Genomic DNA, 51,249 nt, shown 5'->3' with positions numbered 1-51,249 from the left:
CTTATTTACACAACTTTTTCCGCACCGTCTCCTTTCCTATTCAACGATTAGTGTTGCTGTCATGTCGCTGTGGCCTGTGCCACATATAATGCTGCAGAAGATTTTATATTCCCCAGGTTCAAGCGTCGTATGATAAGAACCGTCACCTTCAATGCTTACGTCAGTTCCTTCAATAATGATTCCATGAAACCCCTCTTTATTTTTCAAATGGATGGTCACGTCACCAGCCGGAACTTTGTATGTTTCTTGGTCAAACGTCCAATAACTTGCTTCTAACGTAACTGTTTCACCAGGGGGGCTTGCGTGGCTCTTGTTGACACTTGGATCATCAATGGATTCAAATTTTTCTTTGTCTGTGCATGCCACTAATAAAAAAATAAAAGCTAAACAAAGTGACATTTGCAGATTTTTAATCACAAGGTACGCCTCCCTTGAAATTCTTGACAAATGCTATTTTAAATCAAAAGGAGGGGTAGGTTATCGCCGAAAAATCACGGAACTGTGACTTTCACTGAAATGTCACAGTTTCACGAATCGGTTCGTGACTCGGAACTTAAATCTTAGGCATGCACCTTCTAATTTTTTAATCGGCTTTATGATTTTTGGGGCCCATCATTTGACGCGCCTTAACAACTGCCGCTAAGTCATCTTGAACAGCTTTTTTCGATAGTTTTACACCAGACATATAAGCTGCGCGGGCAATAATATGCCCGCCGATCGGAGCAGTAATAAAAAGAAATGCGATTCCCAATAACAGTCTTGAATTAAAATGGCCTTCGATGAGCCAAAAATAAAGGAACGTTGCCAATAAAAGATTTAAGACGCCCAGCGTTGCGCTTTTTGAAGCGGCATGAATCCTTGAATACACATTCGGAAAGCGTATCACACCGATCGCAGCAACAACGGTAAAAACAATTCCAATCGCAAGGAAAATAGTAATCATCACATTAATGATTGTTGTCGTCACGTTCAAAAATCTCCCCTCTCTCTATAAATTTAGAAAAAGCAACCGTTCCAATGAAAGATAAGATTCCTAAAAGAAGGATAATTTCAAGGAAAAACTGCGTTTTCATTACAACGGATAACAGGGCAATGATTGAAATTAAAGCGACACCCAACGCATCCAGCGCTACAACCCGGTCAGGTATCGTCGGCCCTTTAATGACTCTGTAAACAAACCCAACCATTGCTGCTGCTACTGCAATGAGAGCCCCCCAAAAAACATAGATCATGGTCTACTCACCTCAATAATCGCTTTCTCAAACGTCGTTTTAATCGAATGAATTGCTTCGTCTATATCACTGACATCAAGCGCGTGGATATATAACGTTTTTTGGTCGTGGGAAACGTCGATAACAAGCGTGCCAGGCGTCAGTGTAATCAAGCTGGAAAGCAGGGTAATCTCCCAGTCCTCTTTTAAATCCGTTTCTAAAGCAAAAATCGCTGGTTTAATTGTTAAGCGCGGACGGAGAACAAGCATAAGTACTTGAATGTTAGACAGCAATAATTCGCGCTGGAAAATGAAAAATAAAACAATGACTGCCCAAACACGTTCAAGATAAAAGCGTTCTTTAAAAAATCTTCGCATCATGAAAAGAAGGCCAAGGCCTAAAAGGTAGCCTATAATCAATGCGGTAAGTGAATAATTAACGGTCAAAAACATCCAGAGAAGCGCCAGAAAAAAGTTTAACAAGATTTGCTTAGGCAATGTCATCTACTCCTTTAACACCGCATCAATGTAGATGGATGGATTTTGAAGCACGTTCGCTGCATCGGAAACAAAAGGATAAAGCCATTCCGTTCCAATTCCGTACAAAATGGATAACCCTACAAGAACAATAGAAGGGATAAACATTTGCCGGTATGTTGAGCGCGGAATCTCATTGACTTTTACCGGCTCACCCCAGAATGCATAAATAAAAATCCGCATCACTGATAAAAGAACGAGAAGGCTCGTTACGAGGATAATGATGCTGCCCCATACATGATCATTTTCAAATCCTCCTTTAACGATGAGCAATTTGCCAGCAAATCCGCTTAATGGGGGAATGCCCGCTAGTCCAAATGCGGCGATTAAATAGAACCAGCCAAGGGCAGGCTTTGTTTTCATAAGGCCGCCCATTTTTCTTAAGTCTGTTGTTCCGAACAAAATGGCAATTAACCCAATCATAAAAAACAACGCCGCTTTAATGATCATGTCATGAAAGATGTAATACAGAGCCCCTTGCAGGCCGGATTCGTTTAACTGTGAAGCCCCAAATAAAATGACGCCAACCGCAATGATAACGTTGTAAATAATAATTTTTTTTACGTCAAAATAAGCAAGTGCCCCAATGCATCCGGCTAAAATCGTTGCAATCGACAGAAATGCAAGCAATTCATGGGTAAAGCCGATATCCATCGTAAAGAAAAGGGTGTATGTACGCATAATCGCGTAAACCCCTACTTTTGTTAACAGCGCGCCAAACAAAGCAAGAATTGCCGTCGGGGGAGCGGAATAAGAACTCGGCAGCCAAAAATAAAGCGGAAAGATGGCCCCTTTTAAACCGAATACGACTAAAAATAAGACAGCGACTGTCGTCAAAATCCCAACGTATTCAATTTGTGGAATTCTTACAGCCAAATCAGCCATGTTCAGTGTTCCTGTAATGGAATAAAGATAGGCGACAGCAATAACAAAAAATGCTGATGAAATGACGTTAACTAAAATGTATTTTATTGATTCCCTTAGTTGGACTTTCTCTCCTCCGATGACGATAAGGAGGTAGGAAGCCATAAGAAGCACTTCAAAGAAGACGAACAAGTTAAATAAATCCCCTGTTGTAAAAGAACCATTGACACCTGTCAGCAGAAAAAGGACACCTGAGTAATAATAAAATTTTTCCCTCGGTACTCCAATGGTTGGAAAACTGTAAAGCACAACAAATAATGTAACAACAGTTGTCGTTAACACGAGAAGTACGGACAGCAAATCAGATACCATCGTTATCCCGAATGGCGCTTGCCAATCTCCTAGAGTCATACTAAGCACCCCTTCATGATAGACGCGCACAAGCAGCCAAATGGTGCCGAGAATCGTCACAGTTAAGGCAACAATGGTTAAGGCCCTTTGGAGCTTCACCTTTTTAGGGATAAACATTAAAATAGCAGCGAACAGAAATGGAGCGATAACTGGGAAAAGAATCAGGTTATTCATTGTTGTCGTCTCCCTTCAGCATGTCCATATTATCTGTTCCAAGCTCCTGATACGCACGGTACGCAAGAACAAGAATAAACGCTGTCACTCCGAAACTAATCACAATCGCTGTTAAAATAAGCGCTTGAGGCAAAGGATCGGCGTAATCACCATTAGCGGCTCCATTTGTCAAAACAGGAGGAATTTTTCCTCCGAGCCCACCCATCGTAAGAATAAGCAAATGAGCGCCATGGCTAATCAATCCTGTGCCTATAATCACTCTCAACAAACTTTTCGTTAAAAAAAGGTAGGTGGCAGCCATAAATAGGAAGCCGATTACAAAAGCCATTATGATTTCCATTATTCATCCTCTCCAATCGTCTGAATAATGGTCATCGTAACGCCGACAACGACTAAATAGACACCAAGATCGAACAACGTCGCCGTATGCAGTGATGTTTTACCTAAAAGAGGCAAGTGAAAATAGTCAAAAAAGTGAGTGAAAAACGACTTATTGAAAAAGACAGCTGCCGATGCTGTTAAGATAGAGATAATGATGCCGGCTGCAGTGATTGTAATATAGTTGACCGGCAATATTTTTTTAACTGTTTTAATATCAAAGGCGAGCAACAGAAGCACAATTGCGCTTGAAGCTAAAAGCCCTCCAACGAATCCACCGCCCGGTGTATAGTGGCCTGCAAAAAAGATATGAATCGAAAAGAGAAAAATCATAAATGAGACGACTTTCGTCCCTGTCTTTAAGATGACATCATTTGTTTTCAAGCTTATTCTCCTTTCTGGACAAACGAAGTTTAATCATTCCATAAATCCCGATTCCGGCGATTGCCAAAACGGTAATCTCGAACAATGTATCAAAACCACGGTAGTCGACAAGGATCACGTTAACAATATTCCCGCCTCCGGCTTCAGTTTCGACCGTTTCCTTATAAAACTCCGAAATCGAAGGAAACGCTTTTTGCGCAAAGGAAGCTAAAGCGACCAATGTGACGGTCACACCGACACCAAATGCGATCAGAGCATTCCGCAATCTGAACCTCATCCGAACTTCATTTCGGCTTATCTCCGGCAAGTGGTAAAACGCAAGCAAAAAGAGCGCCACAGAAACCGTTTCAATAACGAGCTGGGTTAAAGCCAAATCCGGCGCTTTGAAAATAACGAATAATAGCGCCACGCTAAAGCCGACAGCCCCAAGGCTAATAATGGCAGTCAGCCTAGACCTCGCAAATAAAATCGCTGTTGTAGCGGCGATTAAAATAACAATAACGATAATCGTGTAAATGCTAATGGAAGACACACTTTCAAAATCAATGACAAAAGCATTTTTTAGAAGCAATGTCCCTGTAACAGCGGCAATGAGAAAAGTAAAAATGTAAATAAGATACGTACGGATATAGCCTGTCATATACCAATTGGAAAAACGGTTTGCCCCAGTTTCGCTCATATAACGCATCCCATCGTATAAAGAGTTAAGGGAATTTGGAACAAGATCGTATGCTTTCCGCCACTTCTCAAGAGTCCAGAATAACAAGCCGCCAAGCAGGAAAATGCCAACCGTCATAAAAAATTCCGTATTGAACCCATGCCATGCGGAAATCGTAATGTCGATGTCAGATGGGGTTTGATACAAAAACGGCTGAATGGCCGCGACAGCAGGTTTAATAAAAGCATTGCCGACAACATTTGGGATAAAGAAGATCATGATAACAAACAACCCTAAAATGCCAGCCGGCAAAAGCATGCCAAAAGGCGCTTCATGAGCTTGTTTAGGCAATTCTTCCGGCTTATGTTTACCTGCAAAAGTATGGAAAAGAAAGTAAAAACTGTAAACAAAAGTGAATACGCTTGCAACCCAAGCAAAAACAATGAATAAACTTCCCAATCCATCGAACGAAAAAAGATTGAAATCACTTAAAGCCAGTATGGCCGTTAGAAACATTTCCTTACTCAAAAACCCATTAAATGGCGGCAGCCCGGCCATTGAAAAAGAGCCAATCAGCGCAATCGTAAAGCTTACCGGCATAATGCTCATTAATCCGCCAAGCTTACGGATGTCCCGTGTGCCTGTTTCATGGTCAACAATTCCTGCAATCATAAATAAGCTGCCTTTAAACGTTGCATGGTTAATGAGATGGAAAATGGCCGCAAAAGCTGCAAATTTGAAAACGGAATTTGCCGCATTGTCAACGTGGTAGGCAATCGAACCTGCTCCTAAAAGCGACATAATGAGACCCAATTGAGAGACGGTTGAAAAAGCCAAGATCGCTTTCAAATCTTTTTGTTTCGCCGCAAATAGCGACCCCCAGAATAAAGTAAATAAGCCGATGCCCGTAACAAGCCAAATCCACGTACTAGAAACGGCGAAAATTGGAGTTAGCCTTGCGACCAAATATAGCCCAGCTTTTACCATCGTGGCTGAGTGCAAATAAGCACTAACAGGCGTCGGGGCTTCCATTGCATCCGGCAGCCAAATATAAAACGGAAATTGAGCAGACTTTGTAAAAGCACCGAACAACACGAGAACGAGAGCCAAAATAAATAGAGGATTTGATGCAAGTTCAGGGGTTTGTCCGATTAATTCCCTGATGGAAAACGTATGGCCCATAATTCCTAAAAGAATAAATCCACCGAGCATTAAAAGACCGCCAAAGACGGTAATCAGCATTGATTTCAACGCACCGAAACGCGAACGATCCCGTGTAAACCAATAGCCAATCAATAAGAATGATGAAATCGAAGTAAGTTCCCAAAACAAGTAAAGAGCAATTAAATTTTCAGATTGGACAACACCAAGCATTGCAGTCATGAACATAAGCAGAAATACGTAAAAATTATGTAATGACTCACGGTTTTTATCTAAATAATAAATAGAATAAAGCACGACTAATGAGCCGATCCCGGTAATTAAAAGAGAGAAGAGAAGGCTGAGCCCATCAATATACGAAATAAAATTAATCCCAAGAGAAGGAATCCATTGAAGCTCGGAAACGATGAACTCCCCTTTCATCGTTACTGGAACAAAAGAAGCATACACAATAAACAATGCCAATGGAATGGCCAACACAAACCATCCAGTATGCATATTTTTGATTTTTTTAAAGAGAAAAGGTACAAGAATTGCTGCCAACATTGGCACAAAGATTAAAAATACAGGTGACAAAATAATCCCCCTTCGATCTGGTTATTTTTTGGAAAAAGGTGGAAAACCCTAAAAAAGACAAAAGGAGCCTGTCAGTGACAGACTCCTCCTAAGTAAAACAGTATGTAATTTTAAACTCATTAAGATAGGGAAAAGATAACATTGTTTTTTCGTTTAGTCAACCTATAATTTCTTTATTATACTTAAGGAAAACAAAACTTTTGCAACAAATCAACGGAGGGAATGAGACTCTTGGTACATAAAATTAAAATAAAAAGAATCTATGGCGATGCTGCTGAGGATGATGGATACCGTGTGTTGGTTGATCGAATATGGCCGCGCGGTCTCTCTAAAGAAAAGGCAAATCTCGATGCTTGGATGAAAGAAATTGCTCCAAGCCATGAATTAAGGAAATGGTTTTCTCACGAGCCAAAAAAGTTCCCCGAATTCAGCCAACGTTACAAAGCAGAACTTGCAAAAAATGAAGAACAGCGAAGAAGTTTAATTGAACTTAAAGAAAGATTAGAAGAACAAAACGTTACTTTGTTATATGCTGCAAAGGATGAAGCGCATAATCAAGCCGTAGTTTTGAAAGAAATCATCGATGAGATGTAAAATAAAGCGTGGCTTTATGAGTGTTGTATCCTTTCCGATTTCTTCCCGAAACACCCTAAAAACGTATAAATCTCCTCTGTTTTTCATTCTTCCGGTAAAAACAAGTAACAGAGTTTCCATTTTTTAACCCTTTTTATGATTGAAATTTTGCTGTTTAAACAGAAGGTATAAGGGTATATAATACTCAAATTCAGGCTCGAAAAAAGTATAAGAAATTTATAAATATACTATTGATTTTATTTTTATACAGTCTATAATAAAAGATATTAAGAAAAATGAAGGGCGTGGATGAATAAATGAAAGCAGCAATTATCGGAGTCACCGGTTATGGGGGAGCGGAATTAGTACGAATCTTACACCAGCATCCGGAAGTTTCCATTCATTCCTTTCATTCTTCGAGCCAACAAGGGAATCGGGTCATTGAAAGTTATCCTCATCTGCAAAGCATTACAGCTCAAGTTCTTGAAGATATTCATATAGAGAAGATCGGAAACGAAGCTGATTTCGTTTTTCTAGCGACACCTTCAGGCGTAGCTGCAAATCTCGTGCCGCAATTGATGAATCAGAATGTAAAAGTGATCGACTTGTCCGGTGATTTCCGGATTAAAAATCGTGAAGTGTATAAAAAATGGTATAAAAAAGAAGCGGCTGAAGAGCACTGGCTGAACGAAGCGGTATATGGCCTGACAGAATGGCTTGACACAGATTTGAAGGAAGCAAAGCTCATTTCCAATCCAGGGTGTTATCCGACGGCAACCCTTCTAGGGCTGGCTCCGTTGGTTAAAAACAAATTAATTGACGAAAAGTCGATTATTATTGATGCCAAATCAGGTGTTAGTGGTGCGGGCAGGAATGTATCGCCGGTTACCCATTTTTCCGAAACAAATGAAAACCTTAAAATTTATAAAGTAAATGAACACCAGCATATTCCAGAAATCGAACAAGTGCTTTCCGGTTGGAACCCCGGTGTTCGGGCAGTTACTTTCAGCACTCACCTGATTCCAATGACACGCGGCATCATGGCAACGATCTATGCTTCGGCTTCCATAGATACGAATATTGATCAGCTTTTTGATTTATATCGTGAAACTTATGAAGGCTGTTATTTTATAAGGATAAGAGAAAAAGGGACATTTCCAAGTACAAAGGAAGTTTATGGTTCGAATTTTTGCGATATCTCGCTTGCCTACGATGAACGCACAAACAGAATTATGGTCGTTTCTGTGATTGATAATCTTATGAAAGGCGCAGCAGGCCAGGCTGTTCAAAACATGAACATGATGCTCGGATTAGACGAAAAAACGGGGTTGGACTTCGTTCCAGTTTATCCGTAGTTAATCGATCCGAAGGGAGAATTTATAGTGCTAACGATTCATAAAGAAATTACGAAGATAGAAAAAGGGACCATTGTAACACCGGCCGGTTTTAAAGCGGCAGGGATTCATACAGGGGTCAAAAGAAAACGAAATGATTTAGGCGTTATTTATTGTGAATCGCCTGCAAGCGCCGCAGCGGTTTATACATTAAATGTTATTCAGGCTGCTCCTTTGAAAGTAACGAAAGAAAGCATTGCAGAGGAGGGCAAAATTCAAGCGGTTATCGTCAATAGTGGAAATGCGAATGCCTGTACAGGCAAACAGGGTGAGAACGACGCCTATTTGATGAGAAGAGCAACTGCTGAGCAATTTTCCCTTCCTGAGCATTATGTTGCTGTTGCGTCCACGGGTATTATCGGCCTGGATATGCCAATGGAAAAAATTATTCCTGGGATAAAAAAATTAAATCCCGAAGCAACTGAAAAAAGCGCGAATCAATTTAACGAATCAATTCTTACGACTGATCTTGTCATAAAATCAACATGCTACCAGACAACGATTAACGGAAAAACAGTGACAATGGCCGGTTCAGCCAAAGGTTCAGGCATGATCGAACCAAACATGGCAACGATGCTTGCATTTATTACGACAGACGCAGCAATTGAACCTGATATGCTTCAAGTTGCACTTAAGGAAGTGACAGACAAAACGTTTAATTGCATTACAATCGACGGGGATACATCTACGAATGATATGGTACTCGTCATGTCCAGTGGGAAAGCAGCGAATGAAGCGTTAACACCTGAACATGAAGAATGGGATGTATTCGTTGAGTTGCTGAAACAAACATGCGAAGATCTTGCGAAAATGATTGCGCGTGACGGCGAAGGCGCAACTAAGTTAATTGAAGTCGAAGTAAATGGCGCTTATGACGACAGCCAAGCTGTAAAAGTGGCGAAGACGGTTGTTGGTTCATCACTTGTGAAAACAGCCGTGTATGGCGCAGATGCAAACTGGGGCCGGATTATCGCTGCCATCGGGTATAGCGGAGCAGTCGTTGATGCAGAGACAATCGACACTTCAATCGGGCATATCCAGTTGTTAAAAGACAGCCAACCGCTTTCTTATTCCGAAGAAGAAGCAACAGAATATTTGAAAAATGAAACGATAAAAATTTCAATTGACTTAAACGTTGGCAATGGTTCAGGGAAAGCCTGGGGCTGTGATTTAACGTATGATTACGTGAGAATTAATGCAAGCTATCGCTCATAGCATGTGTGATTGAACAAAGACGCTGACGCGTCCTTGTTCGGAGTTCAGGTGTCAGAGGCCGGATTAGTTTAAATTTGCGAAAGAGCAAATTTATACTTTCTTATCTTTTCAGAAAAAACGCTAATGTGTTCTTTCTGAAAATTAGAAGCGAGAGGTTAGATTTGATTAAATTTTATACGCTTATCTATTCACAATGGAGGAGAATCTCCTTTTTGAATCAGTATTTTCTATTAATCTATTAGTTCTTTCTTATATGGAGGTTTTTACGGTGAGTGACATTATCGTACTGAAATGCGGGGGCAGTACAATTGACGAATTGTCAGATCAATTTTTTGCCAACATTCGTTCATTAAAGCAATCCGGGTTAAAACCGATCATCGTTCACGGTGGCGGACCGGCAATTAAACAAATGCTTGGAAAACTTCAAATCGAATCAGAATTTGTGAATGGTCTTCGCAAAACGACTGAGCCGGTAATGGACGTTGTTGAAATGGTGCTTACAGGGACGGTGAATAATGCGCTAATACGGAAACTTAATGAAGCAGGCATTCAGTCAGTTGGGCTTTCTGGCTCTGATTATCAGCTTTTAACCGCAAAGCCTAAAGATTTTGAACAGTATGGCTATGTCGGAGAAATTACAGATGTGAATGCTGAATTTTTAACACAGCTGCTTGAAAATGGCATTGTTCCAGTGATTGCGCCCATTGCAATTGGTGTAGATAACACCACCCGTTACAACATTAATGCGGATACAGCGGCAGGAGCAATTGCTAAGGCCATGTCAGCAAAACAACTGATTTTTGTAACAGACGTTCCCGGCATTATGAAAAAAAATAAATTGATCGAATCGGTAACGGAACAGGAGATTACAAAATTAATTTCCACTGGAACGATTTACGGTGGCATGCTGCCAAAAGTTCAGGCTGCGATTGAAAGTTTAAGTGAGGATTTGCAAGAGGCTATGATTGTAGACGGAAAGCATTCAGAGATTACGCCTGATGCGAAATTAGTCGGAACAGTGATTAAGAAGTCAGTGGAGGTTGTACAATGACAGCAGTATTTCCAACGTATAAGCGTTTTGAACTCTCAGTGTCACAAGCCTCCGGAACGATGGTAGAAGACGTAAACGGAAAAACATATCTTGATTTTGGATCGGGCATAGGGGTTTGCAGTCTTGGGCACAGGCACCCAAAGGTACAGGAAGCGATTGAGGAGCAACTCCAAAAATACTGGCATGTATCGAATCTCTATCATATTCCGATACAAGAGGACGTCGCTCAATTGCTTGTAGACAACTGTTCGGGAGACTATGTCTTTTTTTGCAATAGCGGGGCAGAAGCAAACGAAGCTGCCATTAAGCTGGCACGCAAAGTGACAGGAAAAACAAAAATTATCACATTTCGCCAATCATTCCATGGGCGGACATTTGCGACGATGTCAGCAACAGGACAAGAGAAAATCCAAATAGGATTCGGCCCGATGCTGGAGACGTTCGAATATGTACCTTTTAATGATATTGAAGCAGTTAAACACGCAATCGATGATCAAACTGGAGCCGTTATGCTTGAAATGGTTCAAGGGGAAGGAGGCATCATCCCCGCAGATGCAACCTTCGTAAATGAACTTAAAAAAATATGCAACGAAAAAAATATTCTTCTTATTGTGGATGAAATCCAAACAGGCATCGGCCGAACTGGAAAGGCATTTGCCCACCAGCATTACGGGATTAATCCGGATATTATTACAGCTGCAAAGGGATTGGGCAGCGGCCTTCCTGTAGGAGCAATGATTGCGAAGAAAGAGTTTGCTGAAGCGTTTGGACCGGGCAGCCACGGTTCTACGTTTGGCGGCAATCCAGTTGCAATGGCTGCAGCAAAAGCAGTATTAAATATTGTATTTAAAAATGAATTCTTGTCGGAAGTTGAACAAAAGGGCGAATATCTATTTAAACAATTGGAAGAGAAAATTAGCAAACTGCCATTTGTAGAGAAGATAAGAGGCAAAGGGCTTATGATTGGTATCGTATGCAAAGGCGACGTTTCCCCAATGATTCCCCTTCTCATTCAAAAAGGCTTGCTCGTCTTAAATGCAGGCCCTCATGTCATTCGTTTGCTTCCGCCTTTAACAGTAACAAAAAGTGAAATTGACAAAGCAGTTAATCTCATACAAGAAGTGCTTGCAGATTTTAAATAAAGTAAATTTAGGCAAAAGTCTATCGAACTGACTAGACGGTAGCCCCGTGATAAAACCACTATTTATAGATTGGAGTGGAAAAATAGGATGCCTAGAAAGAAAGAGATAAAAAAAGTTTTAGTAATCGGTTCGGGTCCAATTATCATTGGGCAAGCCGCTGAATTTGACTATGCAGGTACACAAGCCTGCCTCGCTTTGAAAGAGGAAGGCTGTGAAGTCGTTTTGATCAACAACAATCCTGCAACCATTATGACAGATGAAGATTTTGCCGATACGGTGTACTTTGAACCATTGACCGTTGAATGTGTCGAAGCGATTATCAAAAAAGAAAAGCCCGATGGTTTGCTCCACACAGTAGGAGGGCAAACAGGACTTAATCTTGCACTTGAGCTGCATCGTAAAGGCATATTGCAAAAATACAATGTCACAGTATTAGGAACGCAAATTGATTCAATTATAAAAGGAGAGGATCGTGAAGAATTCAGAGCATTAATGCATAAACTTCTCGAACCGGTCCCAGAAAGTGAAATTGTTACGAGTCTAGTAGAAGCTTTCCAATTTGCTGAAAAAGTAGGCTATCCAATTATTGTAAGGCCGGCTTATACGCTTGGCGGTTCAGGCGGCGGAATTGCGGAGTGTAAGGAAGAGCTCGAAACGTATGTAAAACGCGGCTTAAAAGCAAGTCCCATTCATCAATGCTTAATTGAAAAAAGTATTGCGGGTTTTAAAGAAATTGAATATGAAGTCGTACGTGATGCAAACGACACATGCATTGCCGTCTGTGACATGGAGAATATTGACCCGGTTGGCATCCATACGGGAGATTCGCTCGTTGTCGCCCCATCCCAGACATTATCCGATGAAGACAGTTCGATGCTTCGTTCAGCAGCCATTAAGATTGTCCGTTCTCTCGGCATTGTAGGCGGATGTAATGTCCAGTTTGCTCTCCACCCGTCCGGTAAACACTATTTCGTTATCGAAGTAAACCCGCGGGTAAGCCGCTCCAGTGCATTAGCATCGAAAGCGACCGGTTACCCAATCGCACGTGTCGCAGCAAAGGTAAGCCTCGGTTATCACTTGCATGAATTGGGTACATACGCACACGTTGAGCCAGAGCTTGACTATACCGTCGTAAAAATTCCACGGTGGCCATTCGATAAATTTACAAATGCCGATCGCAAACTAGGTACACAAATGAAGGCGACAGGTGAAGTGATGGCGATTGAGCGTAATTTGGAAAGTGCGTTACAAAAAGCTGTCCGCTCCTTAGAAGTCGATTCCGACGGCTTGTCGCTTATCGAACTGAAATCTTTTACTACAGAAAAGCTATGGGAACTTGTGAAGGCTTCAGATGACCGCCGCTTCTTTGCTCTTTTTGAACTTTTAAGACGTGGCGAATCCGTTCATTCACTCCATGAACAAACGAAGATCACTACGTTCTTTTTAGAAAGCATGCAAAATTTAGTAAGCCTTGAGCAACTGGCAAGAAAAACAAATTTTGAAAATGTAACGAAGGACGAATTGGCAAACTTTAAGGAAAACGGATTTTCCGATGAATGGCTTGGAAAAATTTGGGGCATTCCACCTCTTGCAGTAAGGGAAAAAAGAAAACACCTCGGCATTACACCGGTATATAAAATGATTGACACATGTCCAAGCGAGCAATCAAAACGAGCCTATTATTATTCAACTTGGAACAGCACGCATGATTTAGCAACGGATGATCGAAAAAAGGTTCTCATTATCGGCTCAGGCCCGATCCGAATTGGGCAAGGGATTGAATTCGATTACTGTTCAGTTCATGGCGTACTCGCCCTTCAAAAATGCGGCTATGAAACAATATTAATTAATAATAACCCTGAAACAGTAAGTACTGATTATGAAATTGCTGATCGCCTCTATTTTGAACCATTGTCAGTCGAAGATGTCCTCAATGTAATTGAGTTTGAAAACATCGACGGAGTCATCGTCCAGTTCGGGGGCCAAACAGCGATTTCACTTGTAAAAGGGTTAGAAGAAGCTGGAGTTACTTTATTAGGTTCTACTTTGGATGTGATTGATAAATTAGAAGACCGTGATCGCTTTTATCAATTCATGCAGACATTGAATCTTCCACATATCCCTGGTTTAACAGCTGTGAATAAGGTGGAATTGATAGAGAAGGCGAAAGAAATTGGCTATCCGGTTTTGCTTCGTCCATCCTATGTGATTGGCGGGAAAGGCATGCTCGTTCTTACGTCTGAAGATGAGCTTGAAGCGTATAGCGATAATTTTGAGGAATCATACCTTTTTCCCATTTTAATTGATGCCTATTATCCTGGGAAAGAAGTTGAGGTTGATGTCGTAACAGATGGCAAGAATGTAATCATTCCTGCAATCTTTGAACATATCGAGAAGGCTGGCGTTCATTCCGGCGATAGCATGGCTGTTACACCTCCGGTTTCTTTGTCGGCAACTATGAAACAACAGATTGCAAAATACGCTGAACGTATAGCAAAAGGGATTGATTTTAAAGGTGTTTTTAATATCCAATTTGTCATACACGATGAAACGCTGTATGTCCTCGAAGTGAACCCAAGAGCTTCACGTACAGTGCCAATCATTAGCAAAGTGACAGGCGTTAATATGATTGAGCTTGCGGCTCAAGTATTAATCGGAAAATCTTTGGGTGAGTTGTCTTCTACGCTCGGCCTTTTGCCTGAAAACGATTTTTATACGATAAAAGCTCCCGTCTTTTCAACGATGAAGCTTCCGGGCGTTGACCCAAAATTGGTGCCTGAAATGAAATCAACTGGCGAACTCATTGCAATTTCCAAAACGCTTGAAGATGGGTATCGAAAAGCGTTCTTATGGAACGAATCGTTATCATCTTCTTTTTCCGAAGGTGAAAAAGAAATCTATATTGAAGGCGATTTTCCGAATTTGGAATTTTTCCAATCGCAATTGGAACCACTCGGATTGAAAGTAAGAACAGAAACAGAATTTGACAAAGGCACATTTATAGAATGGTTAAAAACGGATAAACCATTTGCGATGATCAGCAGCTCTTCAGATAGCCAAAAACGAGAACTCGCGTTACAGTATGGCCTATTCGTCATGTCCACGGTGGAAACCGCTCATGTTTTTGCTATGATGGCACAAGATAAACAACAAGTACATGCGATCCAACAATGGAAGAAAACGGTTCAGAAGGAAGTGGTTGTATGACGAATTCAGTTGTAAATAAAGATTTGAAAATAACGCTAAAAGGAAAAGATTTTCTTACACTTGCCGATTTTTCAAAAGAAGAATTAATGTACTTCATTGAACTGGCAATCGAGTTAAAAGAAAAGCAAAAACGAGGAATCCCTCACAAGCTGCTGGAAGGAAAAACACTGGCTATGATTTTTGAAAAATCTTCGACGAGGACACGAGTATCTTTCGAATCTGGGATGTTCCAGCTCGGCGGCCATGCCATGTTTCTTAGCAAAAATGATTTGCAAATGGGCAGAGGAGAAACGATTTCCGATACGGCAAAAGTGTTATCAAGATATGTTGATGGCATCATGATCCGTACGTTTGGGCATCACATCGTTCAAGAGCTTGCAGACAATGCTTCGGTTCCAATTATTAACGGGTTAACGGATGACTATCACCCATGCCAAGTATTGGCGGATCTCGTAACCATTTATGAGAAAAAAGGCAGCTTTGAAGGCAAGAAGCTCGCATATATTGGAGACGGCAACAATATGGCTCATTCACTTTTAATTGGATGTGCCATTATGGGAATAGACTGCACTGTAGCCGTTCCTGAAAACTATGAAGTAAAAGCGGACATTTTACAAAAGGCACAGGAGAGGGCTAAGGATACCGGAGCGGTAATCAAGCAAGTATATGAGCCTGTGTTAGCAGTGGAAAATGCAGACATCATTTACACAGATGTTTGGACGAGTATGGGATGGGAAGATGAAATGCAAGATCGGCTGAAAGCTTTTGCTAAATTTCAAGTGAATGAAGAACTTGTAAAACATGCAAAAGACGACTATCTTTTCTTCCACTGCCTCCCCGCGCACCGTGGGGAAGAAGTAACAGCCGGAATTATCGATGGACCAAATTCCGTTGTCTTCGACGAAGCGGAAAATAGGCTCCATGCCCAAAAAGCAATTCTCGCATCACTTATGTAAATAGAAAATTTACAGAAAACTGTTGATTTTTATAGTCAACAGTTTTTTTGCTGCATTAAAAAATAGGAAACAAACCAATTTTGATATTTGCTGGCTATCGCTTATACAACCTTCCTTTCGTTTACATAAAGTATTAAAAGTCAAAAAATACGAAAGGAAGCGGTGTTTCCATGAGTTTTAACTGTCATTCTTGCAATTGCAGGGAACGTTATCCGCTCTGTTCAGAATACCAAAGCCGCCAAAGTTGCCATAAGTGCCACAAATGCTCTAAATGCTCTAAGTGCCCTAAGTGCTCTAGATGCCCTAGATGTCCTGTTTGTACAAAATGTCCTAAATGTGAAAGATGTACAAAATGCTATAATTGCAAAAAACATTCAAAGTGTACCGCACCTGTACCATGTCATAGATGTCATAATGGTTCGGTATGCCGAGGGTATCAAAATAGCTTTTTTGATTAAATGCAGAGCCTATCCATTTTTATTGGGTAGGCTTTTCAGTATGCCAAAAGGTCGCGTTAGAAGCCTATTTAACAAACAAATAGGTTGGTATATCTATCTTCTGAGCTCCATTCTGCATACGATAGAACGACAATATGCTTGGGAGGTGAGAAAATGGAAGAAAAAAACGAATATAAACCTGAAAGCCAAAATGATAATAATAGCCTGGTGGCACAAGCAGATAAAATGTCTGAAACAGTGACAAACACTTTAGTTAAAGGGATTTTGCGAAAACATGGGGTAACAAAAGAAAAACTTAATCCATTGGATGAAGAACAGAAAGAAGAACTAAGAAAAATGGTGAGAGATTTACAAAAGCAGGTTGAGGAATTAAGGAACCCTAAAGTAATTACAGAAGATACCCCAAAGAAAAGTGAAAAAACCGTGAACACAAGGGGCAGAAGGAAAGGGCTGCTTTGACCAAAAGTATTTTTAAATCATAAAATTTTAAAGGAGGAAATGATTTAAAATGAGTTTATTTGAAACGGATTATCGTCACCATCACAATCGTTTAGATTGCCATCACCCTAGATCTTGTTCTTGTTCGGCATGTGAACGGCCAAGAAGAGAATGGAGCGCTTTAAGCGACTGCCCGCATCCTATGGAGGATGGCGTACTACAAAATTTAGATCAAGTGAACAAAACGAGCCAATCTTCTGAAGAAAGCATCATCATTAGAGATTCTTGTGACATTGATGTGAATACAACCTCTACCCAAGCGGCTATCGGTATCCAGGTAGCTATTCAAGTAGCCATTGCTGTCATTGTTGAAATTGCCATTGCGGATGGCGACAGAAGAGAAGATGTTAAACAAGATTTGCTTCAGCTTATTAAAATCCAACAATGCAACGAACAAAAAACAGTAATTGAAAACTCTCGTGGTGTAAGAGTAACAACAACAGATAATCAAGTAGCCGTTGCTGCACAAATTGCTGTTCAAGTTCTTGTGGCTATCCTTATTGCAATAGACATTCTTTAATTAGAGTCTAACGGAAACCGTAAAGCCCATAAAATCACTTTTCAAGCGCTAAGCTTGTAGAGAACGTTATTTTTCTCTACAAGCTTTTTTGCACATAAAGTATAAATTTGCTCTTTCGCAAATTTAAACTAATCCGGCCTCTGACACCTGACCTCCGACATCCATTTGTTCAAAAAAAAGATTTCTTATTTTGTGCCTGGCGAATCGCTTCTGCCACAACGGAACTAATTCCTATGGAATCAATGGTTGAAAAAGGAATATTGTACTGCTTACAGTATTTTTTTGCAACTGTGCTTCCATTATGGCTAACCGCTGGAATAATAATAAGTACGATATCTGCCTTTCGGATAGCTGCTGCGATTCGATTTTCATCTTCTGTACCGTCCATCGCTTGGACTGTTGCACCTAACGCTGATAATCGATCTCGATAGACGGAATAGCGGTTAATATTTCCGATAATGGCAATGTTTTTTCCTTTAATGGAGGGATGCGGTTGCACCGCACGCCGTTGCAACTTCGATTTATCTTTATAAGCTCCTGAAGGAAGAGGCCTTGATGGAGATTCATCCTCAATTTCATGTTTCCAAATAATTTTGTGGATCGTCGGTGTTTTTTTTGAGTAGGCAATATCAATAATATCTCCTTCTTGTAGATGAAATTCTTGGATTTCTGACTCCTTTAAATGGATAACAAAGGGGGATTCATCAATGAGGATGTTTTTCCCTGACAAAGTCTTGCTGCAAATCCATAAATCCCCATCCTTTTCAACGATACCATATTTAATTTCCGCACGATCCGGATTTTTTTCATTTCCTTTTTTGATAAGTTCAAAATGAAAATGGCTTCCTCTTTTTGGAGAGGCTTTTACAAGATCTCCATGGGATAAGTTTAAACTACGCACGATTGATTCAGGAACGTACGTATCAATTACCGGAATGTACCCGCCCTTTAACTTTCGTTCAAATAGAAACCCTTTGTCTAAATCTATGGTTTCCTTAGCCGGTTCATCGCCTTCCACTTCATTTTCAACTTCTACAGGACATTCTAACCTTGACAAGGATTCAAGAAAATAGAGGTACTGTTGTAATTTTGTGGTCGTCTCTAAAAGTGTATCCATGTTCAAGTTGTTAACAATATGCTTCATTTCTATTTTCGCCTTCATCACAATGTTTTCTTTGTTCACTATACGAACCCTCCTTCCCAAAGCAGTAAATTTGCACCTGCGTCTTAGCTTAAGCGTTTACCTTATTGTATTCGGCTATGTGATGCGTTGTATCTAGGTCAATGCTTCGATATGCTTCAAATGCTGAAATTGCACTTCGTTAGGTGAGTTGCTTATTCCTTCATGCCACCCTTACATAAACTATAAAAAGGGGGATGGATTAGAACACAGTATGAGATGGTGAAGAGAGGGGAGATGAACTTATATCATTTACCCGCTTTAGTAATTGGGCGCACGACATTTTTTAAAAACAATGTATGGAACATAGAGTCATGGTGTGTGTATTTGTGGGGTACGGATGCGGATTTGTCATGAAAGTTGATGAAGCCTCCTATTCAACGAGTTCTGGAAAAGCATATAAATAAAGTAAAAGAAGAAAGGATGATTGAGTTGGCATTAAATAGTGAAACAAGGCAAAGATTGCTTACCATGCTTCTAAGTCAAATCTCTCAAAATTTAAACAATGTAGCTGAGAATTCCAATATATCTATAAACTTGCCTGGCATCGACTTAGGAATTACGCTGCCAGATTTAATTCCCTCACCCCCGACAGAGCCTGGCACTCCTGGTTCAATCAAGGAAGTACTTTCAAATCTACTCAATAAACAGGCAGCGGTAACAACAGCTTTCGATACGGTTACCGGAACAGTAGCTGCTGTTAAAGATGATTATGTTGCGATGATTGAAGGGGATGGCTCTCAAGTTTTGATTCCTTTTGATCAAATTGAAAGCGTAAGTGAACAATAAAGGAGGTTATTGAATGTTTGAATCCACGTTTCAAAAAGAGTTAGCAAGGCGAGCGGGCGCGCAAGCTGAGATTGCAACAAATACGAATCTTATAGATGGGCTCATGCTTCAAATAGGCCCTATCGTTATCGTGGTTCAAAATACTGGGTACGGTATTAACATAACGATTAGCATCTCATTAGGAGCAATCAACTTCGTTCGCTTTCCCGCAGCTGCCTAGGTAAGATATTTCTTAAAATCATTCCAATTGGGATGATTTTTTTTTGTAATACTTGAATTATGTTCTCTCACATTGTAGACTGTAAAATCTTGGTAATACAACTGTCCTTTTTTAATTAGGCCGTTTAAAATACTTACATCTTCGTAAAGCCGGCCATCTTGGAATCCGATAACTGGAAAACCCCCATTTTCCTTTAAAGAAGACGTTCGATAAATTCGCGGCCCTAATGGAAAACGATAGGAGAGCAGATCTTGTTTATTTTTCACAGGTTTTCCGTAATTGGTAGCCTTGAAGTGCATTTCACCGGAAGCTCCCTGCTTCCAGACTTTGAGGTTCCCATATAAAACAACTGCGTTTTTTGGCAGCACGCTTAAAAGTCGTTTCATTGTCGATAAAGCATCAGGATCAAGCCAATCATCAGCATCCAATTCCAATACGAATTCCGTATCGATATAAGGAATTAGCTGATTCAACGCTCTAGCTTTTCCTCCATTTTTTTTTCTTAACAGTTGTATTCCCGGAATCTTTTCCCATTTTTTTAGACGGCTGTAAGAACCATCAGTCGAACCGTCATCCACAATCAATATTTGATCAGCTGGTTCATTTTGCAACATGCAGGAAGTAACAGCCGTTTCGACATACTGGGCCATATTATAATTAGAAATCATGATGGCAAGGGAAGGTAATCTGACACGGGAAAGACTTGGCTGCGAAGTGAATTTTTTTAAAAAGAGCTGCTTATGAAGGGCATTTGCGTTTGCTTTTTTTCTTATGTGCTTTACAACGTTTTCTTTTAATGTTTTGACTTCTGATGGGGCAAATCCCATTAACCATGAAGATAATACAGCCTCTTTAAAGGGAACTTGTTGTTTTGATAATAGCTTCTTCTGTTGGAGGGCAGAGGTTTTTACAAAAATAGGGCGCTGAATAACGATATTTTGAAGGTTATACGCATAAGTTATAACGGATTGAGTTGGATTTAAATGAAAGGATTGTTGATTTGCAGCGGAGCTGAGATAGTCGTAGCCATAAAAAAATAAAACATATTTACATGTTAAAGTCTGAGCATAGTTATTTAATGTTTGTCCTAAATCTCCTTTCTCAATCGTTTTGTATTCGACCTTTATATCAATAGATGGGGAATGAAGTTTGAAAGAATGGCGATTTTCAAAAATCGTCGCTCCTGCTACACGTTCTTTCATAAAATCTAGGGAATGTAAAGCTTTTTCCAAAGCAAATTGATTCGGATTATCTAGGAATAATACGTGAATATCTTTCAACTAGGATCACCCGTGTTAAAAAATTAAAAGGCTCTCCTTAGTTATATATTCATTCCTACATTAAAAGTTGAGGATAAAAAAGAAAAAGCTTGTGGAGAGAAAAGAGAGTTTCTCCACAAGCTGAATAACTTTACTATACGAGGATGCTCAAAAAGTCCGGGAACGATAAGCGGCGAATCTCTTCGTCAGCTTGCTCTTCCGCTCCTCACGTATCCTACAAACATACGCTGCGGTGCTCAGAGCTACGCTTCCTCGACCTTCTTGCCTCTCGTTGTCCTCCTTTTTGAACACGCACTTTACTGAATTTGTTTTCTTACACATCTGGTTCAGAAACCGTTGATTCTCCAATCACAATGGCAAGAATACCAAATATAATACTCATAATCGTCGCATTCGCAAAGCTATACGTTACACTGTTCATATTTCCAAGTACATAATAAACCATTTGAATCAAAAGAAAAGAAACAATGAAGGTCATAATAAAACGCATTTTCTCACCTCAGATCCGTTAATATTCCGACATTATTTTACCATATACTTTTTTAAAAAAGAAGGATATCATACGGAATTTTAATACAAAAGAATGAAACTGTCGTAAAGTTGACAAAGCCCTGCATAAATTTTAAACATCTATCGCTTGTTATCATTTCAATCGGGGAGGAAGACATGCAAAAGGCAGTTGTTACTGGTGCATTAGAGTTCTTCGGGTTTCATACTTGTGTGCGATTGTTGGAGGAAAGCGTTGAAGTGATTGGAATCGATTCATTAAAGGACAACCGGAAGGTTAAGGAAGAAATGTTGTTATCCATTGGAAGAAATTCGTTGTTTCAATTTATCGATCAAGAACAAGCTGATCTAAATCATCTTGATGCCATAAGTGGTGCGGATGTTTTCTTTCATTTTGCAGATTGGCCTTTACATGTTGCTAATGTAGATCAAGTGACTGCTTTTTGTGCTCAAGAACAAATTCCGCTTGTTTTTCTTTCAACCATCGATGTTTATGAAAAACAAGAAAGCCTTATTACAGAAGAAACCTCGCTAAAACCGGAATCAACATTTGGCAAAAGAAAAATGCAGGAAGAGGCATTATTATTGGATGAAGCGAAAAAAGGGAAGTTTCCACTCATCATTTTTCGATTGCCCTTTGTCTATGGCCCTTGGCTTGAAAGCAATTCATTATTGCACGACCTTCTCCAAACGAAACATAAGGCGATTCTTGAGTTAGAAGGATGCAAAGATTTAGAGAGACAATCGATGTATATTGAGGATGTTGTTGAGGCCATATGGCTTGCGGTAAACCGTGGTTACCAACTTGGGCAAATCGACATTTATAACTTATCAAACGATGAACAGCATATTTCAAATGAAAAAGTTAAAAACCATCTATCATTTATTCCTTCATACTCATTAGAGGAAGGGTTGAAAAAATATAACGAGCATGTGCAAAAAGTTATGAATCACAACCCTTCACTTTATGATTAAATACAGACTAAAATCCTTGATTTTTTCAATTGTTCATAGTATAAAAAAGTTAAGGTTTCTATTAACATTTGTTTTGAATGAAAGGAAGTCATTCCGATGGTAGAACAAGAAAGAAATATGCAATTTATGCAAATTGCGATGAAATACCTTCCTGAAGCGAAAGAATTACTTGATCGTAAAGGAATTGAAATTAATATGGAAGATTTACAGCCTGTCCTTCATTTGCTTACGCAAGTGATGTCAGATGCTTATAATCTCGGAAAACAAGAAGACGGTCAGTAGACAGAGCCACATCGTTTCGTTTGTACGGTGGCTCTATCTATAGTACCGTCTTTATCTTTTAAAAAGAGAAAATAATGGTCCCATTTGCTTCACCAATGGCTTTGCTTGGTTGACAATACTCATAATTTGTCCGCCATGGTTTATCATTTTATCAAAATCCCAGCTTCCATCGGGTTTTTGTAATTGGCCTAAAAAACCGGGTCGTTTCACGGGTTGCTGTTGGAGTTGCTGCTGATCCATCTGTTGGAAAAAGGGGGGGTGTGTCGGCATTTGCTGTTGCGGCGGCATTGGCCCATTAAACGGAAAGCCCGAAAAAGGCCTTTGTTGCCATTGACGATTATTGTCTACCAATTATTAAACCTCCTTTTTTCTAAAATAGGCGTAAAATCCTCTATATCTCGCGATACGCCGTTCAATTTATCATATGTTTTTCCAAAAAAGATGCATCGTTAAAAGCCTTCATTTTTGAAAGAAAAACAGGGGTGAAAACATTGAGAACTGTTTTGCCGCATTAACGGGCATAAAGTTCACAGGCTAAGCACGATATATCGTGTGGCAATGTATGCATGATCCACAACCAGTGGGGCCAAACCCACCCTCACTGATTGAAGCCTCATTTTATCAAGAAAGGAGCTTCTTTATTAGTCCAAAACACCTGGTTAATGTGGTACAATGGTAAGTGAAAAATACTTTATGTAAAAAACTTATCATTTTATAAAAATTTACTGTTGAGTTATTTTATGTAAGTGGTATAACTGATATGGGAATAATAAATCTTATTAAAATAAAATGTAGTTGGAGGTATCTATCACCATGCCGATGAAGAGCACGGCAAACGATCGTTCACCATGGCAAAATTTTTATGGCCCGAATCTTGGTTACATCTATGAACAGTATGACGCATTTCAAAATGATCCAAATTCCGTTGAGCCGGAATTAAGAGAGCTTTTTGAACAGTGGGGTGCTCCTCCTCAAGCTGAAGATATGGAAAGCCATACTCCCGCTATGCCAGCCGAAACTGCCCCTATGGTCTCACAAGAGAACCATTGGGAAATGACAAATAAGGCCGTTGAGGCAGGCAGGCTAGTCCGAAACATTCGTACTTTTGGCCACTTGGCTGCAAACATAGATCCAATTGAAGGTCCTCCTAGTGAGCCGCCATCGCTTAAATTGTCTGAGTATGACTTAACGGAAAAAGATTTAGAGTCAATTCCAGCCAAACTTGTATGGAAAGATGCTCACGATGACATACACACTGCATTTGATGCGGTAAAACGATTGCGAGAAATCTATACTAGCACATTAGGTTTTGAATTTGATCACGTTCATAACATTGAAGAAAGAAAATGGCTTCTTGACTATGTGGAGTCAGGTGAGCTTCAAAAGCCAATCCATAAAGTAAAGAAACTCGATCTGCTTCAAAGGCTGTCTCAGGTTGAAGGATTCGAACAATTTCTTCAACGGACATTCGTGGGGCAAAAAAGATTCTCCATTGAAGGTGTGGATGCTCTTGTTCCCATGCTTGATGAACTTGTTGTTCAGGTCGTACAAAAAGGAACGCGCGGCGTTTTAATTGGTATGGCCCACCGTGGGCGTTTAAATGTTCTCGCGCATGTTCTTGGAAAACCTTATCATAAGATTTTCTCAGAATTTCATCGTTCACCGAATAAGGAACTTGTTCCTTCCGAAGGCTCAATGGGAATCAACTATGGTTGGACTGGTGATGTAAAATATCATTTGGGTGCTAATCGTTCACTTACAAAGGGAAAAACTGTGGCTAAAATTAGGCTGGCAAATAATCCGAGCCACTTGGAATTCGTCAATCCGGTGGTTGCAGGGTTTACGAGAGCTGCACAGGAAAATCGAGAATCTGCAGGATACCCTGTTCAAGATGTCAAAAAAGCGCTTGCTGTTTTCGTTCATGGGGATGCAGCTTTTCCTGGTGAAGGTGTTGTACCGGAAACGCTAAACTTAAGCCAACTGCGAGGCTACCAGACAGGCGGTTCCATTCATATTATCGCAAACAACCGAATCGGCTTTACGACACAAAGCTATGATTCAAGGTCGACCCTTTATGCCAGCGACCTTGCGAAAGGCTTTGAAATTCCAATTGTTCATGTGAATGCGGACGATATTGAGGCGTGCATTGCGGCTGTGCGTATGGCGTGCGAATATCGCGAAAAATTCAATAAAGATTTCCTAATTGACTTAATTGGATATAGGCGTCTTGGCCATAACGAAATGGACGATCCGATAGTTACACAACCATTAATGTATCAAAAAGTTAATAAACACCCGACATTACGTAAAATATATGCCGATCAATTGGAAAAAGAAGGGATAATTACATCAGAGAAGTCGAAAGAGATTGTTGAGACCGTTCAAACGAACTTGAAAAAAGCTTATGAAAAAATAAAATCAGAGCTAATGTCTCCTATTTCGCATGATCAAGAGACAAATGCAATGTACGGCATTGAAACAGCTGTTCCAGAAAATAAGTTAAAAGAAATTAACGCCGATCTCTTAAAATATCCTAAAGGCTTCTCCGTTTATCCAAAGTTGGATCGAATTTTAAAACGGCGGGAAAACGCATTTGACGACGGCGGGAAAATTGATTGGGCATTAGCTGAAACGTTTGCTTTTGCTACAATATTGGCGGATGGCACTCCAATCCGCATGACGGGCCAAGATTCTGAACGAGGGACATTTGCACACCGCAATTTTGTTCTGCATGACCCGAATACAGGAAAAACCCATGTCCCTTTGCACGCCATCCCACAAGCAAAAGCGTCATTTGCCATTCATAACAGCCCATTGACCGAAACGGCAGTGCTGGGATTTGAGTATGGCTACGACGTATATGCTCAAGACACGCTTGTCATCTGGGAAGCCCAATTTGGCGATTTTGCGAACGTTGCCCAAGTCATTATCGACCAATTTATTGCCGCAGGCAGAGCAAAATGGGGCGAGAAATCTGAACTCGTACTCCTATTGCCTCATGGTTACGAAGGGCAGGGACCTGAGCACTCAAGCGCAAGGCTTGAAAGATTTTTGCAGCAGGCAGCAGAACATAACTGGACTGTTGTTAACGTGACAACGGCCGCGCAATATTTCCACGTATTGCGGTTACAAGCTGCTAGAATTTCTCATGAGGCATGGAGGCCATTAATTGTCATGGCACCAAAAAGCTTGCTTAGAAACCCGCGTGTTGCGTCGAAGACGGAAGCTTTTACGAAAGGCAAATTTTCTACCATCCTTGAACAGCCTGGACTGGGTGAAAATAAAGAACGCATTGAGCGTATTATTCTTTGCAGCGGTAAAATAGCCGTTGACTTAGAAGCCGAATTAGATTCTTATGAAGATGCGAAAGACTTGCTCCATATTATTCGTGTTGAACAGCTTTATCCTTTCCCGAAAAAGGAGATAAAAGAAATCTTCTCCCGCTACAACAATCTAAAAGAGATTGTTTGGGTGCAAGAAGAACCGAAAAACATGGGATCTTGGATGTATATTGAACCTCGGCTTAGAGGGATTGCTCCGAATGGTGTTCCTGTGAAGTATATCGGACGCCCTGAACGTTCGAGTCCATCAGAAGGCTCGTCCGACATTCACAACATTGAACAAAACAGAATTCTAAGAGAATCTTTAGCAATTCAAAAAGAGAAAATGCAATCCGGTGAAGGGAGTAAGTAATTGTGATTAATATTGTTGTACCAGAATTGGCAGAATCGATTACAGAAGGAACGATTGCAGAATGGTTAAAAAATCCTGGTGAGGCGGTTGAGCAAGGTGAACCAATTGCGGTCTTAGAAACTGACAAAGTGAATATTGAAGTAAATGCAGACAATTCCGGCGTCGTCAAAGAATTGCTGAAAGAAGTGGGCGACACCGTACAAGTAGGGGAAACAATTGCAATAGTCGATGAAAGTGGGGAAGCTGCTTCATCCGGCGCAAAACAAGAAGAACAACCTGAACCTGTTGCGCCAGCAGCGCAAGAGCCGCCTGCTGAGCATAATGAAGTGAAAGAAGCACCTAGCTCGAAATCAGAATCCACTTTCGAGCCTGGACAGCGCAGCATAAACAGCCCAATTGCTTCACCGGCTGCAAGGAGGCAAGCTAGGGAACAAGGCATTGATCTCACTGAAGTGAAAAGCCGGGACCCGCTTGGCAGAGTTCGAGTAGAAGATGTGAAATCTCACGGAACTGAGCCAACACCTGCAAAACCTTCACAGCCTCAACAAACGCCAGCTCCAAGCCGGCCGGCTGCTACCGGACAGACAACAGATAATGCAAGGCCTGTTGAGCGCGTCCGCATGTCACGCCGCCGCCAAACGATTGCAAAAAGGCTTGTTGAAGTCCAGCATACCGCTGCAATGCTTACTACGTTTAACGAAGTAGATATGACAGCAATCTTTGAATTGCGCAACCGCCGCAAAGAGCAGTTTCTTAAACAGCATGATGTGAAACTTGGCTTTATGTCATTCTTTACGAAAGCTGTTGTTGGTGCATTGCGAGCTTTCCCAAGAATCAACGCCGAGATTCAAGGCGATGAAATGCTTCTCAAAAAATACTATGATATTGGCGTTGCTGTTTCGGCTGAGGAAGGCCTTGTTGTACCAGTTGTTCGGGACGCTGATAAACTTACGTTTGCAGAAATCGAGAAAGAAATTGCAGATCTTGCTACAAAAGCCCGCAACAATAAATTGTCATTAAGTGATTTACAAGGTGGAACATTTACAATTACAAATGGCGGCATTTTTGGTTCGCTTATGTCGACTCCGATTCTCAATGCGCCGCAGGTTGGAATCTTAGGGATGCACTCCATCCAAAATCGCCCAATCGCTGTCGGAGACAAGATGGAAATTCGACCAATGATGTATATCGCACTTTCTTACGACCACCGGATTGTTGATGGAAGTGAAGCCGTTCGTTTTCTCGTGAAAGTAAAAGAAATGATTGAAGATCCTGAAACATTATTGTTGGAAGGATAATATGTCTCTATATAGAATGTAGAGAGGTAGCGAGTTAGCTGCCTCTCTTTTTTCCTTGTCAAATAAAAACAAATGAATTAAAATTAGTACCAGATCATAATATTTGATAGTAATTAATAATTACAAAGGAGATTTGCTATGAATGTGGGGATTTTAGGGCTCGGCAGGTATTTGCCTGAACGGATATTAACGAACAAAGATTTGGAAAACATGGTTGACACATCGGATGAGTGGATTCGTACACGGACAGGAATTGAAGAGAGAAGAATTGCAAGTGATGAAGTCAATACTTCTCACATGGCAACTTTTGCTGCTGAAAAAGCAATCAGCGATGCAGGGCTGACTGCTGAAGACATTGATATGATTCTTGTCGCTACTGTGACACCTGATCATGGTTTTCCTTCCGTTGCTTCAATGGTACAGCATAATATTGGCGCGCGCCAAGTGCCTGCAATGGATGTAAGCGCGGCATGTGCCGGTTTTATTTATGCGGTGGTAACAGCAAAGCAATTTGTTGAAACAGGTGTTGCGAAGCATGTTCTTGTTATTGGAGTTGAGAAGCTTTCCAAAATAACAGATTACACCGACCGAAATACTTGTGTGCTATTTGGCGATGCAGCTGGTGCAGCGATTATTGGCCCTGTTAGTGATAGGAAGGGCATCCTTTCTTTTGATTTGGGAACAGATGGGAGAGGGAAGAAGCACCTTTTCCAAGATGGTGATTTTATTTATATGAATGGCCGTGAAGTGTTTAAATTTGCGGTTCGCCAAATGGGAGAATCTTCTTTAAAAGTGATTGAGGACGCCAATCTCACCAAAGATGATATTGATTACTTTATTCCACATCAGGCCAACTTAAGAATTATGGAATCTGCCAGACAGAGACTAGACGTACCATTGGAAAAAATGGCCTATACTGTAAATAAATATGGAAATACGTCTTCTTCCACCATTCCTATCGCACTTTATGAAGCTGTAAAAGAAGGAAAAATAAAAGATGGCGACGTAATAGTAATGGTAGGCTTTGGCGGTGGACTATCTTGGGGAGCGATGGCTCTTCGTTGGGGAAAATAAGCAGTATATAGTTTCGCGAGAAGGAGAGGTATAATGGTAATGGATAAGAATCGAGTTGTTATTACTGGAATAGGGGCCGTAACGCCACTAGGATTAAATGCTGAAACGACTTGGGAAAATGCAATCAATGGCGTGTCTGGCATCGGCAAATTATCAAGAATAGATCCGGATAATTTTCCGGTAAAAGTAGCAGGAGAAGTAAATGATTTTGATCCGACAGCATTTATTGATCGGAAAGAAGCGAGAAAAATGGATCGGTTTACTCAATTTGCAGTTGCTTCCTCTTTAATGGCGGTGAAAGATGCAGAGTTAGAAATTACAGAAGAGAATGCGACAAGAGTAGGTGTCTGGATTGGCTCTGGTATCGGCGGGATGGAAACGTACGAAGAGCAGTTTGAAATTTTTCAAAAAAAAGGTTACCGCCGTGTCAGCCCTTTTTTCGTTCCAATGCTTATTCCTGATATGGCATCAGGGCAAGTATCAATTATTTTAGGTGCGAAAGGGATCAACTCATGTACTGTAACGGCGTGTGCTACTGGAACGAATTCAATCGGCGATGCCTTTAAAGTGATTCAGCGTGGTGATGCGGATGTTATGATTACCGGCGGTGCAGAAGCTCCGATTACTTCTATGGCTTTAGCAGGTTTTAGTTCGGCGAAGGCGCTCTCTTTTAATCCTGATCCTGAAACAGCTTGCAGGCCTTTTGATGCAGACCGTGATGGATTTATTATGGGTGAAGGTGCAGGAATTCTCATCTTGGAGTCACTCGAATCTGCAAAAAAACGGGGAGCAAGAGTTTACGCCGAAATCGTCGGATACGGATCGACTGGGGATGCTTACCACATTACAGCTCCTGCGCCTGAAGGAGAAGGCGGCGTCCGTGCAATGAGGCAGGCACTGCAAGATGCGAATATGAATCCTGAAGAAATTGATTATATCAATGCTCACGGGACGAGCACAGAGTACAATGACAAGTTCGAAACGATCGCGATCAAAACAGTCTTTGGTGACCACGCGTATAAGCTTGCGGTAAGTTCAACAAAATCAATGACTGGCCATCTACTTGGTGCGGGCGGTGCAGCAGAAGCAATCTTTTCAATTAAAGCAATCAAAGAAGGAATTATACCGCCAACGATCAATTATCAAACGCCGGATCCCGACTGTGACCTTGATTATGTCCCCAATGAAGCGAGAGAGAAAGAAATAAAGGCGGTTTTATCAAATTCCCTCGGATTTGGCGGACATAATGCAACCTTAATTTTTAAAGCATATAATGAATAATATGAAACATAACGGTTGAATGCAGCCCGTCTAAAAATAAGGCGGCTGCATTTTTCATTTGTTGATTGGTTGGACAATCTTACCATTTTAACTACTATTTACCACGCCGCAGCCGTTTAATGGCTTTCACAAGAATAATAAGGGAGGTTGTCCCATATGAATGGAATATGAAGGTCGATTGAAAAAGGGAGTGTTCGTTTAACGATGAAAACGAATGCTGTGGAATGGGATAAACAATGATTTTTCGTTTTTTTCTTCTAATGGTCGGATTTGGCCTCTCTGTAATATCTGGTGTAACCCTTATCGCTTACTTAAATATTATTACAACTGGGCATGGCCTTGCGAAATATTTCGAATTTATTTTAACTCAACCGGAACCTTATTTGTTTTCTATTGGAATCGCACTTATAACTGGCAGTATTTACTTTCCATCTGGAAAAGACTAAAAAATGGACAAGAATAGGCTGAAAATGAGAATAAAACAAGATTTTCCTGACTATACTGTTTTTACAACAAACGTTCTTGAGAAACAGTTCTAAAGTGAGGGGTTACAAATGTTGTTTTTAAACGATGTTTGGGTGAATTGGTTTGAAGGAGAAGAAAATGGGTATAATGTGTGCTCTTTTCATGAGTGGAGAAAAGATGACTTTATCGAAGTCATTGATCAGGTGCCTGTTGTAAAGCTTGAACGTCCCTTATTTTTATATATTGAAAATGAGCTTTTAGATATCCCAGATGAATTATTAGAGGAAATCTATAACAAATCGTACGTAAGGAAAAATAGCTACCGTACACAAATTGAATATTGTTTTATCGCGACGGACGGAATGAATGTGCTTGCTGTAAACACGCTTGGTTATAAAATCCCAATCAGAAAAAGCCGCCTCATTCCCCGTCAGGAAAAAGCTGTTATTGAAATGGTAGAAAAAGAAAAAGCAAAAAAATATTTTTTTGAAAAATCAGCATTAAACAAGGAATACCATATTTTATCCCCGAGCCCTGATAGCATGATTGGCCTAACCCGTAAAGAAAGGCAGTTAAAACAACTCCTCTTTATGGCACTTGATCATCTCTATACAACAGGAAATGTAGCGGAAATACGCTATTGGTTGACAGAATGGCAGCCTGAACGCTATATTGAATTTCAATTAATGGACTTTGATGAGGCATGGAACCAGCTTTTTCATGCGCTTGAGCAAGGGTGGAGTGTCAAACATTATAAAATATGTGAAAAATTAATAAAGGGACATTCTTTCTTTGAGAAAATGTGGGAATTGGAAGAAGGGACACAAGTTAATTAAAAAGCTGTTCGCTTAGTGCGAACAGCTTTTTATAGTGAAACGATGATCTATTGATTTAGCACTGAAAAGCTGTATTTACACCAAATGAAATATGTAAAAAGTGAACAAATAGAAAGTACTTGTGTTTACTTTCTTTGAAGTCCCATTGCGCGTTCCGCTTTTCTTAGCATTTTATTCGCGGTTTCGCTCGCTTTTTCTGCCCCGTGGTCAAGAATATCATCGAGTTTTTCGGAATCAATTAATTCGAAATATTTTTCTTGAATCGGTCTTAACGTATTGACAACGACTTCGGCAAGGTCTGTTTTAAATTCGCCATATCCTTTCCCGCTATATTTTTGTTCAATCGATTCAATCGATTCATTTGAGCATAGTGAATAAATCGACAATAAATTCGAGATCCCCGGCTTGTTTTCTTTATCATATTTAATCGAATTGTCTGAGTCCGTTTGCGCGCTTTTTATTTTCTTTATGATTTGTTTTTCTGTATCAAGCATGCTGATAAAACCTTTTATGTTTTCATCAGACTTGCTCATTTTTTTTAATGGATTTTGAAGGGACATGATTCTTGCCCCGACTTTAGGAATTTGAGCCTCGGGTATTTTAAAAATATTGTTGTATCGTTTATTAAACCGTTCTGCAAGATCTCTTGTAAGCTCAATGTGCTGTTTTTGATCTTCGCCGACCGGAACAATGTCCGTACTGTAGAGTAAAATATCTGCGGCCATTAATGGAGGGTATGTCAGCAACCCTGCAGATACTGCTTCTTTTCCTTCAGACTTATCCTTAAATTGCGTCATTCTTTCAAGTTCTCCAATATATGCCACACATTGCAACATCCAGCCTAACTGCGCATGCGCAGGCACTTCGGATTGCACAAAAAGCGTTGAACGATCCGGATCAATTCCAGAAGCAATGTAAAGAGCCGCAAGACTCCGTGTGTTTTCTTTAAGTGTTTTCTTTTCCTGGGGAACGGTGATCGCATGCTGGTTGACGATACAAAAATAACAATCATTTTCTTCTTGCAAACCAACAAAGTGTTTCATCGCACCGAGATAGTTTCCAATGGTTAATGTACCGCTCGGTTGAATCCCTGAAAAAATGGTTTTCATCTTATTTCTTCCTTTCAATTAAAATTGAAATAAAAAAATCTATTCATCCGAATAGGGACGAATAGATCGTGGTGCCACCCTGATTACTCATCATGATGTTCATTAAACCATCAATCATCGAGTCACTCTAGGCTGCGGTAACGTGCAGCTGCCGATTTCATCTACTAAAGAAAGTAACAAATACTACCCGTTCGAAAAAATTGCTCAAAAGCCCATTCAATACTGGTTAACTGCCTGTTTGCACCAACCACAGACTCTCTGGAAGCGTCCCAATATTTACTCATCTTCTTCATCGCATTTCTTCATGTAGTATACAAACTTTTCCTTTAAAATGCAAATGCCAATGCTGCTTTCTAAAGGAAACATTCAAAAATTTATTATGGTACAGGGATGAACGGCACACCATTCCATTAACCAATGGCGCGTACTCTTCTTATCATAGGAGTAGGAAGAGTTTTTTGCCTAATTTAAAGGGAAAAGTAATTATGATATAATGGAAGTAACAAAAAACGGAAAAAGCAATGTTTGAAGGGAGGTTTTCCATGTGAAGTCGCGCGAAAAAAAGATTCGTAAAAAACGCTCCTTTTTAAGGGAACTGATACGTAAAAACTTAAAAAAATGGAACCCACAATCAAACAAAATGCCTGCCTCTTAAATGATTTAAATTTATTTAAATGGTTTAAAGGCCATAAAGTTAGGGAATACAAATTACGAACCTTTTGTGACAACCTATGAAACGGCTAACAAATGTAGTATAATTAAATTATGTTAATAACTAAAAGTAAGGAACTAACATTCATTATTTCCTTTTGAAAGGAGTGCAACAATTGGTAACATTATATACATCCCCAAGTTGCACATCATGTCGGAAAGCTAAACTGTGGCTTGAGGAAAACAAAATCGAATATGTAGAACGTAATATCCTTTCTGAAGCTCCAACCTTGGAGGAAATTAAAGCGATTTTACGCATGACGGAAGATGGAACAGATGAAATCATTTCTACTCGTTCCAAAACATTTCAGCAACTTAATTTAACCTTGGATACAATAAAGCTGCAAGATTTATACGAACTCATACAGGCGCATCCAGGATTGCTGAGACGGCCGATTATCATTGATGACAAGCGTCTTCAAGTGGGTTACAATGAAGATGAAATTCGCCGTTTCTTGCCGAGAAAGGTTAGAAACTACCAGCTTCGCGAAGCGCAGCGTCTCGTTAATTAAATACATTTATTTTATAAGCTCTGTTGAATCATTCCGCAGAGCTTTTTATTTTAATAAAAAATTCCACGCCCTTTTTATTTCCATAATAACTTGTTTTGTCATAAAATGAATATAATACTATATCCGTATTAATTAAGTAGGGAGATGGTAATCAAAAAACTCGGAATACTTTCCTTCCGAGCAAGGGGGTAGAAGGGAGAGGAATTGAAATGGAAATCGAAAGAGTAAATGAATATACAGTAAAATTTTTTATCTCTTATGGGGATATTGAAGATAGAGGTTTTGATCGAGAAGAAATTTGGTATGATCGGGAAAGAGGAGAAGAACTGTTTTGGGAAATGATGGACGAAGCAGCCAATGAAGGCGAATTTGAAATGGACGGACCTTTATGGATTCAAGTGCAAGCTTTTGAAAAAGGGCTTGAAATTATTGTAACAAAAGCGAAGTTATCCCATGACGGCTCTAAACTTGAATTGCCTATATCAGATAATGAGGAAGCTGAAATCTCGATCGAATATCAAGCTGATGAGACGAGTGGCAATCTTGAACCCGATTCTGCTGAGAATCAAAAAGATGATGGGCAATTGAAAAATAACGCAGCAAAAAAAGAGCGAAGTTATTTAATTAAATTTAAAGACTTCGAAGATGTTATCCATTTGGCCCACGATATGTATGTTGAAAACCTGACGAGCGATTTGTACGTTTTAGACGACATTTACTACATGTATATTACTTTTGATGAAGATGCTGCAAACGAAATGTTGGATCAATTAAGCGTCGTTCTTGAATTCGGAATAAAATCCAAAATAACGATCCACCGTGTCCGGGAATATGGAAAGCTCCTTATGGAAAAAACAGCATTGCAACAACTGAGAAGCTACTTCCCTCAAGCATAATTGGCCGCACATTCTATTTGTGCGGTTTTTTACACGTTAGGAAAGGATAAATTTGCAGCAAAGTAGAAAAGTTGACGTAGCAGCAAATTTTAAGTCCAAAGTATAAGTTATCATGAACGAAACTGGCTCCCTGCTCGTAACATCGTAGGTTAACTTGGTTAAACTGATTTATTGAAAAATCTAGATAGCCAAATCAGAGCTACATTACGAAAGGAGCCAGTAATATGAAGGATACCATAAAATACGTAGGTTTAGACGTGTCAAAAGAAAAAATTGCAGTAGCTGTTGCAGATGAAGGGCGTGGTATTCCAAGATATGTAGGCATGATCCCCCATACTGTTGAGGCAATTAAGAACCTAGTAAAACAATTAGGTGATCCACAACAACTTCGCATATGTTATGAAGCAGGCCCAACAGGATATGGATTATACCGATTACTATCGAGTCTAGGCATAGAATGTGATGTCATTGCACCATCCCTCATTCCACAGAAACCAGGTCAACGTATAAAAACCGATCGAAGGGATGCCATTCGCCTCGCACAACTATACCGGGCTGGAGAGTTAACCCCTGTGTATGTACCTGCAGAAGAAGATGAAGCACTTAGAGATTTAGTTCGTGCCCGCGAAGATGTGAAAGAAGATGAATTACGTGCGAAACATCGTTTAACAAAGTTTCTCTTACGGCATGATATCCGACCGCCTAAAGGTGTTAAAAAGTGGACAAGAAAATATTATGATTGGTTAAATACGCTGAAGTTTGAACATTCAACATCAAGAATCGTGTATGAAGAATATATGCACCAATTAACTGAGATAGAGCAGCGATTAAAGCGACTAGAAGAAGAGATCGAACGACAGGCAACGGAAGGTGTACACGCTCCAATGATTCAAGCTCTTCAAACATTACGAGGTGTAGCCATCATAACAGCAACCAGTTTAGTAGCAGAAATTGGGTCGTTTAAACGATTTGCCTCTCCACAGCAACTGATGGCCTACGCAGGACTTGTGCCAAGCGAGTATTCAAGTGGTGAAGTAAGACATCAAGGTAAGATAACCAAAACCGGAAATCGTCATGTACGTAGACTGCTGGTAGAGTCTGCTTGGAGTTATCGATACCAGCCCGCAGTTAAAGGAGAGCTGAAAAGAAGGCAAAAAGGACACCCGCCAACAATACTAAGCATATCATGGAAGGCTCAAACGCGATTGCACAAAAAATATTTTCGTTTACTATCCCGCGGAAAAGTTGCTGGAAAAGCTATTACTGCCATTGCAAGGGAGTTAGCAGGTTTTATTTGGGCAATTACACAAGAAATTGAGAAAAAAACGAAGTATCAAGCAATATAAAAAAGTGTATTTGATACATCTTACTCGTTGAAGAAGAATGCTTAATGCTTATGTGTTTAATCAATAAAAAAATAAAAAGGGTAAGAATAGGGCTGGAAGGCAAAGGTGAAAACCGGAAAGGAGAACCCACGAGTTGCCCTTGTGCTATGTTTTAAAAGACTAACGCACGTTATAAGTTAGTGGAAGCTCCTTTAGACGGAAAGATAAAATGTGAGGACCCACGAATATCAGAGTGCTAACCGCTGTAGAGAATTTTTGCCTTCGAGCCGTGCGCTTAACTTTTGGTAATAAAAGGAGGGGTATGTTGTTTCTCAGCTCAAAAAAGTATCTCAATCCCTAGATTGCCCGTCAAGGAAAACACTTGACCGTCAATCTAGGGATTGAGGAGAAGTCAATAAGCTGAGAAGGAAATCCCTTAACTTTATTAAGATAAAACTAGCTGAAAAAGAAAAGAAGCCGTAATAAGCTTCTCTTCTTAGAGTTGCCAAAAAACCAAGCCCAAAACAAAGACATGTGGGGAGCTTGACAGTTTCGTTCATATCAGGGCAACTACGCCTCTGTCTTCGCCTTTTAAGGCTCGCCAATCGGCGAGTTTTCTTTATTTTCACAGGGGTTGTTCAAAAAGGCACTTTAAATGCGATGGGGGACAAGTTCTCATCTTGCCATGACTTTTCACACAGTGTTTGATAAAGTAAAAGGAAGATTGCTTTTTTTATTAAAGGGGTTAATGAATGAAAAATCATTTGCAAATATTATTGATTTTACTTGTGATTATCCTCATTTCTATTTTTTCGAAAAACTTACTTGGACAAACAATCCCAAACATTACAAACATCCTTATAAGTGTTTGCGCACTTTTTATCGCCATTTTAATTTTTTTGGAAAATCGCCATCCATCCACTACAATCACTTGGCTCATCGTATTAATTTTATTTCCGATAGTTGGCTTTGCCTTTTACTTTTTAATCGGTCGAAATTATCGCAAAAAACGCATGTTTAAACAAAAAGCAATCCAAGATGAGCAAACGTTTACTGAGATACAAGAGACAAAAATATTGAACGAAAAAATGCTTTCAAAAATGGGAGACGATCACCAGCTTTTGTTTCAGCTTGCACACAATTTGGCGAAATCACCCATCTCTTTTCAAAGTGAAACTGAAGTACTGACAGATGGGGAACAGACATTTGCCAAAATTTTGGAATACCTTCATCTTGCTGAAAGTTATATCCACCTTGAATATTACATCGTCAGAAATGATCAAATCGGAACTTTAATTAAAAATACATTAATTGAAAAAGCGAAAAAAGGAGTAGAGGTTCGCTTTTTATATGATGCGGTAGGAAGCTGGAGACTTTCGAGCAAATACATCGAAGAACTTCGGCGTGCAGGTGTAAAAATGACCCCATTCTTTCCTGTGGTATTCCCTTTCTTTAACAACAAAATTAACTTTAGAAACCACCGTAAAATCATCGTCATCGACGGAAAGTACGGGTTTATGGGAGGATTGAATATTGGGGACGAATATTTAGGAAAGGATAATTATTTCGGATATTGGCGTGATACACACCTTTTCGTTAGAGGAGAGATTGTACGAAGCTTGCAGCTTATCTTTATTAAAGATTGGTACTATATGACAAATGAGAAATTGTTATCAGAAAAATATACCACTGCAGAAATGTTAAATACATTAAAATTAAGCGGCGTGCAAATGGTGGCGGGCGGCCCTGACAATGAATGGGAAGTCATCAAAAATCTTTTTTTCTCGATGATTATGGCTGCGAGAAAATCCATTTGGATTACATCACCATATTTTATTCCTGATGAGGATATATTAAGCGCGCTTAAAATTGCTTCATTATCAGGGATTGATGTAAGATTGCTTGTTCCATCAAGTCCAGATAAAAAAATTGTTTTTTACGCTTCCAGGTCGTACTATCCCGAATTAATGGAAGCCGGAGTTCGAATTTTCGAATACCAAAAGGGATTTTTGCATAGTAAAGTGATGATTGTTGATGGGGAGCTAGCTTCAATCGGGACATCAAATATGGACATGCGCAGCTTTCACTTAAATTTTGAAGTGAATGCCTTTTTGTATCGGACGAGAAGTACAGAAAGGCTTGTCTCAGATTTTTTAAATGATATGAATGAATCAAAAGAAATTCATCTTGATGACTTTAAATCCCGTTCATTAGTGGAAAGAGTCATCGAATCAATGTCTAGACTATTATCCCCACTTCTTTAATAGAAGCGGGGATTTCAATGTTTTATCACGCTAATTCCTTGATAAGCCTCGATTTATCGGCTTAATCTTCTGCTTGGCCTTAATAATTTAACCTTTGTTCGCTCATCTTCTGCTCTCTCTCTTACAGGCGTTCTTTTGTCATGATGATGGTTTTTCATTAAACGATGGTATTGTTCAATCATTCGGTTAAATTGATGCTCATCAATTCGATCTGTCGCAAGAAGAGAACATGCATACATATAAGCCATTGAAACAGTGTCGATGTTGATCTCAATATCAACATCGGAATTACCGCTATGTTGGATGGCTGATTTTAATTCATTATCCATAAATAATCTCCTTTCGAAAAAAGATATAAACAAGGATACAAACAAGATGTTTGTATCCTTCAACAACAATCTTTTTTTGCAATGAGGGAATACATCTTTAACAGCAGTCTCTGTGTTTCCGATGGCGCCTACGTTCCTGCTCCTCTGCGTGTTCCTCTTCCTCTTCATCATGCTCTTGTGCTTGGAATACTTTATCATCCACTCTAATATCTACATAGCTGTTCCCGCTTTTAAATACTTTGGCGATATTAACATTTTTGTCACTTAATTTGTTTCTGTTTTCATTTTCTGTAGCTTCTTCTTCTTCACGTTCGCAATGTGACCAGTAAAATTCCCGGTTGCTCATGTTTTCCCTCCTTTCTATGTTACTAATATGCTATGTATAAATAAAAACGTTGGTTGGACAAATCGTCTCGGTAAAAAGTTGATTTTCAAGTAAAGCAATTTTAATAAATTTTGGCCGAGATCGTTCCCAAATAAAAATATCCTTCTTAGAGAAAGTGGTTAAAAAATAAAAACATGGGTACAAAATCTTATCCTGTCCAAAGTGAATGGCAGAGAATTCGAAAAATTTCTTTACAGCAAAGTGGGGGAGGAAAAATAATTTTTCTTCCCCCGCTTTTATTTTAAGTGCGCGCGCCAAGCAAGCCCTCATTGCTGGGATGGCAACACAACATTGTCTAGTGAAGAACGCACCCCCCTTTCGTTCACACGTTCAGAAGAAGGCAAGAGCCAATAAACCCCTAGAAAATGGCTAAGGATAGTTGCCAAATTTTCATTTATAGGATGCTATCCATTACGGTTTTCGGCTAAGCATCATAGATTGTATAAGTAAAACAGACAATGAATGAAGGGAGCAAGACATGAACATTGTAACGGTCCTCGGAACAAGACCTGAAATCATTCGTTTGAGTTTAATTATAAAGAAATTGGATCAGTTGGCTGATAAACATATTTTGGTGCATACCGGACAAAACTTCACTCCTTCTTTAAGCAATATCTTTTTTGAACAACTGAAATTGCGAAAACCAAATTATGTGTTGTCGAAAAAAAAACAGGTGTCATTGGGAGAACAGCTTTCCACCATGTTTAGTGGTCTTGAGAAGGTCTTCCATAAAGAAAAACCAGACAAAGTTTTAGTTTTGGGAGATACAAATAGTGGATTGGGAGCTATTTTGGCAGAAAGAATGGGAATTCCTGTCTTTCATATGGAAGCCGGAAATCGTTGTTTTGACCTGAATGTCCCGGAAGAAGTGAATCGAAAGGTCATTGATGCCGTTTCTTCTATCAATCTTCCATATACGCAAAATAGTAAAGAAAACCTTCTACGCGAAGGGATTCCTAAGAATAGAATCTATGTAACTGGAAATCCGATCTACGAAGTGTTGAATCATTATTCTGACCAAATCAAAAATAATACGATTTTAGAAGATCTTCACCTTGTATCGAAAGACTATATCCTTGTCACGACACATCGCGCTGAAAATGTTGATAATCGGAAGCGCTTAGTTGGGATTATGAATGGGTTAAACAAGGTGGCGGACACTTACAAAAAACGTATTATTTGCAGTCTTCACCCTCGCACCGCATCAAAATTAGACCAGTCCATTCCTGATAACCTTTCTCCTTTCATTGAATTTCATGAGCCATTTGGCTTTTTTGATTTTGTACAACTTGAAAAGAATGCCTCACTCGTTTTAACAGACAGCGGGACCGTACAGGAGGAGTGCTGTATTTTTCAAGTGCCGGCTGTCACGATTCGAACGACAACAGAGCGGCCGGAAACGATTGAATGTGGAAGTAATATACTTTCTGGAATCCAATCGGATCAAATATTTAATGCCGTCAATGTGATGATAAATAGGCAGACCGGCTGGACTTGTCCAGAAGGGTATACAGATCCAGATGTATCCGACAAAGTTTTGAAATTATTGTTAGGAGGAATTGGTGTTGTTTGAAAATAAAATCATTTTAGTAACAGGGGGAACCGGTTCTTGGGGATATGAATTAGTCAAGCAACTACTAAAGAAAAATCCAAAAGAAATTCGTATCTTTTCAAGAAACGAAAATAATCAAGTCACAATGAAACGAACATTCGAATCAGATCCCCGTTTAACATTTATCATTGGTGATGTAAAAGAACAAAATTCTGTTTTCAAAGCTTGCGAAAATGTTGATATTATTTTTCATTTAGCGGCATTAAAGCATGTAACCGTATGTGAAGAACAACCATATGAAGCGCTAAAAACGAATGTACATGGTACACAAAATGTGATTGATGGTGCGATTGCAAACCAAGTGAAAAAAGTTATCTATGTATCAACGGATAAAGCAGCAAATCCGTCTAATTTCTATGGGTTTACAAAGTCAATCGGAGAAAAATTGGCAATCCATGCAAATATTTTGGGTGCAAATACAAAATTTGTTTGTATACGTGCTGGAAATGTGCTTGGCTCGAATGGAAGCGTCATCCACATCTTTAAGAAGCAAATAAAAGAACGGGAAAAAATTACGATCACTCACAAGGAGATGACCCGTTTCTTTTTAAATCTTGAAGATGCCATCTCTCTTTTATTTAAAGCTGCTGAAGATAGCAAGGGAGGCGAAATATTTGTTATGAAAATGCCTGCATGTCATATCGTAGACCTTGCGGAAGTATTGGCAGAAAACCATAACGTAAAAGAGATTGAAATGGAAGAATTAGGAATAAGGCCAGGAGAGAAGCTGCATGAAATTCTTTTTTCGGAATATGAAAGTCAAAATACTGTCACCTATGATTCTAACTATTATGTCATATTGCCCTTTATTCATATAAAAGGATTGAACGACCATTATCGGAAATATGAACAAGCGAACTTGACTAGCTATAAGTCAAGTGATTACTTGATGTCCAAAGAAGAAATCAAAGAAATGCTTAAAAAAGGGAAGTTCATTCCATGATAGTGTTTTTATTTGGTAGTCAAGGAATGGCAGGACATATGATTGCCAATTATTTAAAAAGAAAGACTGATTTATTCGTTTATACAAGTTCGAGATATGAGTCGGATTCGAACCATTATCAACTAGATGTTTTAGATAATGAAAAAGTCAGAAAAACCCTTAATCAGGTGAAACCAGATATCATTATTAATTGCACGGGTATTTTAAACCAATATGCAGAAAACGATCCAAAATTAGCCTTCCTTGTAAACGGACTATTTCCACATCGACTTGTTGAATGGGCTGATAAGAATGACGCAAAAGTCATTCAAATTAGTACCGATTGTGTCTTTTTAGGAGTAAGCGGAAATTATAGTGAAAATGATAAACCTGATGGCCAATCGGTTTATGCGAAAAGCAAAATACTAGGAGAATTGACCGACACGAATCATTTAACCATTCGCACATCGATCATCGGCCCAGAGTTAAAAGAAAATGGAATCGGATTGTTTCATTGGTTTATGAAGCAACAAGGACAAATTTTAGGATATAAAAATGTTCTTTGGAATGGTGTAACTACGCTGGAACTAGCTAAAGCTATCCATTCCTTGATTGAACAGCAAACTGCTGGACTTTATCACTTAACTGCCCCAACAACCATTTCAAAATATACTCTATTAAAAAAAATCCAAACCATCTTTCATAAAAATGATGTAACGATCTTGCCTTCTGAAACACCTGTTTTAAACCGCACATTGATAAACACCCGAACGGATTTTAGTTATGAGGTATCTGATTACGATAAGATGCTTTTGCAGTTAAAAGAATGGATGGGTAGCGGTGGAGAATAAAAAAATTCTTATAACAGGTGCAACCGGTTTTACTGGCGTACATGCCGTTCAATATTTTAAAGAAAAAGGATATAAAGTAGTTGGTACATCAAGAAAAAATGCAAATGATCAAATGTTAAAAGTGGATTTAACAAGAAGAGAAGAAGTGTTTCATATCATGGAATTTGTAAAGCCAGATTATGTACTGCATTTAGCTGGACAAAACGCTGTTAACACATCATGGGGAGATCCATTAGCTACATTTGATGTGAACCTTCTAGCTGCCTTACATGTGCTTGAAGCCATAAGGATTCATCAGCCTAAAGCAAAAACAGTGGTTGTCGGATCAGCACTTGAAGATGTATTGAAAGAAGATCATCCTGCGTCTCATCCGTATGGATTAAGTAAAACATTTCAAAGTTGGGTGGCGAGAAAATGGGCTGAATTGTTTGGATTGCATATTGTCACAGTAAAGCCAACAAATTTAATTGGTCCAGGTTTTTCTAATGGTGTATGCGCGCTATTTGCAGAAAAAATTGCAAACATGGAAAAAAGAAATCAATCCGCAACCGTTACAATAACTAATCCAGATATAAAAAGAGATTTTCTTGATGTTCGCGATGCTGTGAAAGGGTATGACGTTGTATTACAGAAAGGAAATAGTGGAGAATGTTACGAAATGGGTACTGGAGAATTTGTATCTATAAAGACAATCGTAAAACATTATCAAGAAATGGCTTATTTACCTTTTCTGGTAAATATTCAACATCAGTCTGCCCAATTGACAGTCCCTGCTTTAAATAACGAGAAGCTTTTTAAAATTGGTTGGAAGCCAACAATATCCTTAAGAAAATCATTGTTGGATACTTTAAATTTTTACAGACAAAACAGTTGATTCAACTGAGAGGGCTATCAGATGGATAAAGTATCGATTATTATCCCTTTTTATAATTGTGAGTATGTTGATCAAGCGATTGAAAGTGCATTAAATCAAACCTATTCGAATATTGAAGTGATTGTTGTTAACGACGGGTCTACGAAATTTACCGAAAAAATTGAACCTTATAAAGAAAAAATTAAACTGATCGAAAAACCAAATGGTGGTACAGCTTCAGCGCTAAATACCGGCATACAAAACGCAACAGGCGAATATATTGCATGGTTGAGCTCCGATGATATATTTTATCCGAATAAAACGGCTGATCAACTAGCTTTTATGCACAATCGAAATGCTGACATTAGCTATGGTGGTTTTGTGTTAATTAATGGGGAAGGGAAAATAACAAGACCTTTTATGCCAAGTACGGGAGTTTCTAAGCGGTTGGTTTTTCTTAAAGTAATGAAACGGCAATGTCTTATTAATGGATGTACAGTCATGGCCAAAAAAGAAGTGTTCAACCGTTGCGGTTTGTTTGATGAATCGCTATTTTATGTTCAGGATTATGATATGTGGCTACGAATTGTACAACATTATCATTTTCACTTTCTTAATAAGCCGATTATTCAATATCGAATTCATCCCAATATGGGGACAATCCAGCATAAGAAAGAATTGTTAATGGAAGAAACGCAAATCCGTAAAAAATACCGAAATACTTTGAAGCAAATGATTGATCTAGAAAAAAAGCGAAGCTTATTTCCCCAAAAGGGGGAATAAGCGGTTTTTAAAGAATATTTTTTGCTTGCTTATACATTTCAAGCGTATTGTTAGCCAATTTAGTTAATGACCAATGATTTTCTCCCCATTCTTTTGCACGGCTTGCCAATCGTTCTCTAATCGGATCATTATTAAGAAGATAATTCATTTCTCTAAATAATTGTTGACTATCTCCTACAGATGCAATAAACCCTGTTTCGCCGTTAGTAACCATCTCTGGTAACCCGGCTGCATTGCTCACGATGACAGGAACACCAGCTACTTGAGCTTCCATCACCGAATGGGGCTGTGTATCTTGCAAACTTGGAAGTACAAATAGATCAGCTTGTTTAAGATAATCCAATACATTATTCTTCGTTCCTAAAAATTCAACCTGATTTGCAATACCTAATCTTTGGCATTGGAGTTGAAGTTCTTTTTTTAAATCCCCTTCACCGAGAATCCAACATACCCAATCATTTCTGTGTTTCTTTAATTGTCCAAGCGCATCTATCAGATGATGGATGCCTTTTAAATATACAAGCCGGCCAGAATAAAGGATAACCTTTTTATCTTTAGGCTTTGAAATAGCGGATTTTGCTTCGGTTTTATTTAAAAGCTGTTTTATGTCGATAGCGTAAGGAAAAGTTCTCAGTTTTTGAGGTGAAACAGAAAATTCGTTAATGAGCTTATTAAACATCCATTTCGACTGGGTATGAATCAGATCACTAGAGCGATATCCTTCCTTTTCTAAGGAATTGTGATACTTGTATTCAGATAAATTTTTAATTTGGTTATCATTAAAGTTCCGATACTGATTTTTTAGATGGTAGAATATTGCCCCTGATAAATAACCATGGGCACTTAATACTAAAGGAATTGATTTCGGTTTTATTTTGCTTATTACATTTGCAGCAATAACGTCTTGTGCGTGTATGATATCATATTGTTCCAAACTATAATTTAAAGCCGATAATTCCATATAATAACAATTTGCCTCAACATTTAACATCAATGAATTACCATCTTTTTGTTGTTTAAAAGGAATAACTTGTTTTCTAGGTCGTTTTCTCTGGTTAAGTTGAAGTTGTCTTCTGTCCATTTCTTGTTCTCCGATAATACGATAGTTCCCGCTTTCTGAATTAAGACTGAAAATATCGACTGTATGTCCACAGCTTTCAAGTTGGTTTTTTAATTGTGAAACAAACGTCCATATACCTCCCAATGAAGGTAGTGGGTAATATGACGCAAGTAAGATTTTCATCTTTTTCTAACCTTTCCTTATTTGTCACTTTTACTATATGTTTACATCCGTATAGATGTTATCCAAGATGTCTGAAAGGTTTTTCAATGTAACAAAAGTATAAGGCAGCAGGGAGGAATATAAAGTGGAATTTCCGAAAGTGTCGATTATCATCCCTTTTTACAATTGCCAATATGTTCAGCAAGCGATTAAAAGTGCTTTAAACCAAACCTATGTAAATAAAGAGGTAATTGTTGTTAATGATGGCTCCACAAAATATACAGAAAAAATAAAACCTTTTTTAAACCGAATTAAATATGTTGAAAAACCAAATGGTGGTACGGCAAGCGCTTTAAATGCTGGTATTAAGGTTGCGACTGGAGATTATTTTTCGTGGTTGAGTTCAGATGATCGATTTATGAACAATAAAACCCAAATCCAAATGGACTTTATGCAAAAACACCAAGCGAAAATCTCCTATACGAACTACCATGTTATTAATGACCAATCAAAAATCATCAGAAAAAATTTAGGTAAGATCATTGTTGATAAAAAAGAATTTTACCGTTATTTGAAGAACAAATGCCATATTAATGGTTGTACAGTAATCATAAGAATGGAGTTGTTTGATAAGGTTGGTTTATTTGATGAGAAACTAAAATTTACACAGGATTATGAGATGTGGTTACGTGTTTTACAGCATGAAGACTTCCATTTCTTGAATCAGCCATTACTTCTATCTCGCTATCATACTGACATGGGTACGCTTAAATTTCAAGAAGCGCTTCAAGTTGAAAAACAGATGGTAAGTAAAAAATATGAAGCCATGTTAAATCAAAAAATTGAGCGCTTAAGTTAAATAAAAAGAAGGAGGGATCTAAAGAAACTGCCTTCCTCCTTTTTTATCCCGCATTAACTGAGTAAGACCCCCTTCCAAAACAGCCAAAGCTGGGGGTCTTACTGCTAGTTATATTACTTTACTATGGATGGAGTAAACGGCATTCATACCTTCGTTTTCAAGAGATTGCTCCCACAATAATGTTTCATTTTTTAAATCATAACAAGAAATTCTTGTAGGCAGAACACCATATCCTCCTTTCCACTGTTCCTTCCCATCAGCAGTTACAATTTTTGACGGCCTAACTCTCGTAAATCCTACGATCACCTTATGATCATTTACTACTTTTATCCCTCGACACCAACCTAAAGGATGATCAGTATTCGTCATCTTTTTTAAATTATGCACTTTTAAAACTTTAAGGTTGTTACTATCAGCAAGCACGATGTGTCCGTCTACTTGAGTAAAATAAATTTTTCCACCGTAAACAACACCATCATGAACAAGTTCACGACCGATTTTTATTCTCTGTCCCGGTTTCGATAAACATACTGCATCCTTCTGATGGCAACGGGTTGCCCAAATATCATTTCCAATGTTAAATACATAATTAGGATGAGACTCGTGTGGTTTTGTTGTCGGGACTTTTCGGTAATCAATTGTTTTGGAAAAACGTTCCCAAGGATCTTTCCCCAACACATTCCATACATTTAAAATTTCACCTTTAGGCGAGACTTCTAGTACCATGTCTAAACCGGTATTTACAATTAATAAGTTTCCCTTGTTTGTTGGACGTACATGATGAATATCATTAAAACACGGAAGAGAGAGGTAACCCACTCTTCTGAAGGAAGGAAGTGAATAAGTCAATACTTCTGTTTGTGTACCAACATACAAATGATTGTTATCTACTGTTGCAGCCGTAAAAGAAATGGAAGGGTTTACTGCTGGACAAACGTCTGCAGGCGAAACATAATCCAAACGTTTTTCAACGGTTTTATTTGCGGAATCGACTTCTAAAATAATCCCTTTTTTATATTGTTCCCAGTCTTTAAGAACCTGATTCTTTTGTTGGGCTCCAACAACGTAAAATTTCAAACATCACACCTTCTTTCATGAATCAAATAATTTTGTCCATTGTACCAGTTCAATTTTTGCTGATTTATGGTTTATATTTTATTCCCAAAGTTGTAAGCATTTTAATAAAGTTACGGCAATACAAGTCTGGATTAAAGTGGGATTTCACATGTTCAAAGGCATTTCGACGGATATTTTCTCTTAGTTGATGATTCGACATTAATTCTTTTGCTTCTTTGACTGCTTCACCTACATTGCCTAATGTGTAATATTTCCCGGTTTGATTATGAATAATGGAACTTCTTACACCGTCAGAATCTGTCGTCAACACGGGGCATTTGCAACTCATCGCTTCAAGAAGGGAGTAAGGGGCTCCTTCTACCTTAGATGTGGAACATAGGAATCCACCCGAATCGCCGATGATGGAGAAATGATTAGCCATTTCAGAATGAGGGACATTTTGGCGGATAGTTATGCTCCTTTCCAAATTTAGTTGTTTTATTAATTTCCTGAACTCAACTCTTTCTTGAGGATGACTTAAACTGGGGTCTTCAAACATACATAACTTTATATTGGAATTGTATTGGTTGATCAGTTGATAACCGATATGCAGAAATTCTCTCCAGTTCTTGTTATCTTCAATTCGGCCAATCCAGGCAATGATTGGAACACTTTCTTTTTGTAATGCTCTGTAAGAAAAATGACTAGTATCAAAACAATTATTGAAACTAAACTTTGGAATTGAAGGATATAGTTCATCGAATAATTGTATAATGTGAGGGGTATTTGGATTTAGTAGTCCATCAGCATACTTTTCAACAAATGGTTTGGCATTCTTAAATACTTTCCTTGCTACATCTTTCGGCCCATATCCCTGAATTTCAATGATCATCTTTCCTTGGTAACCCAACTTCCTAAATCGGGGCAATGCTTTGAAATCCGAAACAATGATGACAGCTTGATAATTTCCATCCTCTAAGATTTTTTTTATTTTAGTGTTATCATTTGTTATAAACGTTGAAGCGTTGTGATCATTAATTAAATTTCTCTTTTTTTCATAATAAAGGAAATGAGCATTAATGTTATATTTTTTAAGTGCAATACTCCTTTGCCGGTTTAATGTCTCAACACCACCACTTGGTACGTAATAAACAAAAAGTATATTCATTCATGTCCTCCTTAGAGACTTTCTAAAGGGTATGATAGGTTTCCTTTAATCCTTTAAAAATGTCAAACTTCGGATGCCATTTCAGTAATTGATGTGCCCTCCTATTATCAAGGCAGCTATGTTTAATATCGCCTATTCTTGCGGGTTTAAAGACGGTATCAATTTCTGAGCGATGAATTTGTTTTAGCATTTTTAACAGGTGATTAATCGATGTGCTCTGTGCCGTGCTGATGTGAATGGTTTTCTGGTTTCCCCGATTGATAGCAAATAAGTTTGCTTGAACAACATCTTTCACGTAGACAAAATCACGTGTTTGCTCACCATCCCCGTAAATAATTAAAGGACTTTTATTTTTAATTTTATCTAAAAAAACCGCGATCACACCACCTTCTCCTTTTGCTAATTGTCTTGGCCCATAAACATTTCCATAACGGAGAATCGTATAGGAAATTCCATACAACTGACTAAATAAACGGATATACGCTTCAGCAGTTAATTTAGATAAACCGTAATAGGAAATGGGGATGGCCAAGTCATCTTCAGATATCAGCTCTTTTTGTAAACTTCCGTATACTGCAGAGGTAGAAGAGAAAATTACCTTCTTTACAGATGCTTCGTGACCTGCCTGAAGCACATTGATTGTTCCGTTAATATTAACATCTGCATCATCTCGCGGATTACGGATAGATCGTTCTACATCTGCCTGAGCAGCCAAGTGGAATAGGGCATCTGGTTTTTCACGTAAAATAATTTCTTTTGCCTTTTCACTTCGAATGTCTTCAATGTGAACAACAGTACTTGAGTGTATATTGTGCAAATCACCCGATGTTAGGTTGTCTAGCACATGCACTTCTGCACCGTTATTGATAAGCTCTTCAACAAGATGCGAACCAATAAAGCCAGCCCCTCCAGTTACGATAGCTTTCATAAATCCTTCTCCTTTGATATTTTTCATATCGTATGTTTTATGAAAGGAGAGGTTTCAATTTAGTTTTTTCAACGAACAAATGGCCTATCAGCTTTTACTACTTTTTTGTTAAATGAAGTCCTCTATCTAACACCAAGGAAATTTTCGATTCATACATTGAATGAAAGGAGTTATTACCTCTTTGTTTGAATTATCAAAAAATGGAAGTGATGTTTTTGAGTGAACAGCATATTCATTGGCATGACCAAACTGTAAAAAAACAAAACAGGGAAAAACTCAATGGACATAAAAGCTTTGTTCTATGGTTTACAGGTTTATCGGGATCGGGTAAATCTACGCTCGCTAATGCCTTAGAAATGAAGTTACACAAATGTGGGCTTTCTACCTATTTGCTTGATGGTGACAATATAAGACGTGGTTTAAATGCTGATTTATCGTTTTCCAGCAGTGACAGAAAAGAAAATATAAGACGAGTAGGTGAAGTGGCGAAGCTGTTTGTTGATGCAGGGTGTATTGTCTTAACAGCTTTTATTTCTCCCTTTGAAGAGGAAAGGAAAAAAGTACGAAGTATGTTCCATCATAATGAATTTATAGAAATATATGTAAAATGTCCACTAGAAATTTGTGAACAAAGGGATCCAAAAGGGTTGTATAAATTGGCGCGAATTGGAAAAATAAAAGATTTTACTGGTATTTCATCCCCTTATGAACCTCCTCAAAACCCGGATATCATAGTAGATACACACCAATTGACTATAGAAGAAAATGTAAGAGAAATTGTTTCCTATCTCCAGCAAAGGAATTATATCCTAACTCATTGCTAAGGGGTGGGTGGAGAAATACAAAGGCGTATTTCTCCCGTTTCATTTGAAGTTGTTTATGATTTCTGTTACATCATGTAGGCGGAGCAAATTTTTTCTTCGTTTTCTTCTTTCGTAAACTCATGAAAGTCTGTCTTCTTTTCCCTAACAATTCAAGAAAGAAAGTAGCTCTTTTCTAAATTTCTTTATCTTGTCGGCCTCCAAGTAACCCTTCCACAGCTTTTACATCCTTTACTTTTGGGGAGATCAAATAAGGATGTAGAAGGCCTTGCCCGCCTTTTCTCTTTTACTTCTCTATATAAGGCTTGTAATTCCGATTTTTTCAAAATATCACCTCTTATTTCGTTAGAATATACTTGTATAGTATTCGATGATCGTTATTCCTGTGTATTTGTTTAATTTTTTCTTTTAAAAGGATTAATCGTTGATGACTGTTTGTTTTTGGTTGATTGAAAAGGATTGATTTGTTTACTTTGGGACGGCGAATGATTTTTAAAAGGGTTGAATGGTGTAGGTTTTTGTTCATGAAGAATATGCCGATCAACTGATGGGTTCTGTTCCTCCTGATTTTGGGCAATTTCCGGTGGAATTTCAGGCCAAATCTTCTTGTTTAATTTTTCTTGCAATAATGAAAAATGAGGATTAATCGGTCGCATTGCCTTTTCGATAAGTGATGAATATACATCAAATGGAACATGTGAAATGGGCTTCATTTGGTCTCGTAAAAAAAATTGGATAACAAGATACGAAATGATTTCTTTTTGTTCGTCTAACCCAACGTTGTTAAATGTAAGGGTTAGTAGCGGATTTCGAACAGGGAGCCATATGTTTTGATGAATCATTCGCTGTAAATCCCGTCCAACGTTATTGGCGTATTTTAATCGGTATGTCAGGTTTCCTGAAGCCAATGAAATTGGAGGCAGATGCCTTTCATTCCTTTCAGAAATTTCTAATAGTAAATCACTTTCACTTTCTACAAAATGGATATGGGTGTGGGCAAGGATGTCTGCTAAATGATCTTGTTCTTTTTTTTGCATGTTTTTTATACAGATTGTTTGCGAAGAAAGACCGGGTTCAATGAAGAGCTCTTGCTTATTAAACAGTAAACCCCAATAGGGGGCGAGCACGCTGAGCGCATCCAATTCACTTTCTTTAAGGTAACAAATCACGTGATTACGATACAAAATTGGGTTCATGAAAAACTCCCCCTTGAGAAATGGGCATATACCGTTGTTACATTCATCCCTCTATTTCCATAGTATGTAGTGAATTATCCTATCATGATAAAGAAAGGAATGAAATGAATGAGCCACAGTCATTACCGAAAACAATATCCGGTAGATTCGAACAGCCTTCAAGATGAATGCATCAGGGTTCAGAAGGTTTATGACTGGGT

At 38.9% G+C, this 51,249-nt stretch carries 51 protein-coding genes and 1 other annotated feature (1 of these 52 cut by a window edge); of the genes, 31 read left to right on the top strand and 20 right to left on the bottom strand.

Features of this window, described 5'->3' with window-relative positions:
* Positions 1-36: 36 nt before the first annotated feature.
* The 8 genes from DCC39_RS04800 to DCC39_RS04765 all read right to left on the bottom strand — a co-directional run bounded on the left by DCC39_RS04800 (position 37) and on the right by DCC39_RS04765 (position 6,353).
* Positions 37-417: a cupredoxin domain-containing protein gene (locus DCC39_RS04800; RefSeq protein ID WP_240613536.1), complete on the bottom strand. Its 381-nt coding sequence runs from the start codon at positions 415-417 to the stop codon at positions 37-39.
* Between the two features lie 166 nt (positions 418-583).
* On the bottom strand, positions 584-943 hold the full coding sequence (gene mnhG, locus DCC39_RS04795) for a monovalent cation/H(+) antiporter subunit G (RefSeq protein ID WP_116553756.1): 360 nt from the start codon (positions 941-943) through the stop codon (positions 584-586).
* A 4-nt stretch (positions 944-947) separates the two neighbouring features.
* Entirely contained in the window at positions 948-1,232 is a 285-nt protein-coding gene (locus DCC39_RS04790) for a Na(+)/H(+) antiporter subunit F1 (RefSeq protein WP_116553746.1), read from the bottom strand.
* A complete protein-coding gene (locus DCC39_RS04785) occupies positions 1,229-1,708 on the bottom strand; it encodes a Na+/H+ antiporter subunit E (protein ID WP_116553745.1) in 480 nt (159 codons plus the stop codon). Before DCC39_RS04785 ends, DCC39_RS04790 begins: the two co-directional genes overlap by 4 nt.
* 6 nt (positions 1,709-1,714) lie before the next feature.
* Positions 1,715-3,196 (bottom strand): Na+/H+ antiporter subunit D, encoded by a 1,482-nt coding sequence (locus DCC39_RS04780; protein ID WP_116553744.1) that lies wholly within the window; start codon positions 3,194-3,196, stop codon positions 1,715-1,717.
* Positions 3,189-3,536 (bottom strand): Na(+)/H(+) antiporter subunit C, encoded by a 348-nt coding sequence (locus tag DCC39_RS04775; RefSeq protein WP_116553743.1) that lies wholly within the window; start codon positions 3,534-3,536, stop codon positions 3,189-3,191. The genes DCC39_RS04780 and DCC39_RS04775 overlap by 8 nt, the downstream gene beginning before the upstream one ends.
* Positions 3,536-3,958 carry a Na(+)/H(+) antiporter subunit B gene (locus tag DCC39_RS04770; RefSeq protein ID WP_116553742.1) on the bottom strand — a complete coding sequence of 141 codons (423 nt, stop codon included), beginning with the start codon at positions 3,956-3,958 and terminating at the stop codon, positions 3,536-3,538. Before DCC39_RS04770 ends, DCC39_RS04775 begins: the two co-directional genes overlap by 1 nt.
* A complete protein-coding gene (locus DCC39_RS04765; protein WP_116553741.1) occupies positions 3,945-6,353 on the bottom strand; it encodes a Na+/H+ antiporter subunit A in 2,409 nt (802 codons plus the stop codon). Before DCC39_RS04765 ends, DCC39_RS04770 begins: the two co-directional genes overlap by 14 nt.
* A 231-nt stretch (positions 6,354-6,584) precedes the next feature.
* Here DCC39_RS04765 and DCC39_RS04760 point away from each other — a divergent pair, with 231 nt between their 5' ends.
* The 9 genes from DCC39_RS04760 to DCC39_RS04720 all read left to right on the top strand — a co-directional run bounded on the left by DCC39_RS04760 (position 6,585) and on the right by DCC39_RS04720 (position 17,367).
* Entirely contained in the window at positions 6,585-6,947 is a 363-nt protein-coding gene (locus tag DCC39_RS04760; protein WP_240613534.1) for a DUF488 domain-containing protein, read from the top strand.
* Between the two features lie 296 nt (positions 6,948-7,243).
* A complete protein-coding gene (gene argC / locus DCC39_RS04755; RefSeq protein ID WP_116553740.1) occupies positions 7,244-8,281 on the top strand; it encodes an N-acetyl-gamma-glutamyl-phosphate reductase in 1,038 nt (345 codons plus the stop codon).
* A 24-nt stretch (positions 8,282-8,305) separates the two neighbouring features.
* The gene (argJ, locus tag DCC39_RS04750; RefSeq protein WP_116553739.1) at positions 8,306-9,535 is read left to right on the top strand and encodes a bifunctional ornithine acetyltransferase/N-acetylglutamate synthase; all 1,230 of its coding nucleotides are present in this window, start codon (positions 8,306-8,308) and stop codon (positions 9,533-9,535) included.
* A 268-nt stretch (positions 9,536-9,803) separates the two neighbouring features.
* Positions 9,804-10,586, top strand: a complete 783-nt coding sequence (gene argB / locus DCC39_RS04745) for an acetylglutamate kinase (protein WP_116553738.1) — start codon at positions 9,804-9,806, stop codon at positions 10,584-10,586.
* Entirely contained in the window at positions 10,583-11,728 is a 1,146-nt protein-coding gene (locus tag DCC39_RS04740; protein ID WP_116553737.1) for an acetylornithine transaminase, read from the top strand. Before argB ends, DCC39_RS04740 begins: the two co-directional genes overlap by 4 nt.
* An 87-nt stretch (positions 11,729-11,815) precedes the next feature.
* On the top strand, positions 11,816-14,935 hold the full coding sequence (locus DCC39_RS04735) for a carbamoyl phosphate synthase large subunit (RefSeq protein WP_116553736.1): 3,120 nt from the start codon (positions 11,816-11,818) through the stop codon (positions 14,933-14,935).
* Entirely contained in the window at positions 14,932-15,891 is a 960-nt protein-coding gene (gene argF / locus DCC39_RS04730) for an ornithine carbamoyltransferase (protein ID WP_116553735.1), read from the top strand. The genes DCC39_RS04735 and argF overlap by 4 nt, the downstream gene beginning before the upstream one ends.
* 611 nt (positions 15,892-16,502) lie before the next feature.
* Entirely contained in the window at positions 16,503-16,808 is a 306-nt protein-coding gene (locus tag DCC39_RS04725) for a hypothetical protein (protein ID WP_116553734.1), read from the top strand.
* Between the two features lie 49 nt (positions 16,809-16,857).
* The gene (locus DCC39_RS04720; protein ID WP_116553733.1) at positions 16,858-17,367 is read left to right on the top strand and encodes a spore coat protein; all 510 of its coding nucleotides are present in this window, start codon (positions 16,858-16,860) and stop codon (positions 17,365-17,367) included.
* Positions 17,368-17,536: 169 nt separating this feature from the next.
* On the opposite strand, the gene DCC39_RS04715 is transcribed toward DCC39_RS04720, so the two are convergent.
* Positions 17,537-18,550: a DUF2325 domain-containing protein gene (locus DCC39_RS04715; RefSeq protein WP_116553732.1), complete on the bottom strand. Its 1,014-nt coding sequence runs from the start codon at positions 18,548-18,550 to the stop codon at positions 17,537-17,539.
* 429 nt (positions 18,551-18,979) lie between these two features.
* Here DCC39_RS04715 and DCC39_RS04710 point away from each other — a divergent pair, with 429 nt between their 5' ends.
* Both DCC39_RS04710 and DCC39_RS04705 read left to right on the top strand, forming a co-directional pair.
* Positions 18,980-19,336: a DUF2642 domain-containing protein gene (locus DCC39_RS04710; protein ID WP_133243469.1), complete on the top strand. Its 357-nt coding sequence runs from the start codon at positions 18,980-18,982 to the stop codon at positions 19,334-19,336.
* 13 nt (positions 19,337-19,349) lie between these two features.
* Positions 19,350-19,556: a hypothetical protein gene (locus DCC39_RS04705; RefSeq protein ID WP_116553730.1), complete on the top strand. Its 207-nt coding sequence runs from the start codon at positions 19,350-19,352 to the stop codon at positions 19,554-19,556.
* Here DCC39_RS04705 and DCC39_RS04700 read toward each other — a convergent pair.
* Together DCC39_RS04700 and DCC39_RS04695 are read right to left on the bottom strand one after the other, a co-directional pair.
* Complete coding sequence (locus DCC39_RS04700) at positions 19,553-20,836, bottom strand: glycosyltransferase family 2 protein (RefSeq protein ID WP_116553729.1); 1,284 nt, start codon at positions 20,834-20,836, stop codon at positions 19,553-19,555. The genes DCC39_RS04705 and DCC39_RS04700 overlap by 4 nt on opposite strands.
* Positions 20,837-21,149: 313 nt before the next feature.
* Positions 21,150-21,326, bottom strand: a complete 177-nt coding sequence (locus tag DCC39_RS04695) for a YjzD family protein (RefSeq protein ID WP_116553728.1) — start codon at positions 21,324-21,326, stop codon at positions 21,150-21,152.
* Between the two features lie 176 nt (positions 21,327-21,502).
* On the opposite strand from DCC39_RS04695, the gene DCC39_RS04690 reads away from it, so the two are divergent.
* Entirely contained in the window at positions 21,503-22,318 is an 816-nt protein-coding gene (locus DCC39_RS04690) for an NAD-dependent epimerase/dehydratase family protein (protein ID WP_116553727.1), read from the top strand.
* Positions 22,319-22,414: 96 nt separating this feature from the next.
* Entirely contained in the window at positions 22,415-22,600 is a 186-nt protein-coding gene (locus DCC39_RS04685) for a ComZ family protein (RefSeq protein ID WP_116553726.1), read from the top strand.
* Positions 22,601-22,651: 51 nt separating this feature from the next.
* Here the strand turns inward: DCC39_RS04685 and DCC39_RS04680 are convergent, their stop codons facing one another.
* Complete coding sequence (locus DCC39_RS04680; RefSeq protein WP_116553725.1) at positions 22,652-22,951, bottom strand: YppG family protein; 300 nt, start codon at positions 22,949-22,951, stop codon at positions 22,652-22,654.
* A gap of 462 nt (positions 22,952-23,413) precedes the next feature.
* Between DCC39_RS04680 and DCC39_RS04675 the strand changes: the two genes are divergently transcribed.
* The 6 genes from DCC39_RS04675 (at position 23,414) to DCC39_RS04650 (ending at position 31,247) form a co-directional block, all read left to right on the top strand.
* On the top strand, positions 23,414-26,293 hold the full coding sequence (locus DCC39_RS04675) for a 2-oxoglutarate dehydrogenase E1 component (RefSeq protein ID WP_116553724.1): 2,880 nt from the start codon (positions 23,414-23,416) through the stop codon (positions 26,291-26,293).
* A gap of 2 nt (positions 26,294-26,295) precedes the next feature.
* The gene (gene odhB / locus DCC39_RS04670; RefSeq protein ID WP_116553723.1) at positions 26,296-27,591 is read left to right on the top strand and encodes a 2-oxoglutarate dehydrogenase complex dihydrolipoyllysine-residue succinyltransferase; all 1,296 of its coding nucleotides are present in this window, start codon (positions 26,296-26,298) and stop codon (positions 27,589-27,591) included.
* Positions 27,592-27,729: 138 nt separating this feature from the next.
* Complete coding sequence (locus DCC39_RS04665; RefSeq protein WP_116553722.1) at positions 27,730-28,665, top strand: beta-ketoacyl-ACP synthase III; 936 nt, start codon at positions 27,730-27,732, stop codon at positions 28,663-28,665.
* Between the two features lie 39 nt (positions 28,666-28,704).
* On the top strand, positions 28,705-29,946 hold the full coding sequence (fabF, locus tag DCC39_RS04660) for a beta-ketoacyl-ACP synthase II (RefSeq protein ID WP_116553754.1): 1,242 nt from the start codon (positions 28,705-28,707) through the stop codon (positions 29,944-29,946).
* A 236-nt stretch (positions 29,947-30,182) separates the two neighbouring features.
* Positions 30,183-30,392 carry a hypothetical protein gene (locus tag DCC39_RS04655; protein WP_116553721.1) on the top strand — a complete coding sequence of 70 codons (210 nt, stop codon included), beginning with the start codon at positions 30,183-30,185 and terminating at the stop codon, positions 30,390-30,392.
* A gap of 108 nt (positions 30,393-30,500) precedes the next feature.
* A complete protein-coding gene (locus DCC39_RS04650) occupies positions 30,501-31,247 on the top strand; it encodes a YjbA family protein (RefSeq protein WP_116553720.1) in 747 nt (248 codons plus the stop codon).
* 125 nt (positions 31,248-31,372) lie between these two features.
* Here the strand turns inward: DCC39_RS04650 and trpS are convergent, their stop codons facing one another.
* Complete coding sequence (trpS, locus tag DCC39_RS04645) at positions 31,373-32,356, bottom strand: tryptophan--tRNA ligase (RefSeq protein WP_116553719.1); 984 nt, start codon at positions 32,354-32,356, stop codon at positions 31,373-31,375.
* A 50-nt stretch (positions 32,357-32,406) separates the two neighbouring features.
* Positions 32,407-32,658 (bottom strand) — a binding site (T-box leader).
* Between the two features lie 525 nt (positions 32,659-33,183).
* Between trpS and spxA the strand changes: the two genes are divergently transcribed.
* From spxA to cls, 4 genes are all read left to right on the top strand, one after another.
* Complete coding sequence (spxA, locus tag DCC39_RS04640; protein ID WP_116553718.1) at positions 33,184-33,579, top strand: transcriptional regulator SpxA; 396 nt, start codon at positions 33,184-33,186, stop codon at positions 33,577-33,579.
* Between the two features lie 209 nt (positions 33,580-33,788).
* Positions 33,789-34,475, top strand: a complete 687-nt coding sequence (mecA, locus tag DCC39_RS04635) for an adaptor protein MecA (RefSeq protein WP_116553717.1) — start codon at positions 33,789-33,791, stop codon at positions 34,473-34,475.
* Between the two features lie 224 nt (positions 34,476-34,699).
* Positions 34,700-35,821 (top strand): IS110 family RNA-guided transposase, encoded by a 1,122-nt coding sequence (locus DCC39_RS04630; RefSeq protein ID WP_116553716.1) that lies wholly within the window; start codon positions 34,700-34,702, stop codon positions 35,819-35,821.
* A gap of 731 nt (positions 35,822-36,552) precedes the next feature.
* Positions 36,553-38,064 carry a cardiolipin synthase gene (gene cls, locus DCC39_RS04625; protein ID WP_116553715.1) on the top strand — a complete coding sequence of 504 codons (1,512 nt, stop codon included), beginning with the start codon at positions 36,553-36,555 and terminating at the stop codon, positions 38,062-38,064.
* 53 nt (positions 38,065-38,117) lie between these two features.
* Here the strand turns inward: cls and DCC39_RS04620 are convergent, their stop codons facing one another.
* Positions 38,118-38,393 (bottom strand): hypothetical protein, encoded by a 276-nt coding sequence (locus DCC39_RS04620; protein WP_116553714.1) that lies wholly within the window; start codon positions 38,391-38,393, stop codon positions 38,118-38,120.
* 97 nt (positions 38,394-38,490) lie between these two features.
* On the bottom strand, positions 38,491-38,739 hold the full coding sequence (locus DCC39_RS04615) for a hypothetical protein (RefSeq protein ID WP_116553713.1): 249 nt from the start codon (positions 38,737-38,739) through the stop codon (positions 38,491-38,493).
* Between the two features lie 517 nt (positions 38,740-39,256).
* Here DCC39_RS04615 and wecB point away from each other — a divergent pair.
* From wecB to DCC39_RS04585, 5 genes are read left to right on the top strand one after another with little or no spacing between them, the layout of a single operon-like run.
* Positions 39,257-40,351: a non-hydrolyzing UDP-N-acetylglucosamine 2-epimerase gene (wecB, locus tag DCC39_RS04605; protein WP_116553711.1), complete on the top strand. Its 1,095-nt coding sequence runs from the start codon at positions 39,257-39,259 to the stop codon at positions 40,349-40,351.
* Positions 40,344-41,333: a polysaccharide biosynthesis protein gene (locus tag DCC39_RS04600; protein ID WP_116553710.1), complete on the top strand. Its 990-nt coding sequence runs from the start codon at positions 40,344-40,346 to the stop codon at positions 41,331-41,333. The genes wecB and DCC39_RS04600 overlap by 8 nt, the downstream gene beginning before the upstream one ends.
* Complete coding sequence (locus tag DCC39_RS04595) at positions 41,330-42,163, top strand: dTDP-4-dehydrorhamnose reductase family protein (RefSeq protein WP_116553709.1); 834 nt, start codon at positions 41,330-41,332, stop codon at positions 42,161-42,163. The genes DCC39_RS04600 and DCC39_RS04595 overlap by 4 nt, the downstream gene beginning before the upstream one ends.
* Positions 42,153-43,037 carry an NAD-dependent epimerase/dehydratase family protein gene (locus DCC39_RS04590; protein WP_116553708.1) on the top strand — a complete coding sequence of 295 codons (885 nt, stop codon included), beginning with the start codon at positions 42,153-42,155 and terminating at the stop codon, positions 43,035-43,037. Before DCC39_RS04595 ends, DCC39_RS04590 begins: the two co-directional genes overlap by 11 nt.
* A 21-nt stretch (positions 43,038-43,058) precedes the next feature.
* Entirely contained in the window at positions 43,059-43,799 is a 741-nt protein-coding gene (locus DCC39_RS04585) for a glycosyltransferase (protein WP_116553707.1), read from the top strand.
* A 7-nt stretch (positions 43,800-43,806) separates the two neighbouring features.
* Here the strand turns inward: DCC39_RS04585 and DCC39_RS04580 are convergent, their stop codons facing one another.
* Positions 43,807-45,042, bottom strand: a complete 1,236-nt coding sequence (locus DCC39_RS04580; RefSeq protein ID WP_116553706.1) for a glycosyltransferase family 4 protein — start codon at positions 45,040-45,042, stop codon at positions 43,807-43,809.
* A 124-nt stretch (positions 45,043-45,166) separates the two neighbouring features.
* Between DCC39_RS04580 and DCC39_RS04575 the strand changes: the two genes are divergently transcribed.
* Positions 45,167-45,880, top strand: a complete 714-nt coding sequence (locus tag DCC39_RS04575; protein ID WP_116553705.1) for a glycosyltransferase — start codon at positions 45,167-45,169, stop codon at positions 45,878-45,880.
* 108 nt (positions 45,881-45,988) lie between these two features.
* Here the strand turns inward: DCC39_RS04575 and DCC39_RS04570 are convergent, their stop codons facing one another.
* The 3 genes from DCC39_RS04570 to DCC39_RS04560 all read right to left on the bottom strand — a co-directional run bounded on the left by DCC39_RS04570 (position 45,989) and on the right by DCC39_RS04560 (position 49,032).
* Positions 45,989-46,957, bottom strand: a complete 969-nt coding sequence (locus tag DCC39_RS04570) for a hypothetical protein (RefSeq protein ID WP_116553704.1) — start codon at positions 46,955-46,957, stop codon at positions 45,989-45,991.
* A gap of 64 nt (positions 46,958-47,021) precedes the next feature.
* Positions 47,022-48,104, bottom strand: a complete 1,083-nt coding sequence (locus DCC39_RS04565) for a glycosyltransferase family 4 protein (RefSeq protein ID WP_116553703.1) — start codon at positions 48,102-48,104, stop codon at positions 47,022-47,024.
* Between the two features lie 22 nt (positions 48,105-48,126).
* Positions 48,127-49,032 carry an NAD-dependent epimerase/dehydratase family protein gene (locus DCC39_RS04560; RefSeq protein ID WP_116553702.1) on the bottom strand — a complete coding sequence of 302 codons (906 nt, stop codon included), beginning with the start codon at positions 49,030-49,032 and terminating at the stop codon, positions 48,127-48,129.
* A 209-nt stretch (positions 49,033-49,241) separates the two neighbouring features.
* On the opposite strand from DCC39_RS04560, the gene cysC reads away from it, so the two are divergent.
* Entirely contained in the window at positions 49,242-49,856 is a 615-nt protein-coding gene (gene cysC / locus DCC39_RS04555; protein ID WP_116553753.1) for an adenylyl-sulfate kinase, read from the top strand.
* A 392-nt stretch (positions 49,857-50,248) separates the two neighbouring features.
* Here cysC and DCC39_RS04550 read toward each other — a convergent pair whose 3' ends face one another.
* On the bottom strand, positions 50,249-51,049 hold the full coding sequence (locus DCC39_RS04550) for a hypothetical protein (protein WP_116553701.1): 801 nt from the start codon (positions 51,047-51,049) through the stop codon (positions 50,249-50,251).
* A gap of 108 nt (positions 51,050-51,157) precedes the next feature.
* On the opposite strand from DCC39_RS04550, the gene DCC39_RS04545 reads away from it, so the two are divergent.
* Positions 51,158-51,249 carry the beginning of a BMQ_0737 family morphogenetic spore coat protein gene (locus tag DCC39_RS04545; protein ID WP_116553700.1) on the top strand. It continues 1,087 nt past the right edge of the window, so 92 of the gene's 1,179 nt are visible here — the first part of the coding sequence; its start codon is at positions 51,158-51,160; its stop codon lies beyond the right edge, outside the window.

It is taken from the genome of Pueribacillus theae (assembly GCF_003097615.1).
In the GTDB taxonomy this organism is placed as follows: domain Bacteria; phylum Bacillota; class Bacilli; order Bacillales; family UBA6769; genus Pueribacillus; species Pueribacillus theae.
This window is presented reverse-complemented; position numbering and strand designations above follow the sequence as displayed.

Bases quoted from the DNA above. Each gene is read 5' to 3' on its own strand.
- mnhG (WP_116553756.1), bottom strand. From the start codon at position 943: ATGATTACTATTTTCCTTGCGATTGGAATTGTTTTTACCGTTGTTGCT.
- DCC39_RS04790 (WP_116553746.1), bottom strand. From the start codon at position 1,232: ATGATCTATGTTTTTTGGGGGGCTCTCATTGCAGTAGCAGCAGCAATG.
- DCC39_RS04780 (WP_116553744.1), bottom strand. From the start codon at position 3,196: ATGAATAACCTGATTCTTTTCCCAGTTATCGCTCCATTTCTGTTCGCT.
- DCC39_RS04775 (WP_116553743.1), bottom strand. From the start codon at position 3,536: ATGGAAATCATAATGGCTTTTGTAATCGGCTTCCTATTTATGGCTGCC.
- argC (WP_116553740.1), top strand. From the start codon at position 7,244: ATGAAAGCAGCAATTATCGGAGTCACCGGTTATGGGGGAGCGGAATTA.
- DCC39_RS04740 (WP_116553737.1), top strand. From the start codon at position 10,583: ATGACAGCAGTATTTCCAACGTATAAGCGTTTTGAACTCTCAGTGTCA.
- DCC39_RS04735 (WP_116553736.1), top strand. From the start codon at position 11,816: ATGCCTAGAAAGAAAGAGATAAAAAAAGTTTTAGTAATCGGTTCGGGT.
- argF (WP_116553735.1), top strand. From the start codon at position 14,932: ATGACGAATTCAGTTGTAAATAAAGATTTGAAAATAACGCTAAAAGGA.
- DCC39_RS04725 (WP_116553734.1), top strand. From the start codon at position 16,503: ATGGAAGAAAAAAACGAATATAAACCTGAAAGCCAAAATGATAATAAT.
- DCC39_RS04720 (WP_116553733.1), top strand. From the start codon at position 16,858: ATGAGTTTATTTGAAACGGATTATCGTCACCATCACAATCGTTTAGAT.
- DCC39_RS04705 (WP_116553730.1), top strand. From the start codon at position 19,350: ATGTTTGAATCCACGTTTCAAAAAGAGTTAGCAAGGCGAGCGGGCGCG.
- DCC39_RS04695 (WP_116553728.1), bottom strand. From the start codon at position 21,326: ATGCGTTTTATTATGACCTTCATTGTTTCTTTTCTTTTGATTCAAATG.
- DCC39_RS04690 (WP_116553727.1), top strand. From the start codon at position 21,503: ATGCAAAAGGCAGTTGTTACTGGTGCATTAGAGTTCTTCGGGTTTCAT.
- DCC39_RS04685 (WP_116553726.1), top strand. From the start codon at position 22,415: ATGGTAGAACAAGAAAGAAATATGCAATTTATGCAAATTGCGATGAAA.
- DCC39_RS04675 (WP_116553724.1), top strand. From the start codon at position 23,414: ATGCCGATGAAGAGCACGGCAAACGATCGTTCACCATGGCAAAATTTT.
- DCC39_RS04665 (WP_116553722.1), top strand. From the start codon at position 27,730: ATGAATGTGGGGATTTTAGGGCTCGGCAGGTATTTGCCTGAACGGATA.
- fabF (WP_116553754.1), top strand. From the start codon at position 28,705: ATGGATAAGAATCGAGTTGTTATTACTGGAATAGGGGCCGTAACGCCA.
- DCC39_RS04655 (WP_116553721.1), top strand. From the start codon at position 30,183: ATGATTTTTCGTTTTTTTCTTCTAATGGTCGGATTTGGCCTCTCTGTA.
- DCC39_RS04650 (WP_116553720.1), top strand. From the start codon at position 30,501: ATGTTGTTTTTAAACGATGTTTGGGTGAATTGGTTTGAAGGAGAAGAA.
- trpS (WP_116553719.1), bottom strand. From the start codon at position 32,356: ATGAAAACCATTTTTTCAGGGATTCAACCGAGCGGTACATTAACCATT.
- mecA (WP_116553717.1), top strand. From the start codon at position 33,789: ATGGAAATCGAAAGAGTAAATGAATATACAGTAAAATTTTTTATCTCT.
- DCC39_RS04630 (WP_116553716.1), top strand. From the start codon at position 34,700: ATGAAGGATACCATAAAATACGTAGGTTTAGACGTGTCAAAAGAAAAA.
- cls (WP_116553715.1), top strand. From the start codon at position 36,553: ATGAAAAATCATTTGCAAATATTATTGATTTTACTTGTGATTATCCTC.
- DCC39_RS04620 (WP_116553714.1), bottom strand. From the start codon at position 38,393: ATGGATAATGAATTAAAATCAGCCATCCAACATAGCGGTAATTCCGAT.
- DCC39_RS04615 (WP_116553713.1), bottom strand. From the start codon at position 38,739: ATGAGCAACCGGGAATTTTACTGGTCACATTGCGAACGTGAAGAAGAA.
- wecB (WP_116553711.1), top strand. From the start codon at position 39,257: ATGAACATTGTAACGGTCCTCGGAACAAGACCTGAAATCATTCGTTTG.
- DCC39_RS04595 (WP_116553709.1), top strand. From the start codon at position 41,330: ATGATAGTGTTTTTATTTGGTAGTCAAGGAATGGCAGGACATATGATT.
- DCC39_RS04585 (WP_116553707.1), top strand. From the start codon at position 43,059: ATGGATAAAGTATCGATTATTATCCCTTTTTATAATTGTGAGTATGTT.
- DCC39_RS04580 (WP_116553706.1), bottom strand. From the start codon at position 45,042: ATGAAAATCTTACTTGCGTCATATTACCCACTACCTTCATTGGGAGGT.
- DCC39_RS04565 (WP_116553703.1), bottom strand. From the start codon at position 48,104: ATGAATATACTTTTTGTTTATTACGTACCAAGTGGTGGTGTTGAGACA.
- DCC39_RS04560 (WP_116553702.1), bottom strand. From the start codon at position 49,032: ATGAAAGCTATCGTAACTGGAGGGGCTGGCTTTATTGGTTCGCATCTT.
- cysC (WP_116553753.1), top strand. From the start codon at position 49,242: ATGTTTTTGAGTGAACAGCATATTCATTGGCATGACCAAACTGTAAAA.
- DCC39_RS04550 (WP_116553701.1), bottom strand. From the start codon at position 51,049: ATGAACCCAATTTTGTATCGTAATCACGTGATTTGTTACCTTAAAGAA.